General features: G+C 72.8%; 48 protein-coding genes, 2 tRNA genes and 1 pseudogene (2 of these 51 only partly in view). 11 read left to right on the forward strand and 40 right to left on the reverse strand.

Translation table 11 applies throughout. The features are described 5' to 3' along the window. On the reverse strand, positions 1-164 hold the 5' portion of the coding sequence (locus tag SM577_RS02620) for a hypothetical protein (RefSeq protein ID WP_474582057.1). Its footprint begins 634 nt before the window's first position; only the first 164 of its 798 coding nucleotides appear in the window; its start codon is at positions 162-164; its stop codon lies beyond the left edge, outside the window. A 76-nt stretch (positions 165-240) separates the two neighbouring features. Here SM577_RS02620 and SM577_RS02625 point away from each other — a divergent pair, with 76 nt between their 5' ends. Further along, positions 241-633: a hypothetical protein gene (locus SM577_RS02625; RefSeq protein WP_302918905.1), complete on the forward strand. Its 393-nt coding sequence runs from the start codon at positions 241-243 to the stop codon at positions 631-633. A 76-nt stretch (positions 634-709) separates the two neighbouring features. On the opposite strand, the gene SM577_RS02630 is transcribed toward SM577_RS02625, so the two are convergent. Beyond that, positions 710-1,639, reverse strand: coding sequence for an LLM class F420-dependent oxidoreductase (locus SM577_RS02630; protein ID WP_474582056.1), 930 nt, complete (start codon positions 1,637-1,639; stop codon positions 710-712). A gap of 87 nt (positions 1,640-1,726) precedes the next feature. Here SM577_RS02630 and SM577_RS02635 point away from each other — a divergent pair, with 87 nt between their 5' ends. Together SM577_RS02635 and SM577_RS02640 are read left to right on the forward strand one after the other, a co-directional pair. Then, positions 1,727-2,038 carry an ArsR/SmtB family transcription factor gene (locus tag SM577_RS02635; RefSeq protein ID WP_302918907.1) on the forward strand — a complete coding sequence of 104 codons (312 nt, stop codon included), beginning with the start codon at positions 1,727-1,729 and terminating at the stop codon, positions 2,036-2,038. Beyond that, the gene (locus tag SM577_RS02640) at positions 2,038-2,562 is read left to right on the forward strand and encodes an SRPBCC family protein (protein WP_474586184.1); all 525 of its coding nucleotides are present in this window, start codon (positions 2,038-2,040) and stop codon (positions 2,560-2,562) included. Before SM577_RS02635 ends, SM577_RS02640 begins: the two co-directional genes overlap by 1 nt. Positions 2,563-2,608: 46 nt before the next feature. On the opposite strand, the gene SM577_RS02645 is transcribed toward SM577_RS02640, so the two are convergent. The 4 genes from SM577_RS02645 to SM577_RS02660 form a co-directional block, all read right to left on the reverse strand. Then, positions 2,609-3,643: a hypothetical protein gene (locus SM577_RS02645; RefSeq protein WP_474582054.1), complete on the reverse strand. Its 1,035-nt coding sequence runs from the start codon at positions 3,641-3,643 to the stop codon at positions 2,609-2,611. Further along, positions 3,643-3,912 (reverse strand): hypothetical protein, encoded by a 270-nt coding sequence (locus SM577_RS02650; protein WP_302918910.1) that lies wholly within the window; start codon positions 3,910-3,912, stop codon positions 3,643-3,645. Before SM577_RS02650 ends, SM577_RS02645 begins: the two co-directional genes overlap by 1 nt. Before the next feature lie 418 nt (positions 3,913-4,330). Then, positions 4,331-5,140: a hypothetical protein gene (locus tag SM577_RS02655; protein ID WP_474586185.1), complete on the reverse strand. Its 810-nt coding sequence runs from the start codon at positions 5,138-5,140 to the stop codon at positions 4,331-4,333. 154 nt (positions 5,141-5,294) lie between these two features. After that, the gene (locus SM577_RS02660) at positions 5,295-6,089 is read right to left on the reverse strand and encodes a class I SAM-dependent methyltransferase (RefSeq protein WP_474586186.1); all 795 of its coding nucleotides are present in this window, start codon (positions 6,087-6,089) and stop codon (positions 5,295-5,297) included. Between the two features lie 164 nt (positions 6,090-6,253). Here SM577_RS02660 and SM577_RS02665 point away from each other — a divergent pair, with 164 nt between their 5' ends. Then, positions 6,254-6,946 carry a YdcF family protein gene (locus SM577_RS02665; RefSeq protein WP_302918912.1) on the forward strand — a complete coding sequence of 231 codons (693 nt, stop codon included), beginning with the start codon at positions 6,254-6,256 and terminating at the stop codon, positions 6,944-6,946. Here the strand turns inward: SM577_RS02665 and SM577_RS02670 are convergent. Continuing rightward, a complete protein-coding gene (locus tag SM577_RS02670; protein ID WP_474586187.1) occupies positions 6,854-7,861 on the reverse strand; it encodes a LysR family transcriptional regulator in 1,008 nt (335 codons plus the stop codon). The genes SM577_RS02665 and SM577_RS02670 overlap by 93 nt on opposite strands. A 73-nt stretch (positions 7,862-7,934) precedes the next feature. Here SM577_RS02670 and SM577_RS02675 point away from each other — a divergent pair, with 73 nt between their 5' ends. Then, positions 7,935-8,909, forward strand: a complete 975-nt coding sequence (locus SM577_RS02675) for a DMT family transporter (protein WP_474586188.1) — start codon at positions 7,935-7,937, stop codon at positions 8,907-8,909. A gap of 85 nt (positions 8,910-8,994) precedes the next feature. Here SM577_RS02675 and SM577_RS02680 read toward each other — a convergent pair. From SM577_RS02680 to SM577_RS02695, 4 genes and pseudogenes are all read right to left on the reverse strand, one after another. Continuing rightward, positions 8,995-9,393: pseudogene (locus tag SM577_RS02680) on the reverse strand (protein-tyrosine phosphatase family protein); the annotation flags it as partial. A gap of 89 nt (positions 9,394-9,482) precedes the next feature. Next, the gene (locus SM577_RS02685) at positions 9,483-11,744 is read right to left on the reverse strand and encodes an MMPL family transporter (protein ID WP_474586189.1); all 2,262 of its coding nucleotides are present in this window, start codon (positions 11,742-11,744) and stop codon (positions 9,483-9,485) included. Positions 11,745-12,179: 435 nt separating this feature from the next. Next, positions 12,180-13,295 (reverse strand): MerR family transcriptional regulator, encoded by a 1,116-nt coding sequence (locus tag SM577_RS02690; protein ID WP_474586190.1) that lies wholly within the window; start codon positions 13,293-13,295, stop codon positions 12,180-12,182. A 93-nt stretch (positions 13,296-13,388) separates the two neighbouring features. Then, complete coding sequence (locus SM577_RS02695; RefSeq protein ID WP_302918918.1) at positions 13,389-14,192, reverse strand: helix-turn-helix domain-containing protein; 804 nt, start codon at positions 14,190-14,192, stop codon at positions 13,389-13,391. Positions 14,193-14,307: 115 nt separating this feature from the next. On the opposite strand from SM577_RS02695, the gene SM577_RS02700 reads away from it, so the two are divergent. Next, positions 14,308-14,730, forward strand: a complete 423-nt coding sequence (locus SM577_RS02700; protein ID WP_474586191.1) for a hypothetical protein — start codon at positions 14,308-14,310, stop codon at positions 14,728-14,730. A 183-nt stretch (positions 14,731-14,913) separates the two neighbouring features. Here SM577_RS02700 and SM577_RS02705 read toward each other — a convergent pair whose 3' ends face one another. After that, positions 14,914-15,912, reverse strand: a complete 999-nt coding sequence (locus SM577_RS02705) for a sulfotransferase family protein (RefSeq protein ID WP_474586192.1) — start codon at positions 15,910-15,912, stop codon at positions 14,914-14,916. Between the two features lie 111 nt (positions 15,913-16,023). Beyond that, positions 16,024-16,944, reverse strand: a complete 921-nt coding sequence (locus tag SM577_RS02710; protein WP_474586193.1) for a phosphotransferase — start codon at positions 16,942-16,944, stop codon at positions 16,024-16,026. Positions 16,945-17,146: 202 nt separating this feature from the next. Between SM577_RS02710 and SM577_RS02715 the strand changes: the two genes are divergently transcribed. Then, positions 17,147-17,710 carry a dihydrofolate reductase family protein gene (locus SM577_RS02715; RefSeq protein WP_474586194.1) on the forward strand — a complete coding sequence of 188 codons (564 nt, stop codon included), beginning with the start codon at positions 17,147-17,149 and terminating at the stop codon, positions 17,708-17,710. A 165-nt stretch (positions 17,711-17,875) separates the two neighbouring features. Here the strand turns inward: SM577_RS02715 and SM577_RS02720 are convergent, their stop codons facing one another. From SM577_RS02720 to SM577_RS02735, 4 genes are all read right to left on the reverse strand, one after another. After that, entirely contained in the window at positions 17,876-18,457 is a 582-nt protein-coding gene (locus tag SM577_RS02720; protein WP_474586195.1) for a dihydrofolate reductase family protein, read from the reverse strand. 66 nt (positions 18,458-18,523) lie between these two features. Then, a complete protein-coding gene (locus tag SM577_RS02725; protein WP_474586196.1) occupies positions 18,524-19,363 on the reverse strand; it encodes a helix-turn-helix domain-containing protein in 840 nt (279 codons plus the stop codon). 10 nt (positions 19,364-19,373) lie between these two features. Continuing rightward, positions 19,374-20,324: an aminoglycoside phosphotransferase family protein gene (locus tag SM577_RS02730; RefSeq protein ID WP_474586227.1), complete on the reverse strand. Its 951-nt coding sequence runs from the start codon at positions 20,322-20,324 to the stop codon at positions 19,374-19,376. Between the two features lie 332 nt (positions 20,325-20,656). After that, positions 20,657-20,968: a DUF6966 domain-containing protein gene (locus SM577_RS02735; RefSeq protein ID WP_302918925.1), complete on the reverse strand. Its 312-nt coding sequence runs from the start codon at positions 20,966-20,968 to the stop codon at positions 20,657-20,659. A gap of 227 nt (positions 20,969-21,195) precedes the next feature. Between SM577_RS02735 and SM577_RS02740 the strand changes: the two genes are divergently transcribed. Further along, positions 21,196-21,609, forward strand: coding sequence for a contact-dependent growth inhibition system immunity protein (locus SM577_RS02740; protein ID WP_302918926.1), 414 nt, complete (start codon positions 21,196-21,198; stop codon positions 21,607-21,609). Between the two features lie 418 nt (positions 21,610-22,027). On the opposite strand, the gene SM577_RS02745 is transcribed toward SM577_RS02740, so the two are convergent. The 7 genes from SM577_RS02745 to SM577_RS02775 form a co-directional block, all read right to left on the reverse strand. Continuing rightward, entirely contained in the window at positions 22,028-22,744 is a 717-nt protein-coding gene (locus SM577_RS02745) for a HEAT repeat domain-containing protein (RefSeq protein WP_474586197.1), read from the reverse strand. 295 nt (positions 22,745-23,039) lie between these two features. Continuing rightward, positions 23,040-23,116: transfer RNA gene (locus SM577_RS02750), tRNA-Ile, on the reverse strand. Positions 23,117-23,179: 63 nt separating this feature from the next. Then, positions 23,180-24,868 (reverse strand): M16 family metallopeptidase, encoded by a 1,689-nt coding sequence (locus SM577_RS02755; RefSeq protein ID WP_474586198.1) that lies wholly within the window; start codon positions 24,866-24,868, stop codon positions 23,180-23,182. Continuing rightward, positions 24,865-25,818 carry a hypothetical protein gene (locus SM577_RS02760; protein ID WP_474586199.1) on the reverse strand — a complete coding sequence of 318 codons (954 nt, stop codon included), beginning with the start codon at positions 25,816-25,818 and terminating at the stop codon, positions 24,865-24,867. The genes SM577_RS02755 and SM577_RS02760 overlap by 4 nt, the downstream gene beginning before the upstream one ends. A gap of 46 nt (positions 25,819-25,864) precedes the next feature. Further along, positions 25,865-27,103, reverse strand: a complete 1,239-nt coding sequence (locus tag SM577_RS02765) for an NAD(P)/FAD-dependent oxidoreductase (RefSeq protein ID WP_474586200.1) — start codon at positions 27,101-27,103, stop codon at positions 25,865-25,867. Then, positions 27,093-29,207: an MMPL family transporter gene (locus SM577_RS02770; RefSeq protein ID WP_302918930.1), complete on the reverse strand. Its 2,115-nt coding sequence runs from the start codon at positions 29,205-29,207 to the stop codon at positions 27,093-27,095. The genes SM577_RS02765 and SM577_RS02770 overlap by 11 nt, the downstream gene beginning before the upstream one ends. Positions 29,208-29,419: 212 nt before the next feature. Then, positions 29,420-29,495, reverse strand: a tRNA-Asn gene (locus SM577_RS02775). A gap of 281 nt (positions 29,496-29,776) precedes the next feature. Between SM577_RS02775 and SM577_RS02780 the strand changes: the two genes are divergently transcribed. From SM577_RS02780 to SM577_RS02790, 3 genes are all read left to right on the forward strand, one after another. Next, positions 29,777-30,190 carry a hypothetical protein gene (locus SM577_RS02780; RefSeq protein ID WP_302918931.1) on the forward strand — a complete coding sequence of 138 codons (414 nt, stop codon included), beginning with the start codon at positions 29,777-29,779 and terminating at the stop codon, positions 30,188-30,190. Positions 30,191-30,469: 279 nt separating this feature from the next. After that, positions 30,470-33,799 carry a ThuA domain-containing protein gene (locus SM577_RS02785; protein WP_474586201.1) on the forward strand — a complete coding sequence of 1,110 codons (3,330 nt, stop codon included), beginning with the start codon at positions 30,470-30,472 and terminating at the stop codon, positions 33,797-33,799. A 124-nt stretch (positions 33,800-33,923) separates the two neighbouring features. Next, positions 33,924-34,997: a sugar phosphate isomerase/epimerase family protein gene (locus tag SM577_RS02790; RefSeq protein ID WP_474581899.1), complete on the forward strand. Its 1,074-nt coding sequence runs from the start codon at positions 33,924-33,926 to the stop codon at positions 34,995-34,997. Between the two features lie 123 nt (positions 34,998-35,120). Here SM577_RS02790 and SM577_RS02795 read toward each other — a convergent pair whose 3' ends face one another. From SM577_RS02795 to SM577_RS02870, 16 genes are all read right to left on the reverse strand, one after another. Then, a complete protein-coding gene (locus SM577_RS02795) occupies positions 35,121-36,128 on the reverse strand; it encodes a sugar phosphate isomerase/epimerase family protein (RefSeq protein ID WP_474586202.1) in 1,008 nt (335 codons plus the stop codon). 487 nt (positions 36,129-36,615) lie between these two features. Then, on the reverse strand, positions 36,616-38,724 hold the full coding sequence (locus tag SM577_RS02800) for a ThuA domain-containing protein (RefSeq protein ID WP_474586203.1): 2,109 nt from the start codon (positions 38,722-38,724) through the stop codon (positions 36,616-36,618). Positions 38,725-38,800: 76 nt separating this feature from the next. Beyond that, positions 38,801-41,671, reverse strand: a complete 2,871-nt coding sequence (locus SM577_RS02805) for a PQQ-dependent sugar dehydrogenase (protein ID WP_474581897.1) — start codon at positions 41,669-41,671, stop codon at positions 38,801-38,803. A 356-nt stretch (positions 41,672-42,027) separates the two neighbouring features. Then, positions 42,028-43,095 carry a polyprenyl synthetase family protein gene (locus SM577_RS02810; RefSeq protein WP_302918936.1) on the reverse strand — a complete coding sequence of 356 codons (1,068 nt, stop codon included), beginning with the start codon at positions 43,093-43,095 and terminating at the stop codon, positions 42,028-42,030. Continuing rightward, a complete protein-coding gene (locus tag SM577_RS02815; RefSeq protein ID WP_302918937.1) occupies positions 43,092-44,549 on the reverse strand; it encodes an alkaline phosphatase family protein in 1,458 nt (485 codons plus the stop codon). Before SM577_RS02815 ends, SM577_RS02810 begins: the two co-directional genes overlap by 4 nt. 76 nt (positions 44,550-44,625) lie before the next feature. Then, the gene (gene eboE, locus SM577_RS02820; protein ID WP_474586204.1) at positions 44,626-45,834 is read right to left on the reverse strand and encodes a metabolite traffic protein EboE; all 1,209 of its coding nucleotides are present in this window, start codon (positions 45,832-45,834) and stop codon (positions 44,626-44,628) included. Beyond that, positions 45,834-46,700: a TatD family hydrolase gene (locus SM577_RS02825; protein ID WP_474581894.1), complete on the reverse strand. Its 867-nt coding sequence runs from the start codon at positions 46,698-46,700 to the stop codon at positions 45,834-45,836. Before SM577_RS02825 ends, eboE begins: the two co-directional genes overlap by 1 nt. Continuing rightward, positions 46,700-47,320, reverse strand: a complete 621-nt coding sequence (locus SM577_RS02830; protein WP_302918940.1) for an EboA domain-containing protein — start codon at positions 47,318-47,320, stop codon at positions 46,700-46,702. Before SM577_RS02830 ends, SM577_RS02825 begins: the two co-directional genes overlap by 1 nt. Positions 47,321-47,443: 123 nt before the next feature. Next, positions 47,444-48,523, reverse strand: coding sequence for a sugar phosphate isomerase/epimerase family protein (locus SM577_RS02835; protein ID WP_474581893.1), 1,080 nt, complete (start codon positions 48,521-48,523; stop codon positions 47,444-47,446). After that, positions 48,520-49,425 carry an SCO3242 family prenyltransferase gene (locus tag SM577_RS02840; protein ID WP_474586205.1) on the reverse strand — a complete coding sequence of 302 codons (906 nt, stop codon included), beginning with the start codon at positions 49,423-49,425 and terminating at the stop codon, positions 48,520-48,522. Before SM577_RS02840 ends, SM577_RS02835 begins: the two co-directional genes overlap by 4 nt. Beyond that, positions 49,409-50,569, reverse strand: a complete 1,161-nt coding sequence (locus SM577_RS02845) for an inositol-3-phosphate synthase (RefSeq protein ID WP_302918943.1) — start codon at positions 50,567-50,569, stop codon at positions 49,409-49,411. The genes SM577_RS02840 and SM577_RS02845 overlap by 17 nt, the downstream gene beginning before the upstream one ends. Positions 50,570-51,140: 571 nt before the next feature. Next, the gene (locus SM577_RS02850) at positions 51,141-52,352 is read right to left on the reverse strand and encodes a Gfo/Idh/MocA family protein (protein WP_474586228.1); all 1,212 of its coding nucleotides are present in this window, start codon (positions 52,350-52,352) and stop codon (positions 51,141-51,143) included. Between the two features lie 53 nt (positions 52,353-52,405). Next, a complete protein-coding gene (locus SM577_RS02855) occupies positions 52,406-53,461 on the reverse strand; it encodes a substrate-binding domain-containing protein (protein WP_474581890.1) in 1,056 nt (351 codons plus the stop codon). Positions 53,462-53,581: 120 nt separating this feature from the next. Next, positions 53,582-54,703, reverse strand: coding sequence for an ABC transporter permease (locus SM577_RS02860; RefSeq protein ID WP_474586206.1), 1,122 nt, complete (start codon positions 54,701-54,703; stop codon positions 53,582-53,584). Further along, the gene (locus SM577_RS02865; RefSeq protein WP_302918947.1) at positions 54,700-56,262 is read right to left on the reverse strand and encodes a sugar ABC transporter ATP-binding protein; all 1,563 of its coding nucleotides are present in this window, start codon (positions 56,260-56,262) and stop codon (positions 54,700-54,702) included. The genes SM577_RS02860 and SM577_RS02865 overlap by 4 nt, the downstream gene beginning before the upstream one ends. A 91-nt stretch (positions 56,263-56,353) precedes the next feature. Beyond that, positions 56,354-57,314, reverse strand: partial view of an ROK family protein gene (locus tag SM577_RS02870; protein ID WP_302918948.1) — the 3' portion only. It continues 218 nt past the right edge of the window; 961 of the gene's 1,179 nt are visible here — the last part of the coding sequence; the start codon falls outside the window, past its right edge; the stop codon is at positions 56,354-56,356.

A 57,314-nucleotide genomic window follows, 5' to 3' on the forward strand; every position in this document is an offset into this window, starting at 1 on the left:
CCGCCCCCGCCGACGATCCGGTGCAGCACGGCACCGTCGCGCGCGAAGAGCAGCAGCGCCGCACCCCCCAGTACGCAGACCAGGGGCAGCACCAACGCCCCCCGGTTGCGGTGCAGTTCCACGTCGTACCCCCGTTCGTGGCCGTGGTTTCCGGTCTGCATCATGCGCCGACCGGGCACGCGCCAGCACCGGTCGATCGGCCAGCGGTTACCACCGCCGCCGTCGGGGAACCCTACGCCGATGAGCACCTACCGTGATCCCGCCCCACGCGGCGACGTCTTCCCGTCCGAGGAGGAGATCGACCCGACCGGCAGCGGCGTCGAGCCGGCCAGCGGGCCGGCCGGGGCGTACCGCCGGGTGGTGGCGACCAGCCCGGGGCCGAAGCCGACCCCCGCGCCGCCGCCGGCGCCCACGCCGGTGCCGACGCCCGGGCCGCCGCCCCGGACCGGCGCGCGTTCGATCGTCACCCGGCACCTGGACGGTTCCGTCGAGGTGGTCACCGACCTGGACGGCGACGGCGTCGCGGACGTGCTCCAGGTCGACCTGGACGGCGACGGGGTGCCGGACGTGACCTATCTCGACCGGGACCGCGACGGCCGGCTGGACACCGTGCTGCGCGACCCGGGCCGCTGACCGGGCCGGGCGAGCCGCGCCGCGCCCGGCCGGGCGCGGCGCGTCGCTGCTCGCCGGCCCGACCGGACGGGACGGCTCAGACCTGCGGCATCACCTCGGCGGCGACCAGTTCCAGGTGGTCCAGGTCGGCCAGGTCGAGCACCTGGAGGTAGATCCGCTGGCTGCCGGCCGCCGCGTACCGGCCGATCTTGTCGACCACCTCGGCGGGGGTGCCGGCGAGGCCGTTGGCGCGCAGCTCGTCGGGCTCCCGGCCGATCGCCGCGGCCCGGCGGGCCACCTCGGCGTCGTCCCGGCCGCAGCACAGCACCAGGGCGTTGGACCAGCGCAGCTCGGCCGGGTCCCGGCCCACCTCGGCGCAGGCCGCGCGTACCCGCTCGAACTGGGCGGCGGTGTCCTCGGCCGAGACGAACGGCAGGTTGAACTCGTCGGCGTACCGGGCGGCCAGCCGCGGGGTGCGCTTCGGGCCCATGCCGCCGAGCAGGATCGGCGGGCGCGGCTGCTGCACCGGCTTCGGCAGCGCCGGCGAGTCGGTGACCGGGTAGTACCGGCCGGCGAAGTCGAAGGTCTTGCCCGGCGGGGTCGCCCAGAGCCCGGTGATGACCGCGAGCTGCTCCTCCAGCCGGTCGAACCGCTCGCCGACCGAGGGGAACGGGATGCCGTACGCGGTGTGTTCCTCGGCGAACCAGCCGGTGCCGATGCCCAGCTCGACCCGGCCGCCGCTCATCTGGTCCACCTGGGCGACGGTGATCGCCAGCGGGCCGGGCAGCCGGAAGGTGGCGGCGGTCATCAGCGTGCCGAGCCGGATCCGCCGGGTGTCGCGGGCCAGGCCGGCGAGGGTGGTCCAGGCGTCCGTCGGGCCGGGTTCCCCGCTCACCGAGCCCATCTTCAGGTAGTGGTCGGAGCGGAAGAAGGCGGCGTAGCCGGTTTCCTCCGCGCAGCGGGCCACGGCGAGCAGGTCGTCGTAGGTCGCGCCCTGCTGGGGTTCGGTGAAGATCCGCAATTCCATGTCCCGAGCATAGGTAGCCCGCCCGGACGCCGCCGGAAAGGCTCATATGCCTTGACAGTCATATGAACAGCAAGGAATATTCGGTGGGTGTCCGTCGACGCCTTCACCGTCCTCGCCGAGCCGACCCGGCGCCGCATCCTCGACCGGCTCCGCCGGGCCGAGTCCAGCGTCGGCGAGCTGGTGGACACCCTCGGGGTCAGCCAGCCGGCCGTCTCCAAGCACCTGCGGGTGCTCCGCGACGCGGGCTTCGTCACCTGCCGCACCGCCGCCCGGCAGCGCATCTACCGGATCGACGTGCGCCCGTTCCAGGCCGTCGACGACTGGCTCGCCCCGTACCGGCAACTCTGGGAGACCCACCTGGACGCCCTGGAACGACACCTCGACCGTCAGGAGCAGTGATGCCACGCGACAGCTTCCGCCCCAGCCCACCCGCCGAGGTCCGCGCCGAGCCGGCCGACGGCGGCACGACTCTGGTCTTCGTCCGCGACCTGCGCCACCCGCCGGAGGCGGTGTGGGCGGCGCTGACCGATCCGGCCCGGCTGCGCGAGTGGGCCCCGTTCCTCGCCGACCGCGACCTCGGCGCCCCCGGCGCCGCCGTGCTCACCATGGTCGACGGCGACACCACCGAGGACCTGCCGGCGACGGTACGCCGGGCCGAGCCGCCCCACCTGCTGGAGTACACCTGGGGCGACGACCTGCTGCGCTGGGAGCTGGCGCCGAGCGTCACCGGCACCCGGCTGACCCTGCGGCACACGGTCACCGAGCGCGGGATCGCGCCGATGGTCGCGGCCGGCTGGCACCTCTGCCTGGACGTGGCCGAGCACCTGCTCGACGGCGACCCGGTCGGCCCGATCCGGGGCACCGAGGCGAAGGAGTTCGGCTGGGCCGAGTTGCGCGACGCGTACGCCACCCGGCTCGACTGAGGGTCGGCGGCGCCGGCCGGGGCCGGACCGGCGCCGCCGGCTCAGCTCAGACGTACGGCCGGGTCGCGTACGCGGCGCGCAGCGCGGCCAGGCCGTCGGCCTTGGGCGACAACGTGCCCCAGCCGGAGTTGAAGTAGTTGGTCCGGACGATCCGCGGCCCGCGCTCGGCGTTGAGCGCGGCGATGGCCGCCGGCACGGTGGCGATCCACTTCGCCTGGTCCGGGATCTCCGCCACCCGGACCCCCCACTCGGCGATGATCACCGGGCGGGAGAGCGCGACCGGGCCGAGGTCGGCGACCGCCCAGTCCTTGGTGCGGCGGAACCGGGCGAGCGCGGTGTGCTCGGGCGCGGTGGCGTAGACGTTCCACTGGAGGAAGTCGAGCTTCGCCATCAGCGCCTCCGGGTGGGTGCGCTGGAAGCAGGCCCGGTCGAAGCCGCCCACACCGACCGAGAAGGTGGTGCCGGCGGGCAGCGGGCGGGCCCTGAACCAGTTCACGATGTAGGTCATCGCCTGCACCGCTCGGGCGTCCGACTCCGCCCAGGTGTACGCCCTGCCCGCCTCGGTGGTGCCGAACTCGTGGTCGGTGTCCAGCTCGGAGGCGAGCTGGATGTTCACCCCGAAGCCCAGGGTCCGGTACTGCGCCAGCGCTCGGGCGAAGAGCCCGTCGCACTGCCCGGCGAGCACCTGGCCGTAGCCGTACGCCCTGGGCCAGGTGGTGCCCGGACGCTGCTGGATGGTCATCGCCGGCGCCGGGACGGTGTAGCTGACCCCGTCCACGGTGAAGGTCTGCGGTCCGTCGGCCGCGCCGTAGTGCTTCAACTCCAGCACCATGTTGATCGCGACGGCCGCCCGGCCCAGGTTGGTCAGCCACGGCCGGTTGTAGCCGGGGAACGTGTAGCCGTCGGCGAAGCTGCGGTACTGGGTGAGCGAGCGGAAGTTGCCGCCCGCCATGTCCGCCGTCGGGTCGGCCCCGCCGGACAGGTAGTAGCCGCCCAGCACCGGCGCGGCGACGGAGTAGGTGGCGGTCGTGGTGACGGTGCGCCCGGCCGAGTCCCGCACCGTCACGGTCACCCGGGGCATCACGCCACCGCCCGGTAGACGGCCACCGAACCGTTGTCGGAGACCCGGGTCCAGGTGCGGCCGGAGTCGTCGGCGACGGTCACGGTGAGCGGATCCAGGACGGCGGTGACCCGGGCCGGGGCGCTGCTGTTGCCCAGTGCGTCGGTGACCACGACGGTGACGGTCAGCGGTCGGGTGTCGGCGTCGGAGTAGGCGACGGTCAGGGTCATCTGGTCGCCCGGCGAGTAGGTCGACGCGTTCAGGGTTGCGGTCGCGGTGGGAGCGGCCATGCCGGCCCCTCCTCTCTTGCTCGGTGTCGGCGGGCGGGCACCGGCTCGGACGCCCGGGCGGTGCCGGCGGGGTCGGTGGCGACACCGCCGTCGCCACCGGGCCGGAGGAATGCGCTGTGGCCCGCCGTCCGCACGCCTCTGACCTGCTACAACAGTGCTGCGCGAGGGGCACCGGCGTCCTGTCAGCTATCGGACACCACGCCGGTTCGGCCGGTCCTCCGCCGGCCGGTCGGGACGGAGGCGGCACCGCGTCGCCGTCCCGGGTCGTGTCGCGCACGGCCGCGATACCGCTGAGTCATCAATATGCCGCTGAGTCATCACGCTCTCCGGGGCGACCTCCGACGGGCCCCCTGCCGGCGGCAGGGGGCCCGGTGCGGCGCGGCCGATTCGCGGTGCGACGTCCAGAGGTGTCCGGTGACTACCAGGGCTCGGGGATGTTCAGCGGCAGGCAGCGGCGGGTGCCGGGCACCGGCTGGTAGCAGGCGGACGCCTCGAAGTTGTTGCTCAGGTCGAACCGGCCGAACGACGTGCTGCCGCCGTTGGCGCAGGTCCCGCCGCTGGTGGTCAATCCCCCGGTGACGCTGCCCGTGGCGCAGCCGACCGAGGTGGCGGTCTTCTGCACCGTGTTCAGCGCGGAGCGCAGGTCGCCGGACTGGTGCGCGCCGTAGCCGGTCAGCCGCACGCCGGGGCGGGTCACCGTGTACTGGAACGAGGTCGAGGTGTAGTACGACCAGCTTGCGCCGGTGCCGACCGTCCGCAGTTCCGGGTCGGTCGCCGAGCCGGGGATGTACAGGTAGAAGCCCTTGTCCTGGGTGGTCGTGCCGGGGACCATCCGGTAGACGATCACCAGCAGCCCCTGGCTGAAGCTGCCCGTGCTGTACGTCAGGTACGAGCCGTTGCCGCAGGTGGTCCGGTCGGCGACGTACCCGACGCCGTAGGCGTAGAGCATCACCCGGGCGCACCGCGCGTCGTCGGCGGTGTCCTCAATGGTCCCGGCGGTGCTGCTGGTGCCCGAGTTGTCGGTGGCGTAGCCGGTCAGCCGTACGCCGGGCAGCGTGCCCGCGTACTGGTAGGCGGTGGGCTGGTAGTAGCTCCACGAGGCCGACCAGCCGCTGCCGGAGGGCAGCGCGAGGGCGGGCGACGCGGGCAGCAGGGCGGTGACGATCGCGGTGACCAGGGCCGCGACCAGCATCGTGCCGGTCGCGCGCCGTCGACGGTGACTTCTCATCGATCCTCCGATCCAGCGGTACGCGGAACGCGTGCGCCAAGGTTGACGGAGGAGCCGGCGGTGCGGGCGGGCTCAGTCCGGCACTGGACAGCCGGATCGACGTCAGCCAGCAGCCGCCGTCCATGAGAGGAACGACCGCCGTCCACCGAGGAGGTCAGTCGGCCGCCGTGCCCCGTACGGCCCAGGCCCGGGCGGTGAGCCGGATCGACCCGTCCGGCCCGGTCGGCACCCGGGCCGCCAGTTCCTCGCGCAGCGCGGCGCGGTGCCGCTCGGGCTGCGCCATCAGGTAGGCCGGAGCCGCGCCCTGACCGCCGAGGAACGGCGCCCAGTACTCGTCGAAGTCGGCGAACACCGTGTCCACCTCGATGGGCCGGACCGACACCGCCGTCAGCCCGGCATCCGCCCAGAGCGTCCGCAGCGGCTCCGGGGCGCAGATTGGGAACCGGCGGGCCTCGTCCAGGTCGGCCAGCGCCGGGTCGAGCCGGATGGCGGCGTCCCAGAAGTGCCGCATCATCGCCATGCCCTCGGCGTAGTCCCAGACGTACGCGGCGGCCACGCCGCCCGGCCGGAGCACCCGGGCGAACTCGGCCGCGGCGCGCGCCGGGTCCGGCACGAAGTTGAGCGCCAGCCCGCTGACCACCACGTCGACGCTGCGGTCCGGCAACGGCAGCGCCTGGGCGTCGCCGACCTGGAAGGCCGCCCGCCGGTCGTCCACCAGCGACCGGGCGTGGCTGACGAACCCGTGGGAGGCGTCGACGCCGACGACCTGCCCCGGCGCCGCCCGCGCGAGGACCGTCGAGGTCAGCGCGCCGGTGCCGCAGCCGACGTCGAGCCAGCGCCGGCCGGCTGGCACGGCCAGCCAGCCGACGAACTCCTCGGCGACCCGGCGGCTCCACCGGCCCACGTACGCCTCGTATGCCTGGCCGTCGGCCCAGACCTCGCGCGCCATGCCGGCACCATACGCCCCCTCCGCCGTTACGCGCCCCGGCCGCCGCCTGCGGCTGCGGGCGGACGGCGGCGAGCGGCGGGCGCGGGCGGGCAGCGGCGGGCGGCGCGGCTTCGTAGCATCGTCGGGTGGCTGTGTCGCCGTCGCGCCCCGCGACCCCTCGGCTCGTGCCCGACGAGGATTTCGCCGGCTGCACCGCCGGCCAGTTCCTGGCGGTGGCGAAGGCCCTCACGATGATCCTGACCCTGCCGCAGTCGGCCGCCGCGCAGGTCGACGCGCTCGTCGTCCCCACCGGGCAGGGCGAGGACTGGCGGCTCACCCACGCCATTCGGCACTGGGAGGCCAACCCCCGGGTCCGCCACCTCCTGGTCGCGAACGGCAACCCGGCGGAACAGACGTACGTCGAGCTCACCCTTGACCACCTGCGCGGCCTCGGCCTCCGTCGCACCGACGGGGTCCACCTCCAGGCCGAGCCGGCCCCCAACACCGGCCTGCAGGCCGCGTGGATCGTCGACCGGGTCCGGGGGTACGGCATCACCAGCCTGGCGCTCGTCGTCTCCCCGTACCACCTGGCCCGCGTCTACCTCACGGTCCTCGAGGCCCTCACCGGCGGCGGGCTTCGCCTCCCGCTGATTCCGCTGCCGGTGGCCGTGCCCCCGGACCGGCCCGTCCCGGAGACCGGGGCGACCGGCTACGACCTGGTGCCGGGTGAGGTCCGACGCATCCTCGCCTACACCGACGAGGGATGGGTGGCCACCCCCGAGGAACTACGGCAGTACCTGCGGTGGCTGTGGACCGAGCACCCGACCCTCCTCGGCGCAGCCCTTGGATCGGCGTCCGGGCGTCGGCTCGGGCCCTGATCGTTCGAGCTGGCGGGCCTGGTCGGTCACGGCGGCCAGCAGGGCGGTCAGGGCCGGAGCCGGCGGACTGTCCCGGGTGACCACGACCAGGCGGCGGCCGAGGGTGGCTTCGGCGACGTCGCGGACGGCCAGCGCGGGGTCGTCGGCCGGCAGGGTCAGCAGGGGCATCAACGCGACGGCCGCCGCGACGCGGACGAGTTCGAGTTGTACGTCGGCGTCGCTGGAGCGGTGCCGCAGGTCGGGCTCGTACCCGCCGAGGGAGCGGCAGGTCCCGACCACCATGGCGTGATGGCCGGTCCCCTCGTCGGAGGCGGCCCAGACCTCGGATCGCAGCATGGCGATCGGGACCGGTCCGCCAGACCTGGCCAGCGGGTGGGTCGCGGGGAGGACCACCTTCAGCGGCTCCTCGTGCAGGACCGCGAAGCGCAGCCCGGCGGGCCGGGGCCGGGGATGACCGTCGTACTCGTCGCCGATCATCAGGTCGACCGAGCCCAGCCGCAGGCCCGGTAGTGCCTGCTCCAGTTCGAGCTCGGAGATCTCCGCGCGGACCTGCGGGTGCTCGACCGTCAACCGGGCGACGGCCGGCACCAGCAGGCGGCGAGCGGCAGACTGCAGGCCGCCGGCCCGCACGGTGCCCCGCACCTCACCGCTCAACGCGGCCAGGTCGGCCTCCGCCGCCTCGGCCGCCGACAACAGCACCCGCGCGTGCCGGGCCAAGAGCTGCCCGGCGTCGGTCAGCCGCACGCCCCGCCCGGCCTTCTCGAACAACCGGGTGCCGACCTCCCGTTCCAGGAGAGCTAGCTGCTGGGACACCGCGGAGGGGCTGTAGCCGAGCGCCCCGGCGACCGCGGCCAGGGTGCCCCGCTCCTCGAACTCCCGAAGGAAGCGGAGGCGGCGAAGATCCAGCGCGACCATGCAAAAATGCTAACGAGTCGGCTCCACGTATCGTCACTAGACCTGATGAATCGGGTAGCCGATGCTGAATCGCATGGGTGCGGCTCTGTGTCTTCTCTCCGCGGCGTGCTTCGGCGCCATGGCGATCTTCGGAAAGCTCGCCTACCAGGCGGGCGTATCGCCCGGGACGTTGCTCCTGGTGCGCTTCAGCCTGGCCGCCGCGCTGCTGGGGATGGTCCTGCTCGCCCGCCAGGACCTACGGCGAGAAGCACCGGGACCACCCGGCGAGCCGGCCGACCGCCCAGCGGCCGCACGCCGCCGGCTGCTGGCCACCGCCGTCGGCCTGGGCGCCGTCGGGTACGCCACGCAGGCCAGTCTGTTCTTCTCGGCCCTGCAGCTGATGGACGCGTCGCTGTTGTCCCTGATCCTCTACACCTACCCCGTCCTGGTCACCGTGGCGGCGGTGCTGCTGGGCCGGGACCGACTGACACCCGGGCGCGGCGCCGCCCTGGTGGCCGCGTCCTGCGGAACGCTGCTCGTCCTCCTCGGCGCCGGCGGCGTGAGCTTCCATCCCCGCGGGGCGCTGCTGGCCTTCGGTGCCGCGATCACCTACACCGGCTACATCCTGGTCGCCGACACCGTCGTGCACCGGCTGCCGCCGGTGGTGCTGTCCGCGCTGGTGATGGCCGGCGCCGCCGGCACCCTCGGTGCGCGTGCGCTGCTCACCGGCGGGGTCGACCTCGACTTCAGGCTGCCCGGATGGTTCTGGCTGGCCTGCATCGCCGTCGTCTCCACCGTCCTGGCGATGCTCACGTTCTTCGCCGGTCTGAAGCGGACCGGCCCGTCGACCGCCGCCATCCTGTCCACCTTCGAACCGGTGGTCACCACCGGACTGGCCGCGTTGACCCTCGGCGAATCCCTGAGCGCTGTTCAACTCGTCGGCGGGGTGCTGGTGCTGTCGTCGGTCGCGGTCCTGCAGGTCCGACCGGCTCGGAACCAGGATCGGGACGCCGCTGGCCCAAGCGCGCCCGTACAGCTCGCGGACCAGCCGTGGCGGGTTCGCCGGTAGCCAGGCGAGTCTGCCTGGCTACCGGCGCGCAAGCCGGAGCGGGGACCGGGTCGCACCTATCGGAGCGGGTGACGAAACGGCGTTGCCAGGGGGTCTCGACGGCACCGGCGGCGTAGTGCTGCCGGACATAGGCGACCGCCTGGTCGTTGGGCACCCCGTCGAGCACCGCGAGGCAGGCGAGGGCCGTGCCGGTGCGTCCCTTCCCACCGCCACAGGCGATCTCTACGCGTTCGTCTCCGGCGCGAGCCCAGGCCTCGCGCAACGCGTCGGCGGTCGCCGCGCGGTCGGACGGCAGCCGGAAGTCGGGCCAGCGCAGCCACCGGTGCTCCCATGCCACCGGGGCTGGCTCGCGGCCGAGGAGGTAGAGCGCGAAGGTGGGTTGCACGCCCGGCGGCAGCGGGCGCCGGAGCGCACGGCCGCGGACAAGTCGGCCGGAGGGCAGTCGGAGCACACCCGGCGCGGTGGGGTCCCAGGAAGTGGTCATCTGTGGTCAGGGCCGCCGCGCCCGTGCGGGCGGGCGGGGGGCCCGTCCTCCTTCCGGTTCGGTGGGCAGGTTTGCGGTCGGCGGTCGAGCTACCGGTCACCGGCAAGGGTGGCGACCGGCGCATCGGCGGCGCTGTCCCGCCGGGTGACATCGGTGTGGCGGCCGGCGAGGAAGCGCGGGGCCCACCAGTTCGCCTCGCCGAGCAGTCGCATGAGGGACGGCAGGACAACCGCGCGGATGATGGTGGCGTCGATCAGGATCGCGGCGGCGAGCCCCACGCCGAGTTGTTTGAACTCGACGATGGACAGGGTGGCGAAGATGCAGAAGACGGCCACCATGATGATCGCGGCGCTGCTGACCGTCGACGCTGACGAGACGATGCCCTGCTCGATCGCCCGCCGGGTCGGTACGCCGCGCTGGACCGCCTCGCGGATGCGGCTCACCACGAACACGTGGTAGTCCATCGAGAGCCCGAAGAGGATGACGAACAGCATCAGCGGCAGCCAGGACACGACAGCGCCGTTGGAGGTGAACCCGAGCAGGTCTTCCGCCCAGTTGTGCTGGAACACCAGCACCAGCAGTCCGTACGAGGCGGCCACGGAGATCGTGTTGAGCAGGATCGACACCAACGCCACCACCACCGATCGGAACGTGGCGAGCATGACCAGAAACGTCATGCCGAACACGAACGCGACGACCGGTGGCAGCGCCGCCGCCGTGCGGTCCCGGAAGTCGGCATCGCTCGCGGTACGGCCAGCCACCGCCCACTCCGTGTCCGGGACCGTGCCGACCGTGGCCGGCAGCAGTTCGCCGCGCAGCCGGCGCAGCGACTGCGTCGCCTCGCTGCTGTCGCTGGCGCCCGCCACGCGGATGGTGGCCAGGAAGACGGTGCCGTCGGCGGACCTGCGCACGGTCGGGGGGCGGTCCTGGGCGAACCGGCCGTCCCCCTTGATCCGCTCGGCAAGATCGGCGAGTTTCCGCTCCACCTCCGGTCCGCCGGTGACGCCGGTACGGACCGCGACCAGATGGCTGGTGCCCAGCTCGTTGCTCGGAAACACCTGCGCCAGGCGGTCGTAGGTGCCCAGGATCGGGATCGAGCGGGGCAGGTCGGTGGTGGTCGGCCGCTTGAGGTTCATGTCCAGCGCCGGCACGGCGAGGAGCACCAGCGCCCCGGCGGAGAGCACGAACGTCACCAGCGGCGCGCGCAGCGCCGGGCGCAGGACCGCCGACCAGAACGGGCTACGCTCCGCCCGCTGGATCCGCTGGCCGAGGAAGGGCACCCGCGGCCGGTCCACCCAACGCCCGAGGACGACCAGGATCGCCGGCAGGACGGTCAGCGAGCCGACCACCGCCACCCCGACGACCAGGATCGAGCCGGTCGCCATCGAGCTGAACGTGTTGTCGCCGACCAGGAACAGGCTGGCCATGGCGACCATGACGGCGACGCCGGAGACCAGCACCGCGTGCCCCGAGGTGGCGGCTGCGATCTCGACCGCGCTGCGATTGTCCCGCCCGCGAGCGCGTTCCTCCCGCTCGCGGCGAAGGTAGAACAGCGAGTAGTCGACCCCGACGGCCATGCCGATCAGCAGGATGATGCTGCTGACCAGTTCACCGGCCGGGAAGATGTGCGAGGCGAACTGGGCCAGCCCCATGGCACCCGCGACGGCCGACAACGCCAGCACCACGGGCACCCCGGCGGCGATCAACGCGCCGAAGCTGAACAGCAGGATCACCAGCGCGACCGGCACGCTGATCAGCTCGGCCTTGACGAAATCCGCCGCCAGCGTCTCGGTCAGCGCCTTCGCCAGGGACGCCGATCCCACCTGTTCCACCCGCAGGTCGGGATGCCGCTGCTGCGCCTGCCTGGTGGCCTCCAGCAGCGGTCCGACCCGCGCGTCGGCGTCGTTCGCCGAACCGGTCAGCTCGACCTCGACCAGCACCGCGTCGCGACCCGGCGAGGTGACCGGGTCAGCCACCGTCGCCACCTCGGGCAGCGCGCGCATCCGCGCCGACAGGTCGGCCGCCACACCCTGCGCACGCTGGAGATCGAGATCCCCGGTTCGGGCCGTGATCAGGACGCTCTCCGCCGCCGGGGCCTCCGGGAAGGCGCCGGCCTGCTCGATGCGGTCCGCGCGGGCCAGTTCCCCGTGCAGGCTGTCCTGCGTGGTGGCCTCCACCGTACCGACCAGGTTGCCACCGACCACGCTGGCGAGCACGAAACACAACCAGGCGGTGATCGCGAGCCACGGATGGTTGGCGCTCCACCGGCCAGCCCGCGTGGTGAACGGCGCCCGGGCAGCCTGCCGCCGGCGACGCCCGGTCGGGGCGGGGTCCACCACACCCGGCGTCATCGGCCCTGCTCCGACCGGGGTGCGGTGCCGTGAACGATGCCGGGTGCACGGGCCGGGATCGGATTCCGCGTCGCGACGGCCAGGCCGGCGGCGGGGGCACCGAGCCGCTCCGTCAGGTCGGTCGCCAACCCGACCGGACCGCCCGGGGGCGGATCAGGCTCCTGGGCCAACCGGCCGGCGTGCATCGGTAGCTGCCACAAACGGATCATGCCGAAGACGCTATGAACCCCCCGCGGCCCGGACCATGGGGTCCACCGCCGACCTCAGCAGGCCGACCTCAACCACCGGGGTGCGGAAAACCGCACCCCGCCGAACGCCCGAAGCGACTGTCGTGTCCCGACCGGTTGGCGTCGTGGTCGCCGAGAACCGGGACCGGCTGGTGACGTCGCCGCGGCGGTAGCTGATGTTCCTGGCGGCGCTCTCACGCCCGGTGGTTCAGGCCACGAGCAGGCGGAGACCGAGTTCCGCCGCGTCGAGGGCGACCAGGTCGCGGTTGCGTTCGGCCCACCGGCCCGAGGAGAGGTCTTCGCGCAGCGTCCTGACCGCACGCTGCTCGGCCTGCGGCCCGACCCTGGTCCAAACCGAGACCGCGCGGCGTACGTGTTCGTCCAGGTACGCCTCGGGCCGGCGCCAGTGCGCCTCGAAGAAGCCGTCAGCGCAGTCCCACGGGACGAGCACCGGCTCCGCGCGCCCTCCGATCGCGCGGGTCAGGTCGGCCAGGGACGGCCAGCCGACGAGGAGGTCTGCGAACTCGGGCAGGTAGTCGCGGGTGAGCCAGAACCGCTGACGCCAGCCGGTGTCGTCGGCGTCGTACGTGAACACCACCACGCGGCGGGCCACCCGCCGCATCTCACGCAGCCCGGCGACCGGGTCCGGCCAGTGGTGGACGGTGCTGACCGCCATCGCGGCGTCGAAGGACTGGTCCTCGAACGGCAGGTTCTCCGCGGCGGCGGCCACGCACGGCGCCGCGCCCACGGGACGCTGCGCCCGCATGACCGCCGACGGTTCCACCGCCGTGACGTCCCGGTCGGGTGGTTCGTAGGAGCCGGTGCCTGCCCCGACGTTCAGCACGGTGCGTGCGTCCCCCAGCGCATCCCAGATGCGCTCGGCGATCCGTGGCTCGGTCCGCCGCGTCGCCGGGTAGGCGGATCCGATGGCGTCGTACAGTTGCGCGCCGAACATTCTCAGTTGCTCCTCCGGGGTCGTCCTGATTCCCATCGCTCGCGCCTCCAGCTCCCTGTCGATGGCCGTCACCATGGCGGCAGCGCGGTCGCGCTGGTCCATCAGCAGGCCGCGCAGCCGGCACAGGTGCGCGACCGCGTCGGTGGCCGGGTCGTCGACCAGATCCGCGATCTCCCGCAGGCCGAAGCCGAGCCGCCGGTAGGCGAGCACCTCCCGGAGCCGCTCCACGTCGCCGGCGGAGTAGGCCCGGTGCCCGGCCGCGGTCCGCGTGGACGGCGCCAGGAGGCCGATCTCGTCGTAGTGGTGCAGTGTGCGGACGCTGACGCCGGCCAACTTCGCCACACGCCCCACTGTCAGGTGCTCCTCCACGCCACCGACTATGTGGCATGACGCCGCGTGAGGAGCAAGCGCTTGGCCGCCGGCATGACCGGATCTCCGGTCAGCGGTATGAACGGGTGGTGTTCACCCCGTGACGAGTTCGGTCAGTGCGGCGCTGGTCGCTTCGTCGGCCGGTAGGAATGCTTCGAGTCGCAGTTCGGCGACGGTGACGTCGGTGGCGGTACCGAAGTGGGTGAGTGTGGTGATGAGCCGGAGTTCCCGGTTGTCCGGCTCGCTCGTGCGCAGTTGTAGCGGCACCGCGAAGCCGAGGTGGTGCGGCGCGAGGTGGCGTGGACGCGGAGGTGCCAGGTCGGCGAGTTCGGCGGCGAGGTGGCGGAGCCGGTCGCTCGGGTTGCGCAGGCTCTCGGCCTCGACGCGGGTGATGATGTGCCATGCCCACTCGTCGAGGTTGACGATGCGCGGCGCGAGACCTCGTGGATGCAGCAGGATCCTGGGCACGCTCGCCGGTGGGGCGAGCAGGTCCGGGTCGACTCCCCGGGTGATCGTGTGGAACCCGGCGTTGGCCGAGATGAGGTCGCCGTGCCGATCGACGATCACCGCCGGATACGGCAGGTGCCCCTGAAGGACGCGCTCGAGGGCCGTCCGGATCGGCGCCAACTGGGGGTCGTCCAGGTCGGTCTGTGGGTACGCGGGGGCGAAACCAGCGGCGAGGAGCAGTTCGTTGCGTTCGCGGATCGGCACCTCCAGCGACTCGGCCAGCCGGATGATCATCGACCGGCCAGGGGTCGAGCGTCCGCTCTCGATGAAGCTGACGTGCCGTTGGGTGGTGCCCGCACGCACCGCCAGTTCGAGTTGGCTGATGCGTCGGCGGGTGCGCCACGTGCGCAGCCCCGCCGCGAGTCCACCGCTCGCCGATTCGGTGATCATGCCTCCTGTATACGGGGTGCAGCGCCGTCGGACGATTCCCTGCGGGGAATTGTGGCGGCGCGCCGGCCGCAGCACAGTCGTGGTCGCAACGATCATCCACGACCGAAGGATCATCATGGCTGACATCGACCTGAAGGACCTCACGGACCGCTACGTCGCCGTGTGGAATGAACCCGACCCGGAACGACGCCGCACCGCCATCGGCGACCTGTGGTCCCCCGACGCGATCCACGTCCTACAACCCCCTCAGGAGATGCGACAGACCGCGGAGGGGCTGGGGTTCGATCGCCTGACTCTGGAGGCGCGCGGGCATGACGCGCTGGAACTGCGGGTGACGCGCGCCTATGAACGGTTCGTCGCTCCGGGCACCTTCGTGTTCCGGTCCCGCGGCGACGCCGACCGGCTCCACGACGTGGTCAAGTTCCGGTGGGAGATGGTGCCTCGGGCCGGCGGCGACGCGGCCGGTGGCGGGCTGGAGATCCTCATCCTCGGTGCGGACGGTCGCATCGGCAACGACTACCAGTTCATCGAGGGCTGACCACGATGACGGCGGTGCTGCCCCGTCCCGATCGTGACGCCGTTCGTCCGGGTCGTCGGTAAGCGCTGAGCGGCGGTCGTACGCGGTGGGCGGCGGGACCCGAACGCCGCGACCGAGGGGCCGTGAGATCACGAGGCCGGCTGCGGCGCGACACGGCGTCGTCACGGTGGCGAGCCGGAGCGGTCACTCATATCCCATGGCTGGGATGACCGTGCCGAGGGCTGCTTCGATGAACTCGCGGGTCTCGCCGTCGAATTGGTCGCTGCGGTGCGTCAGCTTGTGCGACTGGAACGTCGACGGGGTGGCGAAGTCGTCGACGTCGAGCCGTTCGAACAGGGCGCGGCGCTGCCCGGGCCAGTCGGCCGCGAGGTCTTCTGCTTTCACCTCGACGTATCGCCTGCCCGTCAGGTCGGCCGCGTTCTTCCAGGTGAGCCATCGGTGGTAGACCGGCTTGAGGTAGGCGAGGGCCCCGTCGACGGTGGGCGGGGCCCACGGCTGGGCCAGGTGGGATGCGAGCACCGAGACCGGGTGACGCTTGATGTGCACGATGGTCGCCTCGGGGACCAGTTCCCAGAGGAAGTCCATGCACAGCAGGTTGAACGGTGTCTTCTCGCACCAGGTCGGCTTGCCCGCGTCGGCGGCTGCTCCGCCGAACATGGTGTCGATCAGGCCCCGCAGGATTCCGAGCAGTTCGCCCCGGTCGCTGAAGTACCTGGGAAGTACCCGCCGGCGGCTCAGCGGCTTGAACGGCCCGGCCGGCCGGTCGGCGTTCCCGAAGCCTTCCGCGGGCGCGGGTTCGTCGTATGCGCACGCGATCAACCGCGGCCAGAGCTGCTGCACCGCGTCCCGGTAGCGCCGCTCGCCGACCAGCTCGGGAACGGTCTTGCCGCGATCGTCGCGCCGGCCGGGCACTCGTACGGTGAGGAAGTCGCTCAGCCGGTGCAGGGCGTCCTCACCGACCGTGGGGTCGTATCGATCGGTGAGCGCGTCGGCCAGATCCCGCAGGCCACCCGGGTCGACGAGAAACCTCGTCTCCATCGGAATCCGATGGATCAGTGGATGTTCGCCGATGATGTCGGCGATCCGCGACGTTCCCGAACGGCCCGTACCCGCTACGAAGATCGGTGAGGGGGAAGGCATGGCGAGCAGCCAAACCCTCGGCCCGGCGCACGTGCAAGCCATTTATCCCCGTCACCGGCCGCTCCGGGCCCGCCCGCCCCCCGCGCCGTGCCTGCCCGACGGCCGCCTCCACCAAGCGAGCGACGCACGATAGAACCCGCCGATGTGGTTGATTTACGCATTGGCCCGGCGGAGGCGTTCGGCTGCCTGTGCCCGCAGCGCTTCGGCGCCCGCCGGGGTGCCACCGCACAGTGCCAGCTCCCGTGCGTTGTACGCAGCCATCCACAAGCTGGCCGCCCAGGCGATCTCCAGCTCCTCGGCCGTGAACAGGCGCCGCCGAACGTCCTGATAAGCCACCAGGAACGCCTCGGAGCTGTCGATCGGCGCCAGCGTGGGCGGTCCGGCACTGGCGAACGACCCGCCCGCCGCTCCCACCAGCGCCGCCTCCGGCTGCCACGCCAGGCTGTCCCAGTCGTGCACCGCCCACACCTGCCGACCCCGCCACCGCAGGTTCTGCGCCTCGAAGTCGGCGTGGCCGAGCACGCACGGCAATCCGGCGGCCAGCAGCCGCTCCCGGGCCCGCTCGGCCGTCTCGACGATGTGCTCGGACACCACACTCTGGTCCCGGCTGTCGAGGAGGTCGATGGCCGGCCACAGCCCGGGATCGGTGTGGTCCCAGCGCACCCAGGGCGGATTCGGCAGCGGCGGCGCGACGGGCACACCGGCAAGTTCGGCCATCAGCCGGGCGAACACCTCCGCGCAGCGCAGAGCGATGTCCGGGGAGTCCCCGTGCAACACCTCGCCTCCGGGCCGGAATTCCTCGGCGTGCACGGCCAGTTCACCGACACCGACCACCGGTGTGAGCGGCCGGGCACACGGAAACCCGCGCTCGGCCAGCCGGGCCTGCGCCGCGACGCACGACGAGGCCCGGCCGCCGTCGGCGCGCGCCTTGACCACGACGTCCCGGCCACCGACCAACCGCAGACCGAACACCATCGAGACCTGTCGCGACTGGAACAGCACGCCGGCGGGATCGCCGCCCAGTTGGTCGAGACACCAAGCCGGCAACCAGTCCGGCAGCTCGTCCAACGACACACTCAGGACTGTGCCATAGTCACCGAACGCACCGGCGAGATCGTCTGCTGGACGAGCACTAACCTGATCCGCTCTCGGTTTCGCCACCGTTCGCGCCGCGCCATATCCGTCGGCGATTTGGCCGTACGGGAGATTGTCCAGCCACCGTCCTCCGCTCGACTGGTCTAGTCTTCCGAGACCGGCTGACGGAAGGCATCGCGCGATGCGGAAACTGGTCTACGGCATGAACCTGTCCCGGGACGGCTACATTTCCGCGCCCGGCGACGACCTCGGCTGGGGCGAGCCGAACGATGAGCTTTTCCAGTGGTGGCTCGATCAAGAGCGGGTGATCAGCCTGTTTCTGTACGGGCGCCGACTGTGGGAGACCATGAGCGCCTACTGGCCGACCGGCGACCGGCAGCCGGGTGCCACCCCGGCGCAGATCGAGTTCGCGCGGAACTGGCGGGACACGCCGAAGGTGGTGTTCTCCTCGACGATCGACAAGGTCGACTGGAACACTCGCCTGGTTTCCGGCGACGCGGTCGCCGAGATCACCCGGCTCAAGGCCGAGGACGGCGGGCCGATGAGGGTCGGTGGCGCAACGCTCGCCGGGGCGGTCATGCGGGCCGGGCTGATCGACGAGTACGAGATCGTGACCCATCCGGTCCTCGTGGGCGGCGGCAAACCGTTCTTCAGTGCGCTGGACGGCTGGGTGGACCTGAACCTGGTGGAGACGCGGACCTTCCCCGGCGGCGTGATCCTGACCAGGTACGAGACGAAGCGCTGAGCGCGATTCCTTCCCGAGGGGCCTGTCCGTGGGAGCGGCGGCATGCCCCGGAGCACGGTCGAGCTCGGCCGCACCCCGAGCAAGCGACCGTGCGGTGAACCAGCCGCAGGCGAGGTGCTGGGGCGGATCGCCGTCGGCCGCCCGACCAGGGACGGCCCGGATCGGTCAACGGCGCACCCGATAGCGCAGGTGAAGCACCCGGTTGCCCTGAATCACCACGTCGGGATCCTCCAACAGGTGCTGCTCGTGGACCGACCCGAAGTAGCGCTTGCCGGAGCCGAACACGACGGGTACGACGTCCATACGCACCTCGTCGACCAGGCCCCCGGCAAGCACCTGGCCGCCGACGTCGCCAGCGGCGACCTCGACCACGCGGTCACCCGCGAGCTCCTGCGCCGTGGCCACGGCTGCCTCGACGCCGTTGACGAAGTGGAACGGCGCCTCGGGGTCCCAGCCCTCGGGCGGCGGCCGGTGCGTCACGACGACCACGTGGTCGATCCCGCCCGGAGGCTTCCCGTCCCAGCCGTCCGTCATGTCGAAGACGTGGCGGCCGACGATCGTGACTCCGATCTGGTCCCAGTACGGCCGGGTGTAGTCGTAGGACGTCTGCGACACCGTCAGCTCGCCGCTGGAGTCCAACGGCACGTCACCGCTGGACAACCAGTCGAACAGCGGTCCGGGCTGGTCGTTCTCGTCCGCGATGAAGCCGTCCACCGACACCGAGCTGTACATGACCACTGTGCCCATGGGGCGCTCCTCTGCTCTGGGATGCCCCCATTTTGGCGTGTCGTGAGCTGTCGCTCTTGTAAGAAATCAATCGGCCGGCAGCGGCCAGCTGTCCAGCACGTGGTCGGGATGCTCGCGCAGGAACCGCCGCCGGACTTCGACGTACCGGGTCGGCGTGAGCCCGGTGAACGCCCGGAACTCGTGGCCGAAGTGGGCCTGGTCGAAGTAGCCCGCGCGACCGGCGAGATCGCCCCAGTCGATCGGTCCGGCGGGGTTGATCGAGAACACGGTGGCGGTGAAGCGGTGGGTGCGGGCCAGCCGCTTCGGCGTGACGCCGATGAGCTGCTTGAATCGCTGCGCCAGATGGGTGCTGCTGACACCGGCTGCCACCCTCAGGTCGCCGATCGCCACCGCCCCGCTGGTCGCCGCGATGACGCGGCTCGTGTGGCGGACCAGTCCCAGGCCGGCGGTAGCGCACAGCCGTCGGGTCAGCTCCTCCTCGAGCAGCGTGAGCATCTCGTGCGGTCCGTCCGCCGTGGCCAGCCGGTCCCGCAGCTCAGCGGTGGCGGGCCGGCCCCAAACCTGCTCTACCGTCACCGGCCGGTCACACAACTCGGCCGCGGGCATCGGCAGGAACGGCGCCAGCCCCCACGGCTTGAAGTGCACGCCGACGGACCGGGTCCGGAGTGGGTAGCCGAACTCCAACGCGCGGGTGGGCATGGTGACCACGCAGCCGTCGGCGTACTCCGCCGTCTCGATGTCGGTGCCGGCGCGGATGCGGAACGGCGCCCCGAGGTTGACGATGAGCAACGCCGCCGGCATCGGCGGCAGCGTCAGCCGGGCGTACGGCGGCGCACCCTCCAGGTAGTAGAGGTCGTCGATCAGCCCGTCCAGCGGCGGTCGCGGCACTCTGGACACGTACTCCACGTCCACATAATCACTGTCCCGGGCGAGGCTTGGTGACAGCGCTGGCCGCGTATTCGGAGAAGATTTCACCGAGGACGCGTTGCGCGTTCGCGAACTCTGCTGCGTCCTCGGGATCTTGGGAGGTGGAGGAGCAGGTGGCGAGGGTTTTCCAGAGGGCCCAGCCACGTCCGCGCGCCCAGGTCGCATCATCCACCGACAGTTGCTCGCGGAACGCCTGCCGGCCGTCGGCGGTCAGCAACGTCCAGGCGATCGCCAGATCGCAGGCCGGGTCACCGACGCCGCAGGTCCCGAAGTCGATGACGGCCGCCAACCGGCCGTCAGCAAGGAGCAGGTTGCCCTGGGCGAGGTCTCCATGGAACCAGCGGTCGACACCGTCCCAGCAGGCGTCGAGTGCCCCCGCCCAGATCTCGCGCACCAGTTCGGCGTCGACGTGGTCGGTCAACTCCGCGAGCGCACGCTCGACTTCCCTGTCGTAGGTGCGCAGGGTGCCGCCCCGGAACCAGTTGTGGACACCCGGCTGCGGGCCGCCAGTGGCGTCGACGCTCCGCAAGGCCGCCAGGAACTCGGCCAGGTCGACCGCGAACCGCACCGGGTCCGCGATGCGGTCCGCGCTCGCCGGCTCGCCGTCGAGCCACCGGTAGATCGACCACGGATAGGGGTAGCCCGCATCCGGCTCGCCTTTCGCCAGCGGGGCGGGGATGGGCAGCGGCAGCCGAGCGGCGAGGGCCGGGAGCCACCGATGTTCCTTGTCGACCGCCAAGGCGTACTCGGCAGCGCTGGGCAGCCGCACCAGCATCTCGGGGCCGAGGTGGAAGGTCCAGTTGTCCCAGCCGCCGTTGGCTACCGGCTCGATCGGGAGGTCGGCCAGGTGCGGGAACTGGTCGGCGATGAGCCGATGCACCTGTTCCGCGTCGACGGTGATGCGCTGCGGCAGGGGACCGAGATCAGGAACGTCACTCACCGAGCCGTCCTCGTCTGGCGTGGAAGTTGAGCGTGATGTGGTGCGCGAGCGAGAGCAGCCGCCCGGACCGAGGGCGTCGGTGCGGACCTTCACGCGGTCCGGCCGGGTCGTCGGCAGCATGGTTGGGCAGGAAAACGGTTGGTGGGGCGGGCGGGACTCGAACCCGCGACCGAGGATTATGAGATCAAAGTGCCCGCCCTGCCTATCTGGGGGAATAGGGGCCCAGCAGCCAAAACACCTTCCGACACCTCACACCGCTCCCCCAGCCTCCGTCACCCTCTTGCGGACTGCGGACTGCCCGTCTGTGGGGCAAACTGCTCCACCGCTGCAGGCTACAGAGGCTCGCCGGCCAACTGCCCTTGCAACTCCTCGAAGAGCATTGAACGCAGGCGGTCGAGCTGCCGCTGCTCAGGCAGGACCGCACCGTCTCGCTGCAGGACAATGTCCTGGAAGCCGCCCATCCCTTGTCGGTAGAGGCCGAGGATGTCCCGCACTACCCGCTGCCGGCCGTCGCGATCTGCGCCCGCCTCGACCAGCCGCCGGCCGAATCTCGCCAAGGCGCTGCTCCACTCGGGCTCATCGACCCGCAGCACATGAGCGACCTCTAGTAGGAGGTCGTGCAGCCTATCCGTGTTGTCCTCCACGGCAGCAGCTTCCCATAGCCGCTCAATGGCGGGACGCGCCCCTGCCTTGATCAAGACTGACGTCGGCCGGCGTACGTCGGTCCTGCTGACCTGCGCGAGTCGTCGACCGGTGTAGCCCTCCCCCGGCCCGTGTCGGCCGAGTTGGCTGTACTGATAGCTGTACAGCCAGGCGGCCCGCCAGCCTTCCGGGCAGCCCAGCATCGCGGGTGCCGACTAGCCTGACCGCCGTGACGACGATCGAGCAGCTTGAACGGAACGTTTGGCCGGACCCCGGCCCGGACGCCACGTCTCTGGTGAGGCGTTGCACGACGCTACGACGCAAGCCGTTGGCTGAGTTCACGGTCGAAGACCTGCGCATCATGCTCGGGCAACAGATTGGCGTGCCTGCTCTGCTGCCTCTCGCGGTACAAGTCCTGCTCCGCGATCCGTTGGCCGAGGGCCACTACTACCCGGGTGACCTGCTCACCAACGTGCTGCGGCTACCGGACTCGGCGTGGTCGAGCCTACGAGCGGAACGGAAGCGGCTGCAGTCTGTTCTGGCTGAGCTCGTTGCCGGTCCCCCGTTCTCCGACCCTGACCTAAAGCCTCGCGACCCGGACCGGCGTCTTGGCGACGCCATCGTGCGGTTTCTTGATCGATGAGAGCGATCTCCTCGTGGGGCAGTCGTAGCCCGTCCAGCTTCCGGGGAGGGTGACCAGGTGGAGCGTCTACCGGACGAACGACCTGGTCGCCCTCCCCGGAAGCTGGTAGCCCTCGTGGTGCCCGGCGAGGTGAGCCGCGGGCGGCATCTCGGAGGAGGGTCAGGGTTCGCGGCGGAGCCCCGAGGTCTTCAAAGATCCTGCGTCTGTCAGCGTGGCCGGCCGGCCGGCCCGGCCGATGCCGGCGGAGGTCGCCAGCAGGCCGGGGCCGGGCCGGCGCGGCGCGCTTGCGGGCCGCCTTGATCTAATAGAGCGGAATTCGGCAACACGTGGACCGCGCGGCGTGGACCGCGCGGTGTTTTCCGTCCCGGCAGATGCTTGAGATCGGAATCCCAGTACCTGCTTGACGAGATCACGTGGTCTATTCTCCAGCGCGTGCTTTTCGTTGGTGTTTGCGGACGTTTCGCAGCGTCTTCAGCGCCTTCTTGGCAGCGGTACTTACGTGCCCGCCGGTTCGCACCGTGGCGTGGTCCTCGACGGCGAGGCGCGTCAGCAGCTTCTCGGCTCTTTCGTCGCCGGTGGCGCCGAGCGCTCGTGCTGCCCAGAACCGCACTTCGGGATCGTCGTGTGAGGTCGCCTGGATCAGACGGTCGAAAGTTTTGATTGCAGGGCGCGCCAGCGCGGCCGACAGGTAGCCGGCACGTACGGGCCGGCGGGGCGACTCCAGCGCAGCCCACAAGCGCTCGATCGCCTCGTCGTCACCGATGTCGGCCAGGGCGTAGGCGGCAGCTGCTCTGACGTGCTCGGCTGGGTCGTCGAGCACCTGCGCGAGAGGCGTGATCGCGGTGGGGTCACGTATCTCTCCCAGAGCTTCACAGGCGCTCTCGCGGGCGAGAGCATCCGGGTGGCGAAGTAGGTCGATCAACAGCGGGGCGGCCGTCTGAAGGCGCAGGATGCCGCAGCCGGTCGCCGCCCACCTCTGGCATCCATACTCCTCGTCGGCAAGCGCAGCAAGGAGCGCTTCGGCCAGCGACTCATCACCGAACAACGCAAGGAGATTCAACGCGCGGGAGTAGATCTCGGGGTCGAAGTTGGGGTACCCGGTCACGATCTCCCTGAGGACCTGCTTCGCGGCCACGTCCCCTTTCTCGGCTCCAGCCACGAGCGCACGCAGTGCCTCCAGCCGAACCTCACGGTCAGGGTCAGTCAGCTCACGGAATTGGTCACGCACAGGAGACAACCTAGATCCGGCAGTCAGCCCGTGTCATGAAGCCCTCGCAGCGCTTAGAGGACGACTTGGACCAGGTGGCGGATCGCCTCGACCGGGCGGCGGCTCGTGCTGCTGCGGACTCAGTGCGGACTGAGGGCGTAGGTCCGGACCTTCACGCGATCCGCCCGGGTCGTCGTCAGCATGGCCGACCAGGGAAAACGGCTGGTGGGGCGGGCGGGACTCGAACCCGCGACCGAGGGATTATGAGTCCCCTGCTCTAACCGGCTGAGCTACCGCCCCGGCACCGCGCCGGATCCTATCCCGGCCGGTCGATCACCGGCCAGCACGAACCGGCACCCTCGCTCATCGGCGTCGCCGGCGCAGCAGCACGATGGGCAACGCGAGGATAACAGTGAGCAGCCAACCCACCACGACGACGCCCCACAGCCAGCCCTCGCCCTCGGCCGTCTCGGTGATGAACATGCCGAGGGTGAGCAGGGCGTTCAGCCCGCCGACCGCCAGCGCGGCCAGGCCGCTGAGCACCATCAGCGGGAGCTCCCACCAGGACCGCTGGACCGGCTCCCGGCGGGGCGCCGGCTCGGCCGCGCGGGGCTGCGGGATGCGCTCCGGGTCGCGCGCCGGCATGACCACCTGCCGGTCCGCCGGCACCTGCGAGTCGATCACCCGGATCGCGCCGGGGTGCAGCTCGAACATGGTGGGTTCGATCCGCATCGAGATGGCGTCCGCGCCGATCAGCTGCCGCGCGCCGTCCGGCCAGGCGAGCAGCACCGCGCAGTCGGCGTAGGTGACGGTGAGCGGGCCGCCCGGCCCGACGTAGCTGACCCCGTCGACGCCGACGCGCAGTTCGCCGTCGCCCTCCCGCTCCCGGTACGCGGTGCCGTCGACGATCCGCTCCGAGCAGGTGGGCGCCTCGACGAAGCCGGCCCAGTCGGCGGTGTTGCCCTCCGGCACCATCAGCAGCGCCGACCCGGCCACCTCCCGGGCCACCGCGTGCAGGTCGGCGACGGTGACCGCCTTCAGCTCGGCCCGGTGCTCGTCGATGGTGAGGTTGCGCTCTCCGGTGAGCACGTTGCAGGCGTACGCCGGCAGCCGGGCGGCGTCCACCTCGGCGGTGCCGAGCAGGTCCTCGCGCTTGGCCACGCAGGAGTCCAGGTCGCTCTGCTCGATCCGGCCGACCCGGAGCTTGGCCAGCGTGTCGATGAAGCCGCCGAGCACCGCGTCCTGCTTCTCCGGCAGCGCGTCGGCGAGCGCGCGCAGGCAGGCGTACCCGTCGCCGCGCGGGTCGTAGCCGGCGGTGGTGGTGTAGGAGAGGCCGCCCTCCTGCCGCAGCGACCGGAACAGCTCGCGCTCCAGCACGTCGGCGAAGAGGCTCGCGGCGGTCGAGCGCCGCACCACCGCGTCGAGGACCACCGCCCGCGAGCCGCTGACGAAGTACGCCGGGGTACGCGGCAGCGCCGACGACGCGGCCGGCACCGGCTGGCGTACGCCGGCGGGCAGCGCCAGCCGCAGCCCGGCGGGCACCCGGTCGCCGGCGATCCAGAGCACCGCGTTCTCCCGGGTGAACCAGCGGGCCGCCCACTGCCGCAGGTCGTCGCCGGTGAGCCCGCTCAGCCCCCACTCGGGGTAGCTGCTCAGGCCGAAGTCCCGGGCGCCGTGCCGCCACAGCGGCACCGCCTCCACCGGCGAGCCGCCGCGGTTGCTCCACTCGGTGCGCAGGATCTCCTTCTCCACCTCCAGCCGGCCGGTCGGCAGCTCGGTCAGGTTGGCGCAGACGGCGGTGAGGAAGGTGGCGATGTCCTGCTCGGACCCCTGCATGTGGAAGGTGGTGAAGACCGGCGAGGTGGCCCCGTTGAAGTGGTAGTCAGCCATCCCGAGGGGCGCCAGCGCGAGGTGTTCCAGCAGGTGGGTGATGCCGCTGCGGGCCAGCGTCTCGTCGGCGGTGCCGACCCGGAAGGTCAGTCCGGCGCGCATCGGCCCGCCGGTCGGGGCGAGCAGGGTGGGCACCCCGTCCACGTCCAGGTGCTGGATCATGCCAGGCCGCCCTTCGCGTACGCCTTGTCGCGGAACCGCTGGAACTGCTTCGTCTCGTCGCCGTCGATGTAGCCGAACATCGCCTCGTGGCCGAGCGGGCCCAGGGCCTGGAACTGCTGCGCGGCCGCGGGCCACTCCTCCATCAGGCAGAACGCCATGGCGAAGGTGCTGCGCACCCAGACCCAACCCCAGCCGTTGCGGAACTCGGGGTGCGAGATCGACCGCTGCGCCGCCTCGTGGATCTCCCGGCTGACGTGCGGGCTGCGCAGGTGGGCGCCGGCCTTGCCGAGGGTGTCCTGGTCGAGCGCCTGCTCCAGGTGCGCCTCGACGACCAGCACCGCGTTCGGCGCGCCGGGCGGGGCCGCCGCCGCGCACTCCCGGGCGAAGCCGTGCGCCCGCTCCCAGGTGCCGCTCCACTTCGGGCAGAACTGTTGCAGCAGCGACGCCTGCGCCGGCAGGTGGTGCGGGTGGTGCTTGGCGAGCTGGTCGTAGCGGCGGCGCGCCTCGGCCTGGCCGAGTTGCAGGCCCCGGGCGTTGGTGATGCGCTGCGTCCAGGCCGCCGCGTCGTCCGGGTGGCGGGCGGTGACCTCGATCAGCACCTGCTCGGCGCGGCGCAGGTGGTCGAAGAACTGGGCGAACTGGTCACGGCTGACGTACTGGGCGCGGCGGGCCGAGCGGATCCGCCAGCCGGCCCGGATGAGGTACGCGCCGAGCAGCGTCCCGGCCAGCGGATCCGCCGGCTGCTCGGCCAGCACCCCGCCAAGGAACTCCTCGATGTCGGCGGTCTCGCCGACCTCGCCGACCAGGACCGTGCGGCCGTGCGGGTCCGGCTCGGCCAGCTGTGCGCGCAGGGCCGGCCAGTCACGCGCGGCGAGCGCCGCGCGCACCGCGCTGACCTGGGGGTACGCCGCCGCGGCGTCGAAGTTGGGCGGCGGAAGGGGGGCAGGCATGGCGAGGATGATAAGTGATCAACAACTCGCCGGGTGCCCCGCTTTCTCAGCCGGACCGCAGCCGCTCCAGCACCGCCCCGGCGGCCCGCCAGCCGCTGGTCAGCGCCCCCTGGATGGACGGGCTGTCCCGGTGGTCCCCGGCCACGAACAGGCCGTCGCCGAGCGCCACCGGCTTGCGCAGCCGCCCCTGCGGCGGTGGCGCGGCGGGCAGCGCGGCCGGGATCGACACGGTGGTCAGGTGCGTCCAGTCGGCGGTGGACCGTCCGTAGAGCCGGGCCAGTTCGAGCCGTACGGCCGGCTCGGGCGGGGCCGTTGGGCCGACCACCGAGGTGGCCACCAGGTGCCGCCCGGCCGGCGCGTACGCGGGCGCGGCCCGGCTGACCACCACCGTGTTGGCGACCAGTTCCCGCCGGTCGCCGTCGACCAGCAGGATCGGCTCGGCCAGCGGCGGCTCGGCGGTGCTGTGGTAGTAGGTCGTGTAGCTGTGCATGCGTACCGGTGGCAGGGCCGGCAGCAGGGTGGCCGCCGCCAGCGGGTCGACGGCGACCACGACGGCGCGGCAGCCGATGTCGCCGGCCTGGGTGCGGACCCGGCCGGGCGCGACCTGCGAGACCGGGGTGTCCAGGTCGATCAGGTCGGCCGGCAGCGGGTCGGCGATCGCCCGGGGCAGCGCGGCCATCCCCTCGGCGGGCAGGCCGATCCGCCCGCGGGCGAACGAGCGCAGCACCATCGCGAACACCCGGCTGGAGGTCTCCAGCTCCCGTTCCACGAAGACGCCGGAGAGGAACGGCCGGAGCAGCTCCTCGATGATCGCGTCGGAGAGCCCGGCCCGGCGCAGCGCCGCCTCGGTGGTGGTCTCCGGCGCGGCGAGCAGCCGCCCGGGCGGCAGCGTGGCGCAGCCGGCGGCGAGCGCGGCGAACCGCAGCCGGTCGAGCGGCGAGCCGATGCCGGCCAGCGCGGTGCGCGGCCCGCCGGTCGGCTCGCGCAGCGGGTTGACCAGCCGGTGCAGCGAGTCGCCCTTGCGCACCAGCACGCCGGGGGTGAAGTGGCCCAGGCCCAGCCGGTCGACGTCGAGCAGCGTGCCGAGCCGCGGGTAGGCGGTGTTGAGCACCTGGAAGCCCCGGTCGAGCAGGTAGCCGTCGACGGCGTCGGTGGCGACCCGGCCGCCGAGCCGGCCGCCGGCCTCGAGCAGCCGCCAGGGCACGCCGGCCCGGTGCAGCCGCCGGGCCGCGGCGAGGCCGGCCAGGCCACCGCCGACGATCACCACATCGGTCTCAGCCAGCACGACGCGCCTCCCGTTCACCGTTGGCCCGGGCCAGCCGGCCCGGCCACCACACCCGCGGCCCGATGTCGTACGCCAGCGCCGGCACCAGCAGCGAGCGGACCACGATGGTGTCGATGAGCACGCCCACGGCGACCGCCACGCCCAGCTCGACCAGGACCACCAGCGGCAGGACGGCCAGCGCCGAGAAGGTCGCGGCCAGCACGATTCCGGCCGACGTGATGACGCCGCCGGTGACCGCCAGGCCGGCCAGCACCCCGGCCCGGGTGCCCCGCCGGACGGACTCCTCCCGCACCCGGCTCATCAGGAAGATGTTGTAGTCGATGCCGAGGGCGACCAGGAAGACGAACGCGAACAGCGGGAACGACGCGTCCACGCCGGGGAAGTCGAGGACGTGCCGGAAGATCAGCGCGCAGAGCCCGAGCGTGGCGGCGAACGAGAGCAGCACCGTGGCGATCAGCAGGATCGGGGCGAGCAGCGCGCGGAGCAGCACGGCCAGGATGATCGCGATGACCACCAGCACCACCGGGATGATGACGTTCTGGTCCCGGGTGGCGGCGTCCGCGGTGTCCACGTTGATCGCGGTGAAGCCGCCGACCGCGGCGTCCGCGCCGGGCACCCGGTGCACCGCGGCGCGCAGGTCGCGGATGGTCCGCTCGGCGCCGTCGCTGTCCGGCGGGTCGGCCAGCGTCGCCTCCAGTTGCACGGTGCCGTCCACCACCCTGGGTGGCGCCGCGGGGTCGGGCGGGCCGGTCGGGTCCCCGGTGACCGGGCGGACGACGGCCACCCCGGGCACCGCGCGGGCCACCTCGGCGACCTGCCGGGCGGCCCGCTGGTCGACCAGGATGGTGGCCGGGCTGCCGGTGCCGGCCGGGTAGTGCCGGGCGATCACCTCCTGGCCGGCGACCGAGTCGGTGCGCTGGGTGAACAGGTCGGACTGGCCGAGCGTGGTGGCGCCGAGCTGGGTCAGGCCGAGCGCCAGGGTGGCCAGTAGCACGCTGGTGACCAGCCAGACCGGCCGGGCCCGGCGGGCCACGAAACCGGCGATCCGGCGCCAGCTGCCGTGCTCGGCCTGCGGTTCCGCCTCGTCCGCCCGGGGCCGGCGCGGCCAGAACGCCCACCGCCCGCCGAGTACCAGCAGGGCGGGCAGGAAGGTGAGCATCACCAGCAGGGTGGCGGCGATGCCGATGGCGGCGACCGGGCCGAGCGCGCGGTTGGAGTTGAGGCTGGACAGCAGCAGGCAGAGCAGACTGAGGATGACCGTGCCACCGGAGGCGACGATCGCCGGGGCGGCGCCCTTCCAGGCGGTCCGCATCGCCTCCCGGGGGCGGGCGTGCCGATGCAGTTCCTCGCGGTAGCGGGCCACCAGCAGCAGCGCGTAGTCGGTGCCGGCGCCGAAGACCAGCACGGTGAGGATGCCCTGCGCCTGCCCGTTGAGGGTGATGACATCGGCGTCGGCGAGCAGGTGGACGAGGGCGGCGGCCAGCGCGAAGGACGTCCCGGCGGCGAGCAGCGGGAAGATCCAGAGGATCGGGCTGCGGTAGACGACCAGCAGGATGACCAGCACCACGCAGAGGGTGACCAGCAGCAGCGTGCCGTCGATGGCGGAGAAGACCTCGATCAGGTCGGCGAGCAGGCCGGCCGGCCCCGCCACGTCGACGGTCAACCCGTCCCGGTCGCCGCCGGCGATGTCCCGCAGCCGTTCCACCGTCGTACCGATCCGCTCCCCCTCGGCGTCGTCGATCGGCACCACCACCTGCAACGCCTGCCCGTCCTGGCTGGGGATCGGCGGGGGCAGCGGGCCGACCACCCCGGGCACCCCGGCGAACCGGGTGGCGTCGGCCGCCACCCGCTGCCGGTCGGCGTCGGTGATGCCGCTGGTGCGTTCGTAGACCACCAGGGCCGGCGTGGTCTGCCGGTCGACGAACCGCCCGGACAGCTCCTGGGCCCGGGTCGCCTCGGCGTCGGCGGGCAGGAACGCGGCGCTGTCGTTGGTGGCGACCTCGCCCAGCCGGCCGGCGAAGGGCCCGGTGACCGCGCCGACGACCAGCCAGGCGAGCACGACCGCCACCGCGACCAGGGTGACCCTGCCGCCTCGTCCGGACATCACACCCACCCAACACCCGATGCACCGATCGACGCAGCCGGGGTCTGGTCGACATCGACCATCCTGCCGGGCGAACGGCGCCGGGGTGGGCGAAACGGAAGAGGCTCGCCTTTCCGGCGGCGGACGGGCCGCAGCGGACGGGGGTGCGTGTCGCACGCCGTCGCCGGGAACGACGAACGCCCGCCGGCGGGGCCGACGGGCGTCGAGTGGAGTGGCTCCCCCGTTTGGACTCGAACCAAAAACCTGCCGGTTAACAGCCGGCTGCTCTGCCAATTGAGCTACGGGGGACCGTGTTGCCCGGTTTCCGGATCTCTCCTTCGCCGTGCGACGGGACAAGAGTACAGGACTCCCGGGGGTGTTGGTCGAGGGGGTTACCCACCGATCCGGGCCGGTCGCGACCCGGACCGACCATGAATAATACGGACAATTCGTCATCGCGGCACAAGGAGGTATGAGCGGAGAGCAGGATGGGTAGTTAGCTGCGGACAGAGAACGCAGGCGCGAGGTGGTCGCTCCCGCCGGGGTGAGCCCGACGGGACGACGGCGCGTCAGGTACGGAAGGAGCCGCCATGCGCGGAAAGATCATGTTTCTTGGCGGGCTGGCTGCGGGATTCGTCCTGGGCGCCCGTGCCGGCCGGGAGAAGTACGAGGAGCTGGTGATCCGGGGCCGCAAGGTGCTCGACCACCCCACCGTGCAGGAGGCGGCGGGTGTCGCGCAGGCCCAGGCGACCCGGCTCTACAGCGAGGGCAAGGACAAGCTCGGCCAGTCGAAGCTGGGCGAGAAGCTCGGCGGCAACGGCAGCAAGCAGGAGCTGACCGCCGCCGACGACGCGTTCGCCGGCACGCCGGCCACCGTCGGCGCCAAGACCGGCTCGTCGAGCTCCAGCTCGACCGGCTCGGCGGGCTCGACCTCCGGGTCGACGTCGGCCGGCAGCGCGACTCGCAAGCCGTCCAGCTCGGGCACCAGCGGCAGCACCCTCTGAGCTCATCCGCGAGCGGGCCGGTCACCTGGTGGTGACCGGCCCGCTGTCGTGTCCGGGGACGGCCCCGCCCCAGGTCGGCGGGCCGTCCGCCACTTTCGCCTGTTTGGAGCAAAAGTTCGACCCGACCATCGAAAACTTCTGCCTCCAGCCTCTTCTCTTTAGTCTCGCTCGCAAATATCGTCCTGCGTAGAACCTGGCCAGGCTCTTTGGTACTCCCCCGCGACCTCCTCAGCGACGTCCCGGCGCTGGGGCGGACCCGCCCGACCAGAGCGAGGTTCGATGCGCAGACCGATCGGCCGAAGGGCCACCACCTTCCTCAGCCTGCTCACCCTCGTCGGCGCGACACTCGTCGCGACGGCCCAGCAGCAGCCCGCGCCGGCGCTCGCCGCACCGGCACCGACCAGCAACGGCATCGAGTACAAGGTCCTCGTCTTCACCCGGTCAGCCGGCGGCGGCCACGCCGCCACCGCCGCCGGGGTGGACGCGATCCGCCAGCTCGGCAACGACCGGCGCTTCACCGTCGAGGTGACCGACGACGCCCGCAAGTTCGACGAGCCGCACCTCAAGCAGTTCCGCGCGGTGGTGTTCCTGAACACCGCCGGCGACGTCCTCACCGACGACCAGCGGGCCGCCTTCGAGCGGTACTACCGGGCCGGCGGCGGCTTCGTCGGCGTGCACTCCGCGATCGAGGCCGAGCCCGGATGGTCCTTTTTGGACGACGTGCTCGGCACCCGGGCGGTGGGCGCCGCGTCGGCGCCGGCCGCGGCCACCGTCACCGTCGCCGACCGGGTGCACCCGGCCTCGGCCCCGCTGCCGGAGCGCTGGACCCACCCGGACCGCTGGTACAACTTCGCCGCCAACGTCCGGGGCGTCTCGCACGTCCTGGCCACGGTGGACGAGAAGACGTACGCCGGCGGGACGATGGGCTTCGACCACCCGGTCACCTGGTGCAAGGACTACCAGGGCGGCCGCTCCTTCTACACCGGGCTCGGCGCGACGCCGGAGAGCTTCGGCAGCACCGACCTGCGGGCGCACCTCGGCGGCGCGATCCAGTGGGCGGCCGGGGTGACCGACGGCGACTGCGGCGCCACCGTGCTGGCCAACTACCAGATGGAGGTCATCGGGGCGCAGCCCAACGTCAACGAGCCGATCGGCTTCGACGTGCTGCCCGACGGCCGGGTCATCCAGACCGACCGCCGCGGCGGCGTACGCCTGCACGACCCGGAGAGCAACGAGACCACCGTGCTGGCCCAGATCCCGGTCTACACCCACAGCGAGGACGGGATGTACGGCCCGGCGATCGACCGCGAGTTCGCCACCAACCGCTGGGTCTACCTCTTCTACGCGCCGCCGCTGGACACCCCCGCCGGTGGGGCGCCGACCACCAGCACCGACCCGAGCGCGTGGGACCGGTGGAAGGGCTACTTCCAGCTGTCCCGGTTCAAGTTCGTCGACGGGGACACGCCCTCGCTGGACCTGGCCACCGAGCAGAAGATCCTCCAGGTGCCGGTGGACCGGGGCGCCTGCTGCCACGTGGCCGGCGACATCGCCTTCGACTCGAAGAACAACCTGTGGCTGGTCACCGGCGACGACACCCCGGCCGGCGGTGGCGGCTCCGGCGGCTTCTCGCCGCACAACGACTCGGTGAGCGCCACCGGCGTCTACCAGGCGCCCTTCGTGGACGCCCGGCGCAGCTCGGCGAACACCAACGACCTGCGCGGCAAGATCCTGCGCATCTCGGTGCAGCCGGACGGCAGCTACACGGTGCCGGCGGGCAACCTCTTCCCGGAGGCGCGGGACCCGGGTGACAAGACCCGGCCGGAGATCTACGCGATGGGCTTCCGGAACCCGTTCCGGATCACCCACGACCGCAACGACGTCGCCTACGTCACCGACTACTCCCCCGACTCCTCGACCGCCGCGGTGGGCCGGGGACCGGCGGGCACCGGCCGGATGATGGTGGTCGACAAGCCGGCCAACTACGGCTGGCCGATGTGCGTGCAGCCGAACCTGCCGTACATCGAGATGAACTGGACCACCAGCCCGATCTCCCCGGTCGCGCCGTTCGACTGCGCGGCCCCGAAGAACACCTCCCGGCACAACACCGGGCTGACCGACCTGCCGGCGGTCGAGAAGTCGGAGCTGTGGTACTCCTTCCAGGCTCCGACCCCCTGCCCGGAGTCCTACCTGTCCACCCCGACGCAGACCTGCCCGGTGCTCTTCCCCGAGCTGGGCACCGGCGGCGTCGGGCCGCACGGCGCGGCGCGCTACGACTACGACCCGGAGCTGAGGTCGGAGACGAAGTTCCCCGCGTACTTCGACGGGTCGATCTTCTTCGGCGAGTTCACCCGGGACACCCTCAAGGAGATCCGGCTTGACGGCCAGGGCGACATCCTGAAGATCAACAACGTGCTGGACTGCGGCCCCGGCCCGAGCACGCCGGCCCGGCCGTTCCTCTGCGACAACCCGATGGACATGAAGTGGGGCCCGGACGGCAACTTCTACCTGCTGACGTACGGCGACGGGTTCTTCAACGTCAACCCGGACGCGGCGATGCTGAAGTTCAGCTACGTCAAGGGCCTGCGGGCGCCGAACGCGGTGCTGGGCGCGACGCCCACCAACGGGCACGCGCCGCTGACCGTCGCCTTCTCCAGCGACGGATCGAAGGACCCGGACCCGGCGGACTCCATCTCGTTCGCCTGGGACTTCGACGGCAACGGCACGACCGACTCGGTCGACCCGAACCCGACGCACACCTACACCGCCAACGGCGTCTACACCGCGCGGCTCACGGTGACCGACTCCAGCGGCAAGAGCGCGTCGGCGAACACCACGATCACTGTCGGCAACACCGCGCCCACGGTGACCGTCGACACCCCGCTGGAGGGCGGCTTCTTCAGCTGGGGTGACGGGATCCCCTGGTCGGTGACGGTCACCGACCCGGAGGACGGTCCGATCGACTGCGGCAAGGTCGAGGTGACCTTCGTGCTCGGCCACGACGAGCACGGCCACGGCGAGGCCAACCAGTTCGGCTGCTCGGGCGTGCTGCCCACGATCGCCGACGACGCCTCCCACGGCGGCTACATCTACGGCGTGGTCAGCGCCTCATACACCGACAAGGGCGCCAACGGGCAACCCGCCCTGACCACGGTGGACCAGCAGATCATCCAGGACAAGCGCCAGCAGGTGGAGTTCGCCCGGGACCAGTCCGGCACCACCGTCGGCAACAGCGCCGACACCGGCGGCGGGCAGCAACGGGGCAGCCTCGACCCGGGTGACTGGATCGCGGTGAACAACACGGTGAACCTGCACAACATCCAGTCGGTCACCCTGCGCACCAGCGGCGGCAGCGCCGCGACCGCCGGGCAGCCCCGGTTCGGCGTCGAGTTCCGCCTCGACTCCCCCACCGGCCCGCTGCTGGGCACCGCCACGGTCAACGCGACCACCGGTAACAACGCCTTCACCAGCACCACCGTGCCGATCACCGACCCGGGCGGCACGCACCGGCTCTACCTCGTCTTCACCACCGTGCCCGGCGGCCCGGCCAGCGGCTTCGGCAACCTGAACTGGATCGAGTTCGCCGGCCAGGGCATCGGCGTCGCACCGTGACGCGGTGCCCGGGGGCCGCCGCCCGGCGGCCCCCGGGCGCCGCCGGATCCTCCCGTGCGCCGGGTCACCGCCGGTGACCCGGGCCGGGCCCACCCATCACCAGCACCGAGAAAGGCAGCAGGAGATGAACGACAGTCAGCACGGCATGAGCCGTCGCCGGATGCTCGGCGCCCTCGCCGGTGTCGCCGGCGCGGCCGCCGTCGGGGCCACCGGCTGGGCCTCCGCCGCCAGCGCCAACGGCAACGGCCTGCTCGTCCCGGCCGGCAAGCGCGGCATCATCCTCTACAGCGTCCGGGACCGGATCGGCGCCGCCCCGGACGCCAGCGGGGTGCCGTACGGCTTCGAGCGGGTGCTCGCCCGGCTCGCCGAGATCGGCTACAAGGAGGTGGAGTTCGCCGGCTACAACCAGCACACCTCCATCCTCGGCCGGCAGATCACACCGCAGGAGATCCGCAAGATCCTGGACGACAACGGGCTGCGGGCCAACGGCTCGCACGCCTCGATCCCGGGCACCGTCACGCCGGACACCATCGCCGCGTTCGAGCGGACGCTGGACACCGCCGAGATCCTCGGCATGCAGCACATCGGCACCGGCAGCGACCCGACCGGCAGCAACTACAAGGCCGACTGGGACGCCGCCGTCGACCGGTGGAACACCTTCGGCGAGATGGCCGCCGCCCGGGGGCTGAAGCTGTACACGCACAACCACGACGCGGCGTACAACTTCCTGCTGGACAGCGGGCCGCTGGACGCGCAGGGCCGGCCGACCCGGTCCTCCGGCGTGCGCAAGCTGGAGTACTTCATCGCGCGCACCAACCCGGAGTGGGTCTGGTTCGAGATGGACATCTACTGGGCGCACGTGGCCCAGCACCGGTTCCGCAGCTACACCGACCCGGACGGGGTGACCCAGACCAGCGTCTTCGACCCGCTGGCCGTGGTCGCCGCCCAGCCCATCCGGTTCCCGCTGTTCCACGCCAAGGACGGCGCGTTCAACCCGGCCAGCAGCGCCGGGTACGACATGGTGCCGCTGGGTCAGGGCGACATCGACTACGGGCACTTCTTCGCCAACATGGGCGCCAAGGGCTACCACAACCCGATGTGGGAGCAGGACAACGCGCCGGGTGGCGCCGCCGACCCGGGCCGGTCGCTGCGCTACGCGGAGGTCAGCTTCCAGCACATGTCGGGTCTGCGGGGCTGACGGACCCGACACCGCAGGAGGGGCCGCGCCCGGGAAACCCGGCGCGGCCCCTCGCGCTACGCGGTCAGTCCGCGCTGCTGAACGCGGCGCGCTCAGTCCATGCTGCTGCTGAACGCGGCGCGCTCAGTCCTTGCTGCTGAACGCGGCGTCGAAGGCCGCGGCCGGGGCGTCGAAGGCGAGCCGGCGGACGAACTGGAGCGCCTCCGGGGCGCCGACCAGGCGGTCCATGCCGGCGTCCTCCCACTCGATGGAGATCGGGCCGTCGTAGCCGATCGCGTTCAACGCCCGGAAGCAGTCCTCCCAGGGCACGTCGCCGTGGCCGGTGGAGACGAAGTCCCAGCCGCGGCGCAGGTCGGCCCAGGGCAGGTGCGAGGAGAGCCGGCCGCGCCGGCCGTCACCGGTGCGCACCTTGGCGTCCTTGCAGTCGACGTGGTAGATCCGGTCGGCGAAGTCGAAGATGAAGTTGACCGGGTCGAGTTCCTGCCAGACGAAGTGCGACGGGTCCCAGTTCAGCCCGAACGCGGGCCGGTGGCCGATCGCCTCCAGCGCGCGCTTCGTCGTCCAGTAGTCGTACGCGATCTCGCTGGGGTGCACCTCGTGGGCGAACCGCACCCCGACGGAGTCGAAGACGTCGAGGATCGGGTTCCACCGGTCGGCGAAGTCCTGGTAGCCGCGCTCGATCATCGACGGCGGCACCGGCGGGAACATCGCCAGGGTGTGCCAGATCGACGACCCGGTGAAGCCGACGACGGTCTTCACACCGAGCTTCGCCGCCGCCCGCGCGGTGTCCTTGATCTCCTCGGCGGCCCGCTGGCGTACGCCCTCCGGCTCCCCGTCGCCCCAGATCCGGGCCGGCAGGATGTCCTGGTGCCGCTCGTCGATCGGGTGGTCGCAGACGGCCTGGCCGACCAGGTGGTTGGAGATCGCGTAGACCTTCAGGTTGTGCTTGGCGAGGATCTCCCGCTTGCGGTCGACGTACGAGTCGTCGGCCAGCGCCTTGTCGACCTCGAAGTGGTCGCCCCAGCAGGCGATCTCCAGCCCGTCGTAGCCCCACTCGGAGGCGAGCCGGCAGACCTCGTCGAACGGAAGGTCGGCCCACTGGCCGGTGAAGAGCGTGATGGGTCGCGCCATTGTCCTTCTCCCCTGTCGTGATGGGGATTCCGTACCTGCGGACCGGGGCGAGGGTGACCGGTGGTGCCCGGCGAGCGCGGCGATGCCGACGGGTACGCGAAGCACCTGGACCCGCCGGGTTGCGCCTCCCGCCGGATCGCCGGCCACCTCCACGATCGCCGCCCCCACTCTATGGCCGCCGCCACCGCCACGGAAGGCCCCACCGGTGAGCGGCGACCGGCAGCGGGCGGAGGCGACGGGCAGCCGCTCGTGGTAGGCCACGGACGGAGACGGCCGGGGGCCGGGGCGAGTTCCCTACGGTCCTTCGGGGCGGGGCGCACCTGATGCCGGCGTGTCGTGATCCGAGTGGGGAGATCCGGCCGGGCCTGATGACTCAGAGGCATATTCATACCTCTGAGTCATCAGGCTCCATGGGATGTGCGACGGGCGACGCCGCCGACGGCACGGCCACCGCGCCCCTCACGACAAGGTCAGGGCAGGGCAAGGGTCAGGGCAGGGTCCACTTCTGGTTCGCCGCGGCGGTGCAGGTCCACAGGTGCACGGCGGTGCCGTCGGCGGAGTTGTTGCCGGAGACGTCCAGGCACTTGCCCGACTGCGGGTTGCGCACCGTCCCGTCCGCCTGCGCCGACCAGTTCTGCGCACCGGTGCCGTTGCAGGTCCACAACTGGATCTTCGTACCGTCCGCCGAACCGCCACCGGAGACGTCCAGGCACTTGCCCAACGCCCGGATCGTCGAGTTCGGCGTCACCGTCCACGTCTGCGCGGCGCTGCCGTTGCAGGTGTAGAGCTGGATCTGCGTACCGTCGGCGGTGCCGGAGTTGCGCACGTCCAGGCACTTGCCGGCCAGGCCCCGGATCGGCCCGGTGCCGGTGCCGCCGCCACTGCCCCGCACCAGGGTGAAGTCGTCCACGTCGAAGAGCCCCGAGCCCGAGCCGGTGAAGGTCAGGTAGAGGTTCTGGGTGCCGGACGGGACGCCGGCGAGGTTCGTGGTGACGTCGGCGAAGGTGGTCCAACTGCCGGTGTTCGGCACCCCGACCGAGCCGAGCACGGTGCCGGTGGCCGAGCCGGTACGGACCTGGATGGTGCCGCCCGGGCCGCCGGAGACGACCCGCGCCTTGAACGAGGTCACCCCGGTCAGGTCGAGACCGTTGTACGCCGCCCAGTCGCCCGGGTCGATGTAGCCGAGCGTCTGACCGCCGTTCGCCCCGGCCTTGCTGAACGGGGTGACCCCGCTGGCCGAGCTGAACGCCTCCGCCTGGACGGTGCCGGTGGGCGGCGGGGTGGTGCCCAGTTCCTTGATCCGGATGTTGCGGAACGAGGCGTCGTCGCCGGTGCCGTGGTTCTGGATGCCGATGTGGCCGGCGAGCGAGCGGGCCGGGTCGGTGTTGGTGAAGTCGTTGATCTTCACCCCGTTCAGGAAGACCTGGAGCCGCTCACCCTCGACCAGCAGCTCGTAGGTGTTCCACTCCCCCGGCGGGTTCAGCGCCGCGTCCCGGGCGGCGATGTCGGCGGACTTGAAGGTGTAGACCGCGCCGGTGGTCCGGTCGACCGCGTCGGTGGCGTCGATCTGGATCTCGTAGCCGTTGTTCACCGCCGACCACGGGTCGCTCGACGGCGGGAAGCCGATGAAGACGCCGGAGTTGTCGTCTCCCGCGAGCCGCCAGTCCAGCTTGAGCGAGTAGTTGCTGAACTGCTTCGCGCTGTACCAGTACAGGCCCATCCCGCCGACCGAGGTGAGGGTGGCGTCGGCGTTGCTGAAGCTGCCCGGTCCGGCCTGGGACCAGCCGGTGGTGGAGCCGTTGTAGAGGGTGGTGTAGCCGGTCTCCGGCCGGCAGTCGGCCTTGGCCCGGCCGGCCGCGTAGCGGATGCCGCCGAGCAGGTGGGCGCGGAACGCCGGCTCGGTGTACGACGCCTGGGTGTGCCCACCGCCGGTGTAGAAGGCCCGGCCGCCGCTGTAGGTCTTGCACCACGAGTGCGGGTGGTCGGCACCCATCGAGCCGCCCGAGTACGACGACTCGTCGAGGGTGGCCAGCACCCGGGCCGTGGACCGGGCGTTGGTCTGGTAGTTGTACCACTCGTCGGTGCGGGTCCAGGTCTGCGGCAGGTGCGCGGTGGCCGCGTGCGCCCGGTTCTCCACCTTGACGTTGGCCTGCTGGATGTGCGGGTGCGAGGCGAAGTACGCCCCGACCAGGTTGCCGTAGAACGACCAGCCGTACTCGGTGTCGGCGGCGGCGTGCACCCCGACGTACCCGCCGCCGGAGCCGATGTACGACTCGAAGGCGCTCTGCTGACTGGCGTTGAGCACGTCGCCGGTGGTGTTGAGGAAGACCACCGCCTCGAACCGGGCGAGGTTGGCGGTGGTGAACTGGGCGGCGTCCTCGGTGGCGGTGACGGTGAAGTTGTTCGTCGCCCCGAGGTCACGGATGGCCTGGGTGCCGACCGCGATGGAGTCGTGCCGGAACCCGGCGGTCTTGGAGAAGACCAGCACGTCGTACGGGGCGTCGGCGGCGCTGGCCGGGGTGGCCGGGGTGGTGCAGGCGAGGGTGGCGAGGACGGCGGTGGCCGCGCCGAGGACGGGTCGGAGGAGTCTGCGCATGTCGCTCTCCCAATTCCGGTCAGGAGGGGCCACCAGTGCCGACGGTACGCCGTGACCGGCGGCCCCTCCGGTCAACTCAGGGCAGGGTCCACTTCTGGTTCGCGGCGGCGGTGCAGGTCCACAGGTGCACGGCGGTGCCGTCGGCGGAGTTGTTGCCGGAGACGTCCAGGCACTTGCCCGACTGCGGGTTGCGCACCGTCCCGTCCGCCTGCGCCGACCAGTTCTGCGCACCGGTGCCGTTGCAGGTCCACAACTGGATCTTCGTACCGTCCGCCGAACCGCCACCGGAGACGTCCAGGCACTTGCCCAACGCCCGGATCGTCGAGTTCGGCGTCACCGTCCACGTCTGCGCCGCCGTGCCGTTGCAGGTGTAGAGCTGGATCTGCGTACCGTCGGCGGTGCCCGCGTTGCGCACGTCCAGGCACTTGCCGGCGAGCCCCCGGATCGGCCCGGTGCCGCCGCTGGCGGTGCCGGTGTTCAGGGTGAAGGCGTCCACGTCGTAGAGCGCCCCGGTGCCGGAGCCGGCGAAGGTCAGGTAGAGCGTGGTGGTGCCGGCCGGCGCGCCGGCCACCGTCCCGGTCACCGTGGTGAAGGCGTCCCAGGCCCCGGTCACCGGCACCGTCGCCGAACCGAGCACCGTGCCGGTGGCCGAGCCGGCCCGGATCTGCACAGTGCCGCCCGCGCCGGCCGAGGAGACCCGGGCGGTGAACGAGGTCACGTTGCCGAGTTGGTACGGCTGGAACGCGATCCAGTCACCGTTGTGGATGTCACCGACGGTCTTGCCGCCCTCGGCGGTGGCCTTGTCGAAGGTGTTGATCCCCGACGAGGTCTTGAAGTGCTCGGCCTGCCGGTGCCGGGGCTGGAGGGTGTGCTGGGTGTGCGTGGTCAGCCCGCCGGCGTCGGTGTACTCGGCGTCGAAGATGGCGAAGATGTTCGCCGCCTCGTCGTGCTCGCCGTCGACCGGGATGGTGATCGCGCCGGAGCAGCCGTTCTGCGAGGTGATCTGGTGCCCGTGCTGGTCGTGGCCGAGCACGTAGGTCATCTTGACCTTGGTGCAGTCGATCGTGCCGTCCTCCGGGTCGGTGACGGTGATGCTGAACGGCACCGTGTCGCCGTAGGAGAAGAGCCGGCCGTTGCCGGGGTTGTTGATGGTCACCGTCGGCGCGGTGTTGCCGACGGTGATGACCACGCTGGCGCTGCCGGTGGCGCCCTGCGGGTCGCGCACGGTCAGCGTGGCCGTGTACGTCCCGTTGGCGGTGTACGTCTTCGTCGGGTTGGCCGCCGTGGAGCTGGTGCCGTCGCCGAAGTTCCAGGCGTACGTCAGCGCCCCGCCCTCCGGGTCGGACGAGCCGGCCGAGGAGAAGGTGACGGCCAGCGGGGCGGCGCCGGAGGTGCGGTTGGCGCTCGCCGCCGCGGTCGGCGCCCGGTTGCCGCCGCCGATGTGGTCGAACCGGTAGAGCGCGGAGTTGGCGTCGCCGTTGAAGTAGCCGGTGCCGTAGTCGAGCACGTAGTACGCCCCGTCCGGGCCGAAGGCCGAGTCCATCACCTGCTTGCCTGTCCACGGGAAGCTGTCGATGGTGCCGGGCGAGCCGTCGGCGTTGACGTGGATCGGCTTGATCCAGCCCCGGCCGAACTCGGTGGCGAAGAACTGCCCGTCGAAGGACTGCGGGAACTTGGTGGTCGAGGTCGACGCGGCGTCGTACCGGTAGACCGGCCCGCCCATCGGCGACTCGGAGCCGCCGCCGAACTCGGGCGGCGTGCCGGCGTCGCCGCCGTACCGGATCCAGGACGGCTTGGCCGCCGGCAGGGTGGGCAGCCCGGTGTTGCGGAACGAGTTGTTGGTCGGCCCACCGGCGCAGTTGAACTTCGGCCCGGTGGCGTTGGTGGCGAAGTTCCACTCGTTGTACGTCTCGCTACTGGTGTTCGTCCCGGTGCAGTACGGCCAGCCGTAGTTGCCCGGGCCGGTGACCCGGTTGAACTCGACCTGGCCGGCGGGGCCGCGGGTGGTGCTGGTGGAGCCGGCGTCCGGGCCGTAGTCGCCGACGTAGACGATGCCGGTGGCCCGGTCCACGCTCATCCGGAACGGGTTGCGGAAGCCCATCGCGTAGATCTCCGGCCGGGTCCGCGCGTCGGAGTCGACGAACATGTTGCCGGCCGGGATCGAGTACGTCCCGTTCGCGTTCACCTTGATCCGCAGGATCTTCCCGCGCAGGTCGTTGGTGTTGGCCGCGCTGCGCTGCGCGTCGTAGCCGGGGTTGCGGTTGGTGCGCTCGTCGATCGGCGCGTACCCGGCGGAGTCGAACGGGTTGGTGTCGTCGCCGGTGGACAGGTAGAGGTTGCCCGCGGCGTCGAAGTCGATGTCCCCGCCGACGTGGCAGCAGAGCCCCCGGTCGGCCGGCACGTCCAGCACGTCGACCCGGCTGGCCTGGTTGAGCGTGAAGTCGGCGTTGAGGGTGAACCGGGACAGCCGGTTCACACCCTGCCAGGCGGAGAAGTCGCTGCCGGTGGCCGGCGCGTCCCCGGCGGGGGTGGACAGCGGCGGCGCGTAGTAGAGGAAGACGTGCCGGTTGCTGGCGAAGTTCGGGTCGACCCCGACGCCCTGCAGGCCCTCCTCGTCGTGGGTGTAGACCGGGATCGTGCCGATCACCGTGGTGGTGCCGGCCGCGTCGGTGCGGCGCAGCGTGCCGTTGCGGGCGGTGTGCAGCACCGAGCGGTCGGGCAGCACGGCCAGCGACATCGGTTCGCCCATCTCGGCCACGCCGCGGGCGAGTTCGACCTGCTGGAAGTCGGTGGCGGTGATCGGGTGGGCCTGGGCCGGCGCGGGGCCGCCGAGCGCGGCCGGGCCGGCGCCGAGGGAGACCGTGCCGGCCGCGGCGACCAGGAGCAGTGCCGAGCCGGCGGAGAACCATCGTCGGGGTCGGTGGGTGGAACCGTCCGTGGTGGACATCGTTGAGCTGTCCCTTCCTGACGAGTGACTGCCAGGGCGGGCGCGCGCCGTCGCGCCGGATGCCGTAGCGGGGGGATGCGGCGGCCCGCCGGGGTGCCGCCCCGGCCGGCCGTGACCACCGGTCGGTGAAGCCACGTCTCGGAGGTCACCAGTCGATGGGTTACCGCGCCGCCGGTTCACCTCGACGAAACAGTGTCGTGTTGGGCACGACATTAAGTTGCCGACGTCGATGTGTCCATACCTTCTGCGGATCCAGAATGGACTTTTGTCGATCTGGGCGAAAGTCGGCGTCTCGGGCCCTGCGCTCGCCGGGGTGGCCGGCCGCGGAACCCGGCCCGAGCCGTCGCCGCCGCGGCTCAGAGCCGGCGGTCGACCACCTGGCCGGCCAGGCCGATCAGCGCCGCCCGGGTCTCCTCGCCCAGCGGCGCGTGCGCCAGCGCGGTCAGCGCGGCCTCGGCGCGGACCCGGATCATCTGCTCGATCCGCTCCCGGGCGCCGGTGCGCTCGATGATGTCGCGCAGCTCGGCCGCGCCGTCGGCGTCCAGTGCCGGGTTACCGAACAGCTCCCGCAGCCGCGCCGTCTGCGCCCGGTCGGCGGCGCTGCGGGCCAGCGCCATCATCACCGTGGGCTTGCCCTCGCGCAGGTCGTCCAGGACCGACTTGCCGGTCACCGCCGGGTCGCCGAAGACCCCGAGCACGTCGTCGCGGAGCTGGAACGCGTCGCCGAGCGGGTCGCCGAACTCGGCCAGCGCGGCGAGCAGGTCCGGCCCGCCCCCGGCCAGCGCCGCGCCGATCTGCAACGGCCGGGTGACCGTGTAGCGGGCCGCCTTCATCCGGATCACGGTCAGCGCGCTGGCCACCGAACCGTCGCCGACCCCGGAGACCAGGTCGAGGTACTCGCCGGCGATCACCTCGGTGCGCATCAGCGCGAAGACCGCGTACCCCCGGTGCACCTGCTCGGTGCTCAGCCCGCACTCGTGGAACATCTGGTCGGACCAGGCCGCGCAGAGGTCGCCGCAGAGCAGCGCCGTGTTGCGCCCGTACGCCTCCGGGTCGCCGCGCCAGGCCGAGCGGGCGTGCAGGTCGGCGAAGAGCCGGTGCACCGACGGCTCGCCCCGGCGCCGGTCGCTGCCGTCGAGGATGTCGTCGTGGATCAGCGCGAAGGCGTGGAACAGCTCCAGCGCGGCGGCCGCTACCACGATCGGGGTGCCGTCCGCGCCCCCGGCGCCGCGCCAGCCCCAGTAGCAGAAGAGCGGGCGCAGCCGTTTCCCGCCGGCCAGCACGAAGCGGTGCAGCGCGGTGAAGACACCCCGGGGCGCGCCGTCCGGCCACTCCGGGCCCTGCCGGTCGAGGAACGCGGCCAGCTCGGCGTCGAACCGGGCCCGCAGCCCGCTCGCGTCGGTCGGCGCCACGGTCACCGTCACGGCGCCTCCCCGGTCGGCCCGCCGGCCGGTGGACGCCGCCGGCCGGCCGGGACGCGGTCGCCCTGCGGGCCGGGTGGCAGCCCGGCCAGCTCCAGCAGCAGCGCCTTGACCTCGGTGGCGGCGATCCGGTCCCGGGCCGCCGCCGGGTCGGAGCAGAGCAGCACCGGCCCGTCGGCCGGGTCGGCCGGCAGCCGCCCGTGCGAGCCGCGGACCGCCCGCGCGCCCGCGTCGAGCCCGACCACGCTCATCAGGTAGCGCATGCCGAGCTTCTTGCGGGCCAGCGCGACCGCTGCCCGCCGCTTCGCCGCCCCCGGCGCGGCCGGGTCGAAGAAGAGCTCGGCCGGGTCGTAGCCCGGCTTCCGGTGGATCTCCACCAGCCGGGCGAAGTCGGGCGCCCGCGCGTCGTCGAGCCAGTAGTAGTACGTGAACCAGGCGTCCGCCTCGGCCACCAGCACCAGCTCACCGGCGCGCGGGTGGTCCAGCCCGTGCGCCGCCTTGCCGTCGGCGTCGAGCACCTCGGCCACCCCGGGCAGCCCGGCGCAGAGCTTCGCCACCGCCGGCACGTCGGCCGGGTCCCGGACGTAGACGTGCGCGACCTGGTGGTCGGCGACCGCGAACGCCCGCGAGGTCCACGGGTCGAGGTACTCCATGCCGGCCTGGGTGTGCACCCGGAGCAGCCCCTCGGCGCGCAGCAGCCGGTTGACGTCGACCGGGCGGGACACGTCGGTGATGCCGTACTCGGAGAGCACCACCACCGTCGCGTCCCGGGCCGCGGCGGCGTCCAGCAGCGGCCCGAGCACCCCGTCCAGTTCGGCCGCGGCGGCCGCCGCCCGGGGCGACGAGGCGCCGAAGCGTTGCAGGTCGTAGTCGAGGTGCGGGACGTAGACCAGGGTGAGGTCCGGGGCCTGGTCGGCGAGGATCTGCTCGGCCGCCCGGCAGATCCAGGTCGAGGAGGCGATGCCGGCGCCCGGACCCCAGTAGGTGAAGAGCGGGAAGGTGCCCAGCCGGCCGGTCAGCGCGTCGTGCAGCTCGGGCGGGTGGGTGTAGCAGTCCGGTTCCTTGCGCCCGTCGGCGTGGTAGACCGGCCGCGGCGTGACCGTCCAGTCCACGTCCGCGCCCATCGCGTACCACCAGCAGACGTTGGCCACCGTGTAGCCGGGCTCGGCCCGGCGGGCCGCCTGCCAGAGCTTCTCGCCGCCGACCAGCGCGTTGTGCTGCCGCCAGAGCAGCACCTCGCCCAGTTCCCGGAAGTACCAGCCGTTGCCGACGATGCCGTGCCCGGCCGGCAGCGCCCCGGTGAGGAAGGTCGACTGCACCGAGCAGGTCACCGCGGGTAGCACCGTGCCCAGCTCGGCCCGGAAACCGGCGTCGGCGACCGCGCGCAGCCGCGGCATGTGCGCCAGCAGCCGCGGGGTCAGCCCGACCACGTCCAGCACCACCAGCCGCCTGCTCATGCCGCCACCTCGCTCCGCTCGGCGCCGCCACGAGGCACCGCGGCGCTGTGTCGATGATTCGCTCGCCACGGCTCGCTCATGCCGCCACCTCGCTCCGCTCGGCGCCGGCCCGCGTCGGGTCGGCCGGCGCGAGGCCGAGCGCGGCCAGCTCGTCGCGGGCGAAGGCCAGCTCGGCGGCGATCCCGGCGGCCAGCTCCGCGTCGGTGCGCGGCCGGCGCGCCTCCGGCAGCACCCCCCAGGTGTACGTCTCGACGTCCAGGTGGTCGCAGCCGGCCTCCGGGCCGGTGTAGAGCGCGGCCAGCGCGGCGCGCAGCACCGGCAGGGTGGCGCCCAGCGGCTCCTCGGGCGGGGCGTGCAGCGGCACGTGGTAGTGCACCCGCCAGGGCCCGGGCAGCCGGGCGTCCAGCGCGGCGTCCAGGTCGTCCGCCGCGCACGCCGGGTCGGCCGGGTCGGCCGCGCCCGCGCAGCCGGCGGCCCGGGTCTGGTGCAGGAAGCGCGGCTCCACCCACCGGCGCAGCGCCTCCGTCGCCTCGGCCGGCGCCTCGATCGCCGCGGAGACCTGCACCTTCACCACCGGCAGCCCGGCGGCGCGCAGCCGGGCCAGTGCCTCGGCCGGCTCCTCCCAGGCGCACGCCAGGTGCGCCAGGTCCAGGCAGACGCCGAGCCGCTCGGTGTCCATACCGGACAGTACCCCGGCCGCCTGTGCGCTGCTCTCCACCAGACAGCCGGGCTCCGGCTCGAAGCCGACCCGGACCGGCCGGCCGGTGTCCCGCTCGACGGCGGCGAGCCCGGCCGCGAGCTGGTCCAGCCGGCGGCGGGCGGCGTCCGCCCGGCTGGCGTCCCAGGGGTGCCGCCAGGCCAGCGGGAGGGTGGAGACCGAGCCGCGGGCCGCGTCCTCGGGCAGCAGGTCGGCCAGCACCCGGGCCAGGTCGAGGGTGTAGCGCAGCCGCCGTTCGGTGGTCCAGTCCGGGTGGTAGACCTCGCCCTTGACCACCGGGGCCTGGAAGGCCGCGTACGGGAAGCCGTTGAGGGTGACCACCTCCAGGCCCCGCGCGGCCAGTTCGGCGCGCAGCCGGCGGCGGGCCGCGGGGTCGGCGGCCAGCTCGGCGGCGACCGGGGCGGCCAGCCACAGCCCCAGGCCGAGCAGGTCGGCGTCGAGGTGCCGGCGCACCGGCAGGGCGTAGCTGTCCAGTTGGGCGAGGACGCCGGCGAGGTCCTCGGCGGGGTGCACGTTGGTGCAGTAGCCGAGGTGGACGGTGCTGCCGCCGGCGTGCCGCAGCCGCATCAGCTCCCCCCGCGCAGGATCGAGTTGCCGGCGTACGTGCCGGTGGGCGGGTCGACGTCGGCCAGGTCGAGGTCGGTCAGGTCGAGCCGGCCGGACTGGCCGTAGAACTCGACCGGGTTGCGCCACAGCACCTGGTCGACGTCGTCGGCGGTGAACCCGGCGAGCAGCATCGCCTCGCCCGTGGCGCGGGTCAGTAGCGGGTCCGAGCGCCCCCAGTCGGCCGCCGAGTTGACCAGCATCCGCTCCGTCCCGTACGCCCGCAGCAGCTCCACCATCCGCGGCGGCGACATCTTGGTGTCCGGGTAGATGGAGAAGCCGAGCCAGCAGCCGGTGTCCCGGACCAGTTTCACGGTCACCTCGTTGAGGTGGTCGAGCACCACCCGGCCCGGCTCGATGCCGCTCTCCCGGACCACCGCGAGGCTGCGCTCCACGCCCCGGGACTTGTCCCGGTGCGGGGTGTGCACCAGCGCCGGCAGGTCGTGCGCGACGGCGAGGGCGAGCTGGGCGGCGAACGCCGCGTCCTCCTCCGGGGTCATCGAGTCGTAGCCGATCTCGCCGACCGCCACCACGCCGTCCTTCTCCAGGTAGCGGGGCAGCAGGTCGAGCACCGGGCGGCAGCGCGGGTCGTTGGCCTCCTTCGGGTTGAGCGCGATGGTGGCGTGGTGCCGGACGCCGAACTGCCCCGCCCGGAACGGCTCCCAGCCGATCAGCGAGTCGAAGTAGTCGGCGAACGAGTCGGCGCTGGTGCGGGGCTGGCCCAGCCAGAACGCCGGCTCCACCACCGCGCGTACCCCGGCCGCGGCCATCCGTTCGTAGTCGTCGGTGGTACGCGAGGTCATGTGGATGTGCGGGTCGAAGATGCGCATCACGCCTCCCTGGCGGTGGGCCGGCCGGAGCCGGCGGTGAGCCGGTCGAGCAGGTCGGTGGCGTCGGCCGGCATGCTCCGGCCGGCGGCGTGCCGTTCGGCCGCCAGCGCGGCCAGCATCGCGGCCAGCTCGGCGTCGGCGCGCGTGTCGAGGTCGGCCACCGCGGCCAGCGGCACCCCGGTGAAGACGCACTTGAGCACCGCCTGCCGCCAGGCCGCCGGGTCCAGGTGCCGGGCGTACGGGCCGAGGGCGGCGGCGACCAGGCGGGTGTCGTTGGTGCGGATCGCGTCGTGCAGCAGCGGCACCCCGGCCGCGCCGATCGGCAGCAGCGGCAGCGCCTTCAGCACGGCCCGCTTCTCGGCGGCGTCGCCGTGCCGGTAGAGGGCCTCGGCGCGCTCGGCGTGCCGGGTGGGCAGGCTGGTCAGCAGCAGCACCCGGGCCGCCTCGTCGGCGGTCCAGCCGGGCAGTCCGGCCAGCTCGTGCCGGCCGCAGCGCCGGCCGGCGGCCGGGAACGAGCGGGCGATGCTGTCCGGTTCGGCGGCCACCCGGCGCAGGGCCTCGGCCAGCCAGTCGGGATCGGACACCTCCCGCAGCGCGGCCCGCAGCTGATCGGCTGTCATCGTGCCTCCCCTCGGCGCCGCCTCCCGACCGGGAGCCGGCGCGGTCTAGTGGCGCCCGGGGGCGGCCTGGCCGCCCCGCCACCGGCACCGGCCGGTGGGCACCCTCGGCCCCTCGTTCCGCACCTACATACGCACCGCGGCCTTCCGGTCCGGGCTGTCGGTGGGTGCGGAGCGGGGGGCCGCGGCGCGTGCCGGCCGCGCGGACGCCTCGGCGCGGCCGGGCGCCTCGCCACGCACGGACGCCTCGACACGCGCGGACGCCTCGACACGCGCGGGCGCCTCGGCGCGGGTGGACGCCTCGGCACGGGCGGGCGCGCCGGCACGAGCGGGCGCCTCGGCGCGGGTGGCGGCGGCGCGCAGGAAGTCGATCGAGCGGGCGGCGACGGCCGGTGCGGCGTGCGAGTGCCGGGGCAGTTCGACGGCGACCAGGCCGCGGTAGCCGGCGTCGGCGAGGGCGCCCAGCACCGGCGGGAAGTCGATCTCGCCGGTGCCGAACTCCAGGTGCTCGTGCACCCCCCGGCGCATGTCGTCGATCTGGACGTTGACCAGGTGCTCGGCCACGTCGAGCACGCAGGCCGGCACCGGACGCGGCTCCAGGCAGCGGCAGTGCCCGATGTCCAGGGTGATGCCGAAGACGCCCGGGTCGCCGAGCGCGGCGCGCAGCCGCCGCCAACCGGCGATGTCCTCGACCAGCATGCCCGGCTCGGGCTCGAAGCCGAGCGGCACTCCGGCCGCGTCGGCGGCGTCCACCACTGTCGCGCAGCCGGCGACCAACCGGTCCCAGGCGGCGGCCGGGGCGACCGGCTCGGGGCGTACGCCGGCCCAGAACGAGACCGCCTCGGCGCCCAGGTCGGCGCCGATCCGGACGGCGCGGCGGAGGAACTCCACCCGCCGCGTCGGGTCGTCGTGCAGCAGCGTCGGCGCGTGCTTGTGCCACGGGTCGAGCAGGTAACGCGCCCCGGTCTCGATCACCACGGCGAGGCCGAGGTCGGCCAGCCGGCGCCGGACGGCGGCCACCCGACGGGCCAGCGCGGGCGCGAACGGGTCGAGGTGGTCGTGGTCCAGGGTGAGCGCGACGCCGGTGTAGCCGAGGTCGGCGATCACCGCGAGCGCGTCGTCCAGCCGGTGGTTGGCGAAGCCGTTGGTGCCGTAGCCGAACCGCAGGTCGGTGGGGCGCGGCGGCGGGTCGGGGCGGGCGGTCATGTCGGGGAGACCTTCCGGGCCAGCCGGCGGCCCAGCGGCGCGGCCGCCGCCACGGCCAGCCCGAGCAGACCCGCGCCGGAGCGCGCGGTGAGCGCGCCCTGCAACGCGGGCAGCCCGGTGATCCCGGCGCCCACCGCGGCGCGTACCCGCCCGGCCGAGGGCTCGGCGACCACCCGCGCCTGCGCCCCGCCGTAGCGGGCGGCGTACCAGCCGGCGAGCACCGCCGGCAGGGCCGCCGCGACCCGGACCAGCCGGACCCGGCGCCGCGCCGGGTCGCCGGCGCGGCGGGTGCGGGCGGCCGGCGGCGCCGCGGCGGCGGCCGCGACCAGGGCGGTGCCGGCCAGGGTGCGCAGCGGCAGGCCGGCCTCGGCGCCGCTGACCTCGCGGCGGGACAGCGCGGTGACCGTCCAGGTGTGCGCGGCCACGGTGACCGCCGCCGGCACCGCCCGGCGCAGCCGGCCGCCGGACGCGCCGAGCAGCACGTCCAGCCCCCGGCAGGCGGCCATCACGGCCGGCCCGGCGGCGGTGTTCTTGGCCGCCAGGTCGTACCCCCAGACGGTGGCCGCGAGCGGCAGCGCGACCGCGGCGGCCCGCCTTCCGCCGGCGGCGGTGGCCAGCGCGAGCCCGGCGGCGGTGAGCCCGGCGGCGAGGCCGAACGCGACGGGCGGGCTGACCCGGCCGCTGGGGATCGGCCGCTCCGGCCGCTCGACGGCGTCCAGCCGCCGGTCGGCCCAGTCGTTGGCGGCCATGCCGGCCCAGTAGAGCAGCACCGAGGCGCCGGCCAGCGCGGGGGTACGCGGGCCCAGCGTGCCGGCCGCCGCGGCGCCGGCGAACACGTCCCCGGGAACGGAGAGCGCGGCCGGTGCGCGGACCAGCTCGGCCAAATCAGCCGGGCTGGGCATCGCTGCCTCCGGCGTGCAGCCGGCGGGTGAACTCGCACAGCCGGGTCCACTGCTCGGCCAGCGCGTGGGTGGGCGCGGCGAGCGGGTCCTTGAAGAAGAAGGCGAGTTCGGCCAGCGGCCCGCGGTGCCCGGCGGCGTGCGCGGCGGCGGTGAGCCGGGCCAGGTCGAGCACCAGCGGCGCGGCCAGCGCGGAGTCGCAGCCGTGCCAGGTGAACTCCAGCCGCATCCCGGTGCCCAGGAAACCGGCGAAGGTGACCAGGTCCCACGCGGTCTTGAAGTCGCCGAGGTCCTCGACGTAGTCGATCCGGGTGCCGCCCTGCGGCTGGTAGCCGAGGGTCTCGCCGAGCACCCGCTGCTTGCTCTCCACCTTGGCCGCGTTGGCGGCCGGGTCGGCCAGCGTGGCGCCGTCGCCGCCGCCGAGCAGGTTCACCCCGGACCAGGAGCGCACCGCCAGGTGCCGCATCGCGAACATCGGCGCGAGCACCGACTTGACCAGGGTCTCACCGGTCTTGCCGTCGTGCCCGGCGTACGGCAGGCCGCGCTCGTCGGCCAGCGCGCGCAGCGCGGGCAGGCGCAGCCCGGTGGACGGGGTGAAGTCGACGTACGGGCAGCCGGCCGTCACCGCCGCGTACGCGTAGAGCGAGCTGGCCGGCAGCACCTCCTCGGCGCCGGCGAGCGCGGCCCGCAGCGCGGCCGGGTCGGCGTGCGCCGGATGCGGCCGGGCGACCGGTTCGGTGGCCGAGACGTTGACCACCACCACCCGGTCCAGCTCGTGCCGGCGGCGGAAGTCGTCGAGGTCGCGGGCGGTGGCGGCGGCCCGGTCGGCCTGGCTGCCGCCGGCCGGCGCGGGGCGCAGTTCCCGCTCGACCGCGGCGAGTTCGTCGGCCAGCGCGGCGACCAGCCGCCCGGGCAGCACCCCGGCGGCGGCGAGCGCCTCGGCCCGCTTGACCAGCGGGGTGGCGACCACGTCGTGGCCGCCGAAGACCAGATCGGCGAAGGACGGCAGGGCGGGGCCGCGCAGTTCGGCCAGCTCGGTGACGCAGCCGGTGGGGCCGGCCAGCCCCGCCCGCAGGGCGAGCGCTCCCACGATGCTGGTGGTCGCGACCGAACCGCGCGCCCCCACCAGCCAGACACCCGTACGCATGGTGCTCCTTCCCAGATCAGGAGGAACCGGCCGGAAATAGAATTATATACATATTTCTTTGTATCGGGGAAGATCTTCCGGCGGAGCGGATGGCCCCGTCCGGCCGTCCACCTCGGGTGGAGCTGACCGGCCGGCGTCGAAGTCGGCGGCAACGGCGCCGGACCGGTTCCCGGTGCGGGCCGGACGGACGGGGCTGGTAGGCAGGGTCGGTCGGCGTCTCGACCCTGCCTCCCCCGCATCCGGCCGGTCGGAGCGACGGCACGCCCCGGCCGGACGTCTCAGCCGTTCGCCGGAACGGTCGATGCCCGGGGCGCGGAGCACCCGCGGGAGTGAGAGCGGTGGACGGTGTCGACGCGAGCGGTGGGGAGTGCCATCTGGTCCTCCGGATCGCCGGGTTGGTGGCGGCCCTCCGGTGCGGCCGGGGAATCCCGGTCCGGCCGCACCGGACGACCGTCCTGCTCGTGCGCCACCGGGCCGTACGGCCCGGCTGCACGTCCTCCGGAACCGGCCTCGCCCCGGCCGCGGGGCGCAAACCGCGGCCGGGCCCTCGCCGGTCGGTCCAGGAGGTGGCTCAGGCGGCCACCGGGGCCAGCGCCGGCTCCACCTCGGTCCACGAGGAACCGAGCTCCGCCGACCGGGTCACCGCGTCCAGCACCAGCTGGACCTGCAACGCGTCGGCGAAGGAGGGGGCCGGGTCGACGCCGGTGGCGATCGCCTCGATGAAGTCCCGCATCTGGTGGGTGAACGAGTGCTCGTAGCCGATGATGTGGCCGGGCGGCCACCACGCCGACATGTACGGGTGCTCCGCCTCGGTCACCAGGATGCGGCTGAAGCCCTGCTCGGCGGTGGGTCGGGTGGCGTCGTAGAACTCCAGTTCGTTGAGGCGTTCCAGGTCGAAGACAACGGTCCCGAGGGAGCCGTTGATCTCCACCCGGAGGGCGTTCTTGCGGCCGGTGGCGAACCGGCTCGCCTCGTACGTGGCCAGCGCGCCGCCGTCGAGCCGGGCCACGAAGACCGCGGCGTCGTCGACGGTGACCGGCCCCGTGGCCGGCCCGTGCCCGTCGACGGAGCCGTGCCCGTCGACCGGGCCCGCCCCGTCCACGCTGGCCGCCAGCCCGCTCGACTCGGCGGGCAGCGGCCGCTCCTTGACGAACGTCTCGGTCACCGCGCTGACCCCGGTGATCCGCTGCCCGGTGACGAACTGGGTCAGGTCGATGATGTGCGCGCCGATGTCGCCGAGCGCGCCGGAGCCCGCCCTGTCCTTCTGCAACCGCCAGACCAGCGGGAACTGCGGGTCAACGATCCAGTCCTGCAGGTACGTCGCCCGGACGTGCCGGATCACTCCGAGCCGTCCGTCGGCGACCAACTGCCGCATCATCGTGACCGCGGGCACCCGGCGGTAGTTGAACCCGCACATCGACCGCACCCCGGCGGCCTGGGCGGTGGCCGCCGCGGCGGCCATCGCCCGGGCCTCGGAGACCGTGTTGGCCAGCGGCTTCTCGCACAGCACGTGCTTGCCGGCGGCCAACGCGGCGAGTGCGATCTCGGCATGGCTGTCGCCCGGCGTGCAGACGTCCACCACGTCGATGTCGTCCCGGCTGACCAGGTCACGCCAGTCCGTGGTGTACGCCTCCCAGCCGAGCCGGTCGGCGGCGTCGGCCACCTTCCCGGCGTCCCGGCCGCAGATCAACGCCATCCGGGCCCGCGCCGGCAGGTCGTACACCCGGTTCACGGTGCGCCACGCCTGCGAGTGCGCGGCGCCCATGAACGCGTAGCCGACCATGCCGACCCGCAGTTGCTTGTCTGTCGTGGACAAGGTGGGTCTCCCCCCGTGTGTCAGAACCCGAGCTTGAGGTAGTTGCTCGCGTTCTCCTTGGTGATCGTCTCGGAGGCGAGGATGATTTCCTTCGGCACCTGGAGCTCCACCAGGTCGGACATGCCCCGGCCCTGGGCGATCAGCCGGGCCAGCGAGATCGCCGACGAGGCCATCGACGGGCTGTAGGTGACCGTCGCCTTGAGCGGCGTGTTGTCCGCCTGGATGTCCTCCATCGCCTTCTTCGAGCCGGCGCCGCCGACCATCAGGAACTCCTTGCGTCCCGTCTGGTTGATCGCGGCCAGCACGCCGATGCCCTGGTCGTCGTCGTGGTTCCAGAGCGCGTCCAGCTTGGGTACGGCCTGGAACAGTTGGGACGCCGCCTGCTGCCCCGAGTCGGCGGTGAACTCCGCCGGACGGCGGTTCTCGACCTTGAGACCGGCCTGCGCGAGGGTGTCGGCGAAGCCCTTCGAGCGCTCCTGGGTCAGCTCCAGCGAGTCGATGCCGGGGATCTCGCCGATGATCGGGTTGCTCACGCCCTTCGCCTTGAGCTGCTCGATGATGTACGTGGCCGCGGCCACGCCCATGCCGTAGTTGTCGCCCTTGATCTGCAGCCGGTACGCCTTCGCGTCCGGGAAGGCCCGGTCCAGGTTGACCACCGGGATGCCGGCGTTCATCGCCTCCAGGCCGAACGCGTTGAGCTCCTTGCCGTCGTGCGGCAGCAGCACGATCACGTCCGGCTTCTGCGAGATCAGGGTGGACAGCGCCGCCCGCTGGGCCGCCGCGTCCGCGCCGGCCTCGACCGTCTTGAACTCCACGTCGGAGTACGTCCCGGCCTGCGCCTTGGCGTTGTTGGTGATGGCGGCGATCCAGCCGTGGTCCGCGGCCGGCGCGGAGAACCCGATCGTCACCCGCTTGCCGGGTTCGCTGTTGCCGCCGGGCGCGCCGGCCGCCTTGGTCTGCGCCTCGGTCGGCTGCTCCTCGTTGCTGGTGCACCCGGCGAGAAGTACGCCGGCGCCCACGGCGGCCCCGCCGAAGAGCAGTCGGCGGCGCGACAGGTCGCGACTGTGCTGGGTCATGCGGACCTCCTGTGTTCGCGGTGGTGGAGGGAACGGTTCGCGGTGCGGGGGAAAAGGGTGTGCGGGGCCCGGCCACCGTCGCGTGCGCCGGCGGCCCGGGTGGTGCGTGGTCGGATCGGGTCAGGTGGTGGTGAGCCGGTTGCGGCCCAGGAACCGGGTGACGCTGCGGAACTTGACCTGCTGGACCAGGACGGCCGCGACGATGATGCCGCCCTTGACCATGTTCTGGGCCTCGGTGGAGAGACCGTTGATCGCGAAGAGGTTGGTGATGGTGGCGAAGATGACCACCCCGAGCAGGGAGCCGATGATGGTGCCCCGCCCGCCGCTGAGCAGCGTGCCGCCGATGATCGCGGCGGCGATCGCGTCCAGTTCGTAGAGGTTCGCCATCGCCGCCTGGGCCGAGTTGGCCTGGGCGGTGAGCATGATGGCGGCGATGCCGCAGCACAGCCCGGAGAGCGCGTAGAGCAGCACGGTGTGCAGCTTGACGTTGATGCCGGCGAGCCGGGCCGCCTCCGGGTTGCCGCCGACGGCGACCGTGCGCCGGCCGAAGGTGGTGCGGTTGAGCAGCACCCAGCCGGCCGCGACCACCGCGGCGAGGATGTAGACCAGCAGCGGGATGCCGAGCAGGTTGTTGCTGGCCAGGCCGTTGATGAAGGAGTTGTCGGAGACCTGGGTCTGCTTGTCGGAGATCTCGGCGGCGAGGCCGCGGGCGGCCACCAGCATGGCCAGCGTGGCGATGAACGGCACCAGCCGGCCGTACGAGATGAGCAGCCCGTTGACCAGGCCGACCGCGAGCCCGACGGTGAGCGCGCTGAAGATCATGCCGCCGGCGCCATAGCTCTGGGTGGCCACCGTGGTGCACCAGACCCCGGCCAGCGCGACGATCGCGCCGACCGAGAGGTCGATGCCGCCCCCGATGATCACGAAGGTCATCCCGACGGTGACCACGCCGACCACCGAGGCCAGCTTGAGGATGCTCAGCACGTTGTCCCAGACCCAGTCCGGGTTGGAGTAGAGATCGGATCGGGTGACCGCGCCGATCACGATCAGCACCAGCAGCACCCCGATCAGCGCGAGGTTGCGGCGGGCGCCCTCGCCGCCGTCGCCCCGCCACCAGGAGAGCCGCCCGGCGGCCGCCGTCTGCCCGCTGGCCGCGGCCGTCTCCGCCGGGTGCACCGGCGGGGACTGCGCCGGCAGCTGCGCCGCCCGCTCCGCGGTGGGTGTGGAGGGTACATCGCTCATGCCGGTGCGCCTTCCATCAGGGACCCCGCCATGACGAGGTCGAGCACGGTGTTCTCGTCCAGTTCGCCGGCCGGGGCTTCGCGGACGACCCGCCCCTCCCGCATGACCAGCACCCGGTCGGCCAGACCGAGCACCTCGGGCACCTCGCTGGAGACCAGCAGCACCCCGACGCCGCGGGCCGCCAGGGCCCGGATGACCTGGTACAGCTCGGACCGGGCGCCGACGTCCACGCCCCGGGTCGGCTCGTCGAGCAGCAGCAGCCGGGTGTCGCCGAGCAGCCACCGCCCGACCACCACCTTCTGCTGGTTGCCGCCGGAGAGGGTGCGCACCGGCCGGCGGACGTCGCGGGGGCGCAGCTCCAGGCTCTCGGCGATCCGGTCCGCCTCGGCCCGCTCCCGGCCGGTGTCGGTGAAGCCGAACCGCGCGTACCGGCCGAAGGTGGCCAGCGTGACGTTGCGGTAGATCGGCTCGCCGAGCAGCAGCGCCTGGCTCTTGCGTTCCTCCGGGGCCATCCCCATGCCGGCCCGTACCGCCGCGCCGACGCTGCCCGGACGCAGCGTCCGGCCGGCCATGGTGACCGTGCCGGCCTCGGCCCGCCGGGCGCCGTAGATGGTCTCCAGCAGCTCGGAGCGGCCCGAGCCGACCAGCCCGGCGATGCCCACGATCTCCCCGGGCCGGACGCTGAGCGAGACGTCGGCGAACTCCCCCGCCCGGGTCAGCCCGTCCACCCGCAGCAGCTCCTCGCCGCCCGGCTCGGCGGCGGGGCGGTCCGGGAAGACGTACTCGATGGTGCGGCCGGTCATCCGGCTGACCAGGTCGCGGGTCGGGGTGTCCCGGGCCGGCAGGTTCGCCGCGGTGGTCCGGCCGTCCTTGAGTACGGTGACCCGGTCGCCGATCTCCCGGATCTCCTCCAGCCGGTGCGAGATGTAGATGACCGCGATGCCCTGGGCGGTCAGCTCGCGGATGATCCGGAACAGGTTGCCGACCTCGTCGTGCGCGAGCACCGCGCTCGGCTCGTCCATGATGATCAGTCGTGCCTCGTGCGAGAGCGCGCGGGCCATGCTGACCACCTGCTTGCCGGCGGCCGGCAGGGCGCGGACCATCCGACCGGGCGGGATCTCGGCGTGGCCGAGCCGGCCGAGGATCTGCCGGGTGCGCCGGGCCATGTGCCCGCGGCGGACGAAGCCGAACCGGCGCGGCTCGTGGCCGAGGAAGGTGTTCTCCGCGACCGAGAGGTCCTCGACCAGGTCGAGTTCCTGGTAGATGGTGGCGATGCCGGCGCGCATGGCGGCCTGCGGGTTGGCGAAGGTGGCCGGCTCGCCGCGCCACTCGACCAGCCCCGAGTCGGGCCGGTGCACCCCGGCGAGCACCTTGATCAGGGTGGACTTGCCGGCGCCGTTCTGCCCGAGCAGGCAGTGCACCTCGCCGGCCCGCACCTCCAGCTGCACCCCGTCCAGGGCGCGTACGCCCGGGAAGGTCTTGACCACGTCGGTGAGGCGCAGCACCACCTCGCCCGCGACGGCGTCGGCGGGCGCCTCGACCAGCGGAGCATCTGTCACGACGGCCTCCTCGGGTTGCGCGCGCTGCTCGGTCACCGTGCCTTCTCCGTTCGCGACTGTGGGGCTCGCAGAACCGGCTCACTCCTCGCGCTCACGATGCCTCCCCGAAGGCCACGTCGCTGGCGAGGACCGCGGCGCCGGCCACCCCGGCGCGCGGCCCCAGCTCGGACAGGACGACCGGGAGGTTGCCGGTGGCCAGCGGCAGCGACCGGCGGTAGACCACGCTGCGGATCTCGGCGAGCAGGATGTGACCGAGCTGGGCGAGACCGCCGCCGATCACGATCATCGACGGGTTGGTGAAGCTGACCAGCCCGGCCAGCACGCCGCCGACCCGCCGCCCCCCGTCGCGGATGAGTTGGATGCAGGTGACGTCGCCCTCGACGGCGCCCTCGGCGACGTCCAGCGCGGTGACCTCACCCCGGGCGGCCAGCCGCTCGGCCAGCGCGGGCGAGGCGCCGCTGCGCGCCGCGGCGGTCGCGTCCTTGGCCAGCGCGGCGCCGCTGAACAGCGCCTCCAGGCAGCCGACGTTGCCGCAGGAGCACATCGGACCGTGCGAGTCGACCTGGATGTGGCCGATGTCGCCGGCGCAGCCGTCGGTGCCCCGGTAGACCTCGCCGCTGAGGTAGATGCCGCAGCCGATGCCGGTGCCGATCTTGACGAAGAGGAAGTCGTCGACCGAGTGCGCCACCCCGCCGTGCCGCTCCCCGATCGCCATGATGTTGACGTCGTTGTCGACCACGGCCGGGCAGCCGTGCTCGCGCGTGAGCAGCTCCCGCACGGGGAAGCGGTCCCAGCCCGGCATGATCGGCGGGGAGACCGGGACGCCGTCGCGGAAGCTGACCGGGCCGGGGACGCCGATGCCGACCGCGTCGAGGCGCTCGTAGGCGCCGTCCACCCTGGCCTTGTGCAGCAGCTCGTTGACCCGCTGGAGGATCAGCTTCGGCCCGGAGCGGATGTCCGCCGGTTCGGCGTAGGCGGCGACCGGCTCCAGCCGGCCGTTGACCACCTCGACGTCGATCGAGCTGGCGCCCAGGTCGACGGCGGCGAAGCGC

It is taken from the genome of Micromonospora desertarenae (genome assembly GCF_056150265.1).

Excerpts from the sequence above, each read along its gene's own strand:
- SM577_RS02625 (WP_302918905.1), top strand. The coding sequence starts at position 241 with ATGAGCACCTACCGTGATCCCGCCCCACGCGGCGACGTCTTCCCGTCC.
- SM577_RS02630 (WP_474582056.1), bottom strand. The coding sequence starts at position 1,639 with ATGGAATTGCGGATCTTCACCGAACCCCAGCAGGGCGCGACCTACGAC.
- SM577_RS02640 (WP_474586184.1), top strand. The coding sequence starts at position 2,038 with ATGCCACGCGACAGCTTCCGCCCCAGCCCACCCGCCGAGGTCCGCGCC.
- SM577_RS02645 (WP_474582054.1), bottom strand. The coding sequence starts at position 3,643 with ATGCCCCGGGTGACCGTGACGGTGCGGGACTCGGCCGGGCGCACCGTC.
- SM577_RS02650 (WP_302918910.1), bottom strand. The coding sequence starts at position 3,912 with ATGGCCGCTCCCACCGCGACCGCAACCCTGAACGCGTCGACCTACTCG.
- SM577_RS02655 (WP_474586185.1), bottom strand. The coding sequence starts at position 5,140 with ATGAGAAGTCACCGTCGACGGCGCGCGACCGGCACGATGCTGGTCGCG.
- SM577_RS02660 (WP_474586186.1), bottom strand. The coding sequence starts at position 6,089 with ATGGCGCGCGAGGTCTGGGCCGACGGCCAGGCATACGAGGCGTACGTG.
- SM577_RS02670 (WP_474586187.1), bottom strand. The coding sequence starts at position 7,861 with ATGGTCGCGCTGGATCTTCGCCGCCTCCGCTTCCTTCGGGAGTTCGAG.
- SM577_RS02675 (WP_474586188.1), top strand. The coding sequence starts at position 7,935 with ATGGGTGCGGCTCTGTGTCTTCTCTCCGCGGCGTGCTTCGGCGCCATG.
- SM577_RS02685 (WP_474586189.1), bottom strand. The coding sequence starts at position 11,744 with ATGACGCCGGGTGTGGTGGACCCCGCCCCGACCGGGCGTCGCCGGCGG.
- SM577_RS02695 (WP_302918918.1), bottom strand. The coding sequence starts at position 14,192 with ATGATCACCGAATCGGCGAGCGGTGGACTCGCGGCGGGGCTGCGCACG.
- SM577_RS02700 (WP_474586191.1), top strand. The coding sequence starts at position 14,308 with ATGGCTGACATCGACCTGAAGGACCTCACGGACCGCTACGTCGCCGTG.
- SM577_RS02705 (WP_474586192.1), bottom strand. The coding sequence starts at position 15,912 with ATGGCTTGCACGTGCGCCGGGCCGAGGGTTTGGCTGCTCGCCATGCCT.
- SM577_RS02715 (WP_474586194.1), top strand. The coding sequence starts at position 17,147 with ATGCGGAAACTGGTCTACGGCATGAACCTGTCCCGGGACGGCTACATT.
- SM577_RS02720 (WP_474586195.1), bottom strand. The coding sequence starts at position 18,457 with ATGGGCACAGTGGTCATGTACAGCTCGGTGTCGGTGGACGGCTTCATC.
- SM577_RS02755 (WP_474586198.1), bottom strand. The coding sequence starts at position 24,868 with ATGATCCAGCACCTGGACGTGGACGGGGTGCCCACCCTGCTCGCCCCG.
- SM577_RS02760 (WP_474586199.1), bottom strand. The coding sequence starts at position 25,818 with ATGCCTGCCCCCCTTCCGCCGCCCAACTTCGACGCCGCGGCGGCGTAC.
- SM577_RS02770 (WP_302918930.1), bottom strand. The coding sequence starts at position 29,207 with ATGTCCGGACGAGGCGGCAGGGTCACCCTGGTCGCGGTGGCGGTCGTG.
- SM577_RS02780 (WP_302918931.1), top strand. The coding sequence starts at position 29,777 with ATGCGCGGAAAGATCATGTTTCTTGGCGGGCTGGCTGCGGGATTCGTC.
- SM577_RS02785 (WP_474586201.1), top strand. The coding sequence starts at position 30,470 with ATGCGCAGACCGATCGGCCGAAGGGCCACCACCTTCCTCAGCCTGCTC.
- SM577_RS02790 (WP_474581899.1), top strand. The coding sequence starts at position 33,924 with ATGAACGACAGTCAGCACGGCATGAGCCGTCGCCGGATGCTCGGCGCC.
- SM577_RS02795 (WP_474586202.1), bottom strand. The coding sequence starts at position 36,128 with ATGGCGCGACCCATCACGCTCTTCACCGGCCAGTGGGCCGACCTTCCG.
- SM577_RS02800 (WP_474586203.1), bottom strand. The coding sequence starts at position 38,724 with ATGCGCAGACTCCTCCGACCCGTCCTCGGCGCGGCCACCGCCGTCCTC.
- SM577_RS02805 (WP_474581897.1), bottom strand. The coding sequence starts at position 41,671 with ATGTCCACCACGGACGGTTCCACCCACCGACCCCGACGATGGTTCTCC.
- SM577_RS02815 (WP_302918937.1), bottom strand. The coding sequence starts at position 44,549 with ATGAGCAGGCGGCTGGTGGTGCTGGACGTGGTCGGGCTGACCCCGCGG.
- eboE (WP_474586204.1), bottom strand. The coding sequence starts at position 45,834 with ATGCGGCTGCGGCACGCCGGCGGCAGCACCGTCCACCTCGGCTACTGC.
- SM577_RS02825 (WP_474581894.1), bottom strand. The coding sequence starts at position 46,700 with ATGCGCATCTTCGACCCGCACATCCACATGACCTCGCGTACCACCGAC.
- SM577_RS02830 (WP_302918940.1), bottom strand. The coding sequence starts at position 47,320 with ATGACAGCCGATCAGCTGCGGGCCGCGCTGCGGGAGGTGTCCGATCCC.
- SM577_RS02835 (WP_474581893.1), bottom strand. The coding sequence starts at position 48,523 with ATGACCGCCCGCCCCGACCCGCCGCCGCGCCCCACCGACCTGCGGTTC.
- SM577_RS02840 (WP_474586205.1), bottom strand. The coding sequence starts at position 49,425 with ATGCCCAGCCCGGCTGATTTGGCCGAGCTGGTCCGCGCACCGGCCGCG.
- SM577_RS02845 (WP_302918943.1), bottom strand. The coding sequence starts at position 50,569 with ATGCGTACGGGTGTCTGGCTGGTGGGGGCGCGCGGTTCGGTCGCGACC.
- SM577_RS02850 (WP_474586228.1), bottom strand. The coding sequence starts at position 52,352 with ATGGTCGGCTACGCGTTCATGGGCGCCGCGCACTCGCAGGCGTGGCGC.
- SM577_RS02855 (WP_474581890.1), bottom strand. The coding sequence starts at position 53,461 with ATGACCCAGCACAGTCGCGACCTGTCGCGCCGCCGACTGCTCTTCGGC.
- SM577_RS02860 (WP_474586206.1), bottom strand. The coding sequence starts at position 54,703 with ATGAGCGATGTACCCTCCACACCCACCGCGGAGCGGGCGGCGCAGCTG.